Origin of the sequence: Streptomyces sp. NPDC051822, assembly GCF_044452745.1 — a bacterium.
GTDB lineage: Bacteria > Actinomycetota > Actinomycetes > Streptomycetales > Streptomycetaceae > Streptomyces.
The window spans coordinates 111,350-169,020 of sequence record NZ_JBITBZ010000004.1; the positions used below are offsets into that span (position 1 = coordinate 111,350).

The 57,671-nt window shown below is 69.8% G+C and carries 40 protein-coding genes and 3 pseudogenes (2 of these 43 running past the window's edge); 20 read left to right on the plus strand and 23 right to left on the minus strand.

The window, feature by feature from the left end; genetic code table 11:
• The 3 genes in view from ACIA8N_RS15545 to ACIA8N_RS15555 are tightly spaced (each overlapping or abutting the next) and all read right to left on the minus strand, a layout consistent with a single transcriptional unit that may run on beyond the window.
• A protein-coding gene (locus ACIA8N_RS15545) for an ABC transporter (RefSeq protein ID WP_365780625.1) crosses the window boundary here: on the minus strand, positions 1-17 show its 5' end (the start). Its footprint begins 634 nt before the window's first position; the window shows 17 of its 651 coding nt (coding positions 1-17); the start codon lies at positions 15-17; the stop codon falls past the left edge of the window.
• Positions 14-889 (minus strand): ATP-binding cassette domain-containing protein, encoded by an 876-nt coding sequence (locus tag ACIA8N_RS15550; protein WP_365780624.1) that lies wholly within the window; start codon positions 887-889, stop codon positions 14-16. The genes ACIA8N_RS15545 and ACIA8N_RS15550 overlap by 4 nt, the downstream gene beginning before the upstream one ends.
• The gene (locus ACIA8N_RS15555) at positions 886-1,563 is read right to left on the minus strand and encodes an AIM24 family protein (RefSeq protein ID WP_365780623.1); all 678 of its coding nucleotides are present in this window, start codon (positions 1,561-1,563) and stop codon (positions 886-888) included. Before ACIA8N_RS15555 ends, ACIA8N_RS15550 begins: the two co-directional genes overlap by 4 nt.
• Before the next feature lie 71 nt (positions 1,564-1,634).
• Here ACIA8N_RS15555 and ACIA8N_RS15560 point away from each other — a divergent pair, with 71 nt between their 5' ends.
• From ACIA8N_RS15560 to ACIA8N_RS15575, 4 genes are all read left to right on the plus strand, one after another.
• Positions 1,635-2,333, plus strand: a complete 699-nt coding sequence (locus tag ACIA8N_RS15560; RefSeq protein WP_365780622.1) for a peptidyl-tRNA hydrolase — start codon at positions 1,635-1,637, stop codon at positions 2,331-2,333.
• 82 nt (positions 2,334-2,415) lie between these two features.
• Positions 2,416-3,870 carry a DUF692 domain-containing protein gene (locus tag ACIA8N_RS15565; protein WP_365780621.1) on the plus strand — a complete coding sequence of 485 codons (1,455 nt, stop codon included), beginning with the start codon at positions 2,416-2,418 and terminating at the stop codon, positions 3,868-3,870.
• Entirely contained in the window at positions 3,867-4,958 is a 1,092-nt protein-coding gene (locus ACIA8N_RS15570) for a TIGR04222 domain-containing membrane protein (protein ID WP_399416470.1), read from the plus strand. The genes ACIA8N_RS15565 and ACIA8N_RS15570 overlap by 4 nt, the downstream gene beginning before the upstream one ends.
• A gap of 60 nt (positions 4,959-5,018) precedes the next feature.
• The gene (locus ACIA8N_RS15575) at positions 5,019-5,780 is read left to right on the plus strand and encodes a TIGR04222 domain-containing membrane protein (RefSeq protein WP_365780619.1); all 762 of its coding nucleotides are present in this window, start codon (positions 5,019-5,021) and stop codon (positions 5,778-5,780) included.
• Between the two features lie 153 nt (positions 5,781-5,933).
• On the opposite strand, the gene hemQ is transcribed toward ACIA8N_RS15575, so the two are convergent.
• A complete protein-coding gene (hemQ, locus tag ACIA8N_RS15580; RefSeq protein WP_365780618.1) occupies positions 5,934-6,647 on the minus strand; it encodes a hydrogen peroxide-dependent heme synthase in 714 nt (237 codons plus the stop codon).
• 17 nt (positions 6,648-6,664) lie between these two features.
• Positions 6,665-8,128, minus strand: a complete 1,464-nt coding sequence (gene hemG / locus ACIA8N_RS15585; RefSeq protein ID WP_365780617.1) for a protoporphyrinogen oxidase — start codon at positions 8,126-8,128, stop codon at positions 6,665-6,667.
• A gap of 138 nt (positions 8,129-8,266) precedes the next feature.
• Between hemG and ACIA8N_RS15590 the strand changes: the two genes are divergently transcribed.
• The 3 genes from ACIA8N_RS15590 to ACIA8N_RS15600 all read left to right on the plus strand — a co-directional run bounded on the left by ACIA8N_RS15590 (position 8,267) and on the right by ACIA8N_RS15600 (position 11,227).
• The gene (locus tag ACIA8N_RS15590; RefSeq protein WP_365780616.1) at positions 8,267-9,283 is read left to right on the plus strand and encodes a DUF4349 domain-containing protein; all 1,017 of its coding nucleotides are present in this window, start codon (positions 8,267-8,269) and stop codon (positions 9,281-9,283) included.
• Between the two features lie 9 nt (positions 9,284-9,292).
• On the plus strand, positions 9,293-10,666 hold the full coding sequence (locus ACIA8N_RS15595; RefSeq protein WP_365780615.1) for an FAD-dependent oxidoreductase: 1,374 nt from the start codon (positions 9,293-9,295) through the stop codon (positions 10,664-10,666).
• Positions 10,667-10,732: 66 nt separating this feature from the next.
• A complete protein-coding gene (locus tag ACIA8N_RS15600; protein ID WP_365780614.1) occupies positions 10,733-11,227 on the plus strand; it encodes a hypothetical protein in 495 nt (164 codons plus the stop codon).
• A gap of 31 nt (positions 11,228-11,258) precedes the next feature.
• On the opposite strand, the gene hemE is transcribed toward ACIA8N_RS15600, so the two are convergent.
• Positions 11,259-12,335, minus strand: a complete 1,077-nt coding sequence (hemE, locus tag ACIA8N_RS15605; protein WP_365780613.1) for a uroporphyrinogen decarboxylase — start codon at positions 12,333-12,335, stop codon at positions 11,259-11,261.
• Positions 12,336-12,426: 91 nt separating this feature from the next.
• Between hemE and ACIA8N_RS15610 the strand changes: the two genes are divergently transcribed.
• From ACIA8N_RS15610 to ACIA8N_RS15620, 3 genes are all read left to right on the plus strand, one after another.
• A complete protein-coding gene (locus ACIA8N_RS15610) occupies positions 12,427-13,128 on the plus strand; it encodes a DUF3000 domain-containing protein (protein ID WP_365780612.1) in 702 nt (233 codons plus the stop codon).
• Between the two features lie 261 nt (positions 13,129-13,389).
• Positions 13,390-14,055, plus strand: coding sequence for a response regulator transcription factor (locus ACIA8N_RS15615; RefSeq protein ID WP_030146833.1), 666 nt, complete (start codon positions 13,390-13,392; stop codon positions 14,053-14,055).
• A gap of 82 nt (positions 14,056-14,137) precedes the next feature.
• Positions 14,138-15,421: a ribonuclease D gene (locus ACIA8N_RS15620; protein WP_030549438.1), complete on the plus strand. Its 1,284-nt coding sequence runs from the start codon at positions 14,138-14,140 to the stop codon at positions 15,419-15,421.
• A gap of 51 nt (positions 15,422-15,472) precedes the next feature.
• On the opposite strand, the gene ACIA8N_RS15625 is transcribed toward ACIA8N_RS15620, so the two are convergent.
• Positions 15,473-16,594, minus strand: coding sequence for an alpha/beta fold hydrolase (locus ACIA8N_RS15625; RefSeq protein WP_365780611.1), 1,122 nt, complete (start codon positions 16,592-16,594; stop codon positions 15,473-15,475).
• Between the two features lie 307 nt (positions 16,595-16,901).
• Here ACIA8N_RS15625 and ACIA8N_RS15630 point away from each other — a divergent pair, with 307 nt between their 5' ends.
• Positions 16,902-18,116 carry an acetyl-CoA C-acyltransferase gene (locus tag ACIA8N_RS15630; RefSeq protein ID WP_030146836.1) on the plus strand — a complete coding sequence of 405 codons (1,215 nt, stop codon included), beginning with the start codon at positions 16,902-16,904 and terminating at the stop codon, positions 18,114-18,116.
• On the plus strand, positions 18,113-20,251 hold the full coding sequence (locus ACIA8N_RS15635) for a 3-hydroxyacyl-CoA dehydrogenase NAD-binding domain-containing protein (RefSeq protein WP_365780610.1): 2,139 nt from the start codon (positions 18,113-18,115) through the stop codon (positions 20,249-20,251). The genes ACIA8N_RS15630 and ACIA8N_RS15635 overlap by 4 nt, the downstream gene beginning before the upstream one ends.
• 74 nt (positions 20,252-20,325) lie before the next feature.
• Here the strand turns inward: ACIA8N_RS15635 and ACIA8N_RS15640 are convergent, their stop codons facing one another.
• The 10 genes from ACIA8N_RS15640 to ngcE all read right to left on the minus strand — a co-directional run bounded on the left by ACIA8N_RS15640 (position 20,326) and on the right by ngcE (position 33,679).
• Entirely contained in the window at positions 20,326-21,408 is a 1,083-nt protein-coding gene (locus ACIA8N_RS15640; RefSeq protein ID WP_365780609.1) for a hypothetical protein, read from the minus strand.
• A gap of 99 nt (positions 21,409-21,507) precedes the next feature.
• Positions 21,508-22,986, minus strand: coding sequence for an amino acid permease (locus ACIA8N_RS15645; protein ID WP_365780716.1), 1,479 nt, complete (start codon positions 22,984-22,986; stop codon positions 21,508-21,510).
• A gap of 157 nt (positions 22,987-23,143) precedes the next feature.
• Positions 23,144-25,063, minus strand: coding sequence for a 1-deoxy-D-xylulose-5-phosphate synthase (dxs, locus tag ACIA8N_RS15650; protein WP_365780608.1), 1,920 nt, complete (start codon positions 25,061-25,063; stop codon positions 23,144-23,146).
• A gap of 231 nt (positions 25,064-25,294) precedes the next feature.
• Complete coding sequence (locus ACIA8N_RS15655) at positions 25,295-26,599, minus strand: sugar ABC transporter permease (RefSeq protein WP_365780607.1); 1,305 nt, start codon at positions 26,597-26,599, stop codon at positions 25,295-25,297.
• Positions 26,596-27,375 carry an ATP-binding cassette domain-containing protein gene (locus ACIA8N_RS15660; RefSeq protein ID WP_030146842.1) on the minus strand — a complete coding sequence of 260 codons (780 nt, stop codon included), beginning with the start codon at positions 27,373-27,375 and terminating at the stop codon, positions 26,596-26,598. The genes ACIA8N_RS15655 and ACIA8N_RS15660 overlap by 4 nt, the downstream gene beginning before the upstream one ends.
• Positions 27,376-27,696: 321 nt before the next feature.
• Positions 27,697-28,761 carry a substrate-binding domain-containing protein gene (locus ACIA8N_RS15665; RefSeq protein WP_365780606.1) on the minus strand — a complete coding sequence of 355 codons (1,065 nt, stop codon included), beginning with the start codon at positions 28,759-28,761 and terminating at the stop codon, positions 27,697-27,699.
• Between the two features lie 122 nt (positions 28,762-28,883).
• Entirely contained in the window at positions 28,884-30,104 is a 1,221-nt protein-coding gene (locus tag ACIA8N_RS15670) for an ROK family transcriptional regulator (protein WP_365780605.1), read from the minus strand.
• A 160-nt stretch (positions 30,105-30,264) separates the two neighbouring features.
• Positions 30,265-31,203, minus strand: coding sequence for a carbohydrate ABC transporter permease (locus ACIA8N_RS15675; protein ID WP_365780604.1), 939 nt, complete (start codon positions 31,201-31,203; stop codon positions 30,265-30,267).
• Positions 31,203-32,132, minus strand: coding sequence for a sugar ABC transporter permease (locus tag ACIA8N_RS15680; protein ID WP_365780603.1), 930 nt, complete (start codon positions 32,130-32,132; stop codon positions 31,203-31,205). The genes ACIA8N_RS15675 and ACIA8N_RS15680 overlap by 1 nt, the downstream gene beginning before the upstream one ends.
• A gap of 101 nt (positions 32,133-32,233) precedes the next feature.
• Positions 32,234-33,679, minus strand: coding sequence for an N-acetylglucosamine/diacetylchitobiose ABC transporter substrate-binding protein (gene ngcE / locus ACIA8N_RS15685; protein WP_365780602.1), 1,446 nt, complete (start codon positions 33,677-33,679; stop codon positions 32,234-32,236).
• 529 nt (positions 33,680-34,208) lie between these two features.
• Between ngcE and ACIA8N_RS15690 the strand changes: the two genes are divergently transcribed.
• Entirely contained in the window at positions 34,209-35,138 is a 930-nt protein-coding gene (locus tag ACIA8N_RS15690) for a VCBS repeat-containing protein (RefSeq protein WP_365780601.1), read from the plus strand.
• A 98-nt stretch (positions 35,139-35,236) separates the two neighbouring features.
• Here ACIA8N_RS15690 and acnA read toward each other — a convergent pair whose 3' ends face one another.
• From acnA to ACIA8N_RS15705, 3 genes are all read right to left on the minus strand, one after another.
• The gene (acnA, locus tag ACIA8N_RS15695; RefSeq protein WP_365780600.1) at positions 35,237-37,954 is read right to left on the minus strand and encodes an aconitate hydratase AcnA; all 2,718 of its coding nucleotides are present in this window, start codon (positions 37,952-37,954) and stop codon (positions 35,237-35,239) included.
• A gap of 279 nt (positions 37,955-38,233) precedes the next feature.
• On the minus strand, positions 38,234-39,193 hold the full coding sequence (locus ACIA8N_RS15700; protein WP_365780715.1) for a threonine/serine dehydratase: 960 nt from the start codon (positions 39,191-39,193) through the stop codon (positions 38,234-38,236).
• A 39-nt stretch (positions 39,194-39,232) separates the two neighbouring features.
• A complete protein-coding gene (locus ACIA8N_RS15705) occupies positions 39,233-40,174 on the minus strand; it encodes a helix-turn-helix domain-containing protein (RefSeq protein WP_365780599.1) in 942 nt (313 codons plus the stop codon).
• Positions 40,175-40,287: 113 nt separating this feature from the next.
• On the opposite strand from ACIA8N_RS15705, the gene ACIA8N_RS15710 reads away from it, so the two are divergent.
• From ACIA8N_RS15710 to ACIA8N_RS15720, 3 genes are all read left to right on the plus strand, one after another.
• The gene (locus ACIA8N_RS15710; protein WP_365780598.1) at positions 40,288-41,340 is read left to right on the plus strand and encodes a saccharopine dehydrogenase NADP-binding domain-containing protein; all 1,053 of its coding nucleotides are present in this window, start codon (positions 40,288-40,290) and stop codon (positions 41,338-41,340) included.
• 69 nt (positions 41,341-41,409) lie between these two features.
• On the plus strand, positions 41,410-41,769 hold the full coding sequence (locus ACIA8N_RS15715; protein WP_365780597.1) for a VOC family protein: 360 nt from the start codon (positions 41,410-41,412) through the stop codon (positions 41,767-41,769).
• Positions 41,770-41,819: 50 nt separating this feature from the next.
• Complete coding sequence (locus tag ACIA8N_RS15720) at positions 41,820-43,349, plus strand: UDP-N-acetylglucosamine 1-carboxyvinyltransferase (protein ID WP_359213893.1); 1,530 nt, start codon at positions 41,820-41,822, stop codon at positions 43,347-43,349.
• A gap of 375 nt (positions 43,350-43,724) precedes the next feature.
• Here ACIA8N_RS15720 and ACIA8N_RS15725 read toward each other — a convergent pair whose 3' ends face one another.
• Positions 43,725-44,720, minus strand: coding sequence for an endonuclease/exonuclease/phosphatase family protein (locus ACIA8N_RS15725; RefSeq protein ID WP_365780596.1), 996 nt, complete (start codon positions 44,718-44,720; stop codon positions 43,725-43,727).
• A 192-nt stretch (positions 44,721-44,912) separates the two neighbouring features.
• A complete protein-coding gene (locus ACIA8N_RS15730) occupies positions 44,913-46,538 on the minus strand; it encodes a trypsin-like serine protease (RefSeq protein ID WP_365780595.1) in 1,626 nt (541 codons plus the stop codon).
• Between the two features lie 497 nt (positions 46,539-47,035).
• Here ACIA8N_RS15730 and ACIA8N_RS15735 point away from each other — a divergent pair, with 497 nt between their 5' ends.
• The gene (locus ACIA8N_RS15735; RefSeq protein ID WP_365780594.1) at positions 47,036-53,773 is read left to right on the plus strand and encodes an RHS repeat-associated core domain-containing protein; all 6,738 of its coding nucleotides are present in this window, start codon (positions 47,036-47,038) and stop codon (positions 53,771-53,773) included.
• Positions 53,774-54,449: 676 nt separating this feature from the next.
• Positions 54,450-55,446, plus strand: a pseudogene (locus ACIA8N_RS15740) (IS630 family transposase).
• Positions 55,447-55,519: 73 nt separating this feature from the next.
• Here the strand turns inward: ACIA8N_RS15740 and ACIA8N_RS15745 are convergent.
• Positions 55,520-56,053: pseudogene (locus tag ACIA8N_RS15745) on the minus strand (tyrosine-type recombinase/integrase); the annotation flags it as partial.
• 179 nt (positions 56,054-56,232) lie between these two features.
• On the opposite strand from ACIA8N_RS15745, the pseudogene ACIA8N_RS15750 reads away from it, so the two are divergent.
• Both ACIA8N_RS15750 and ACIA8N_RS15755 read left to right on the plus strand, forming a co-directional pair.
• Positions 56,233-57,003 (plus strand): annotated as a pseudogene (locus ACIA8N_RS15750) (IS5 family transposase).
• Positions 57,004-57,581: 578 nt separating this feature from the next.
• Positions 57,582-57,671, plus strand: partial view of a GDSL-type esterase/lipase family protein gene (locus ACIA8N_RS15755; RefSeq protein WP_365780593.1) — the 5' end (the start) only. The gene runs 1,878 nt beyond the window's last position; 90 of the gene's 1,968 nt are visible here — the first part of the coding sequence; it begins with the start codon at positions 57,582-57,584; its stop codon lies beyond the right edge, outside the window.

The window sequence follows — 57,671 nt, forward strand, 5'->3', positions numbered from 1 at the left end:
CGCAGCAGCGCCGTCATACCCGTACGCCTTCGGTGGTGAGGTGGTCGATGTGCCAGGAGGCGGCGAGCAGCGCCGCCAGGAGGGCGTCGGAGTGGGCGGCGTCCACGGTGAGGAGGGTCGTGGTGTCGCCTGGTTCCGGCGCGGTGACGACGGGGGCGCCGGGCAGCCGGCCGGGCAGGGGCCCGCGGCCCCCGGAGACGGCGATCCGGACACGGGGGCCGGGCGTGGCCTCGTCGTGCGCCCCCGTCGGCGCCCCCGTACGCGCCCTTTCCGGCGGCGTCTTCTCCCGTACCCGCCCCGACGCCACCTCGTACACCGCGTCCGCCTCGCCCGCGAGCCGCCGCGGGTCGTGGTCGACGAAGACGACGGTCGCGCCCGCGGCACGGCGTTCGCGGACCGCCGCGTCCAGCTCCGCGCGCGCCCCCGTGTCGAGGCCGGTCCAGGCCTCGTCGAGGACGAGCAGGTCCGGTTCGGCGAGGAGCGCCTGGGCCACGGCGACCTTCTGGCTGGTGCCCTTGGAGAGTTCCGCCATGTCCGTACGGGCGTGCTCGCCGGCCCCGAAGCGCTCCAGCCACTCCCCCGCCCCGGCCCGCGCGGCGGCCCGGCCGAGGCCCTGGATCCGTCCCAGGTGGACCAGGTAGTCGCCGGCCGTGAACGGCAGGGCGACCGGGAAGCGTTCGGGGACGTACGCGGTGCGGGCCGGGCGGCCCGTGACACGGCCCTCGGTGGGCGCGTCGACGCCCGCGACGAGCCGGAGCAGGGTGGACTTGCCGGTGCCGTTGGTGCCGAGGACCCGCACGAGGGTCCCGGCGGGCAGGTCGAGGCCGACCTCACGCAGGACCCACGGCCCCCGGAGACCGTGCCGCCGCCCGACGTGCTCCAGCCTCAACTGGACGTGTTCTTCTGCGGGGTGAGCTCGCTCGGGCGGACGACGACGAAGCCCTGGCCCTCCAGCTTCAGCTGCACCGCCTCGCCCGAACCGCCGCGGATCATGGAGCCCATCGACTGCGAGCGGTGCAGCGAGGTGTGCAGCTGCTCGCTCCAGCCGACGACGGCGTCCGTGTCGACGAAGACCGGGGCCTGCGGGGTGACGGGGATGACGATCGGGCTGCCCTCGCAGATCAGCGCCACGTTCCCGTAGCCGGAGAAGACGGAGTTGAAGAGGCCTCCGCCGGTCATGCCGGCGCCCTTCACCGTCTTGATCTCGTAGTGGAGGGTGGCGTCGAAGCAGAGCACGTTGCGGCCGTTGACCGAGAACGCGTCGCCCTGCTCGATCTCGACGATGAAGCAGTTCTGCGCCTCGTGCGCGAACCACGCCTCGCCCTGGCCGCGCACGGCCATCAGCGCCAGGCCCTCGCCGGTCACGGCCCGCTTGAGCAGGCCGCCGATGCCCTGGCCCTTGCGCTCGAACTGCAGGTCCCCGCGGAAGGCGATCATCGAGCCCTGCCGGGCGTGCATCTCGCCGTTGACCGTGTACTTGACCGACTTGGAGTTCTGCAGCGTCATGCCCGGGAAGCCGGCGGCCTCCGCGAGGTGCTCGCCGGCGAAAAGATCGCTCTTCATAGGGGGCATCCTGGCCCGGAAGGGACGATTCCCACAAGAACGGCTCGTCAGGGCAGTGGCAGACTTGCCGGGTGAGCAGCAACGTGACCGATCCCCGCGCCCCCGATCTCCGCGACGAGAAGCCCCAGTTCGTCCTCCCCCTGGTCGTCCGCATCGAGCGTGACGCCCCGCCCGCCCGTACCGACGCCCTGGAGACCGCCGCCCGCGCCGTCCTGGAGATCCTGACCGACGACCGCTCCCTCGGCGAGGGCGAGTGGGCGCGGGTCATGACCGACTGGCAGGACGCCAGGATCCGCAAGGTGGTGCGGCGGGCGCGCGGCGGGGAGTGGCGGCGGGCGGAGGCCCTCCCGGGGATCACGGTGACCGGCAAGGAGGCGGAGGTACGGGTCTTCCCACCGGTCCCGCTCGACGGCTGGCCCAAGGAGCTGGCCAAGCTCCAGGTCTCCGGCACCGACCTCGACGACCCGGCCGCGCCGGAACCCGTCCCCGAGGGCGTGGCGGTGCTGTGGCTCAGTCCCGTGCTCGACATGTCGGCGGGCAAGGCGATGGCGCAGGCCGGACACGGGGCGCAGCTGCTGTGGTGGGCGATGGCGGAGGACGAGCGCGAGGCCTGGCGCGAGGCCGGTTTTCCGCTCGCGGTACGGACGGCGCCGCCGGGCGACTGGGCCGCCCTGACGGAGAGCGGGCTTCCGGTGGTGCGGGACGCGGGGTTCACGGAGATCGCACCGGGCTCGTGCACGGTGGTGTCGGCGTTCCCGAACCTCAAATGAAGCTCTGAACGTTCCCCTCTCACGGTTCGAACGTTTCCTTCCGGGTCATCACGTGGGCAACTGAGGACCGAAGGAGGGGGACATGACGGAACTCGGCATCGGCATCGGCTGGCGCCCCGAGATCGCTGAGGCGGTGGAGGGACTCTCCGGCGTCGACTGGGTGGAGGTCGTCGCGGAGAACATCTGCGCGGACCATCTGCCCGACTCACTGACCAGGCTGCGCGAGCGCGGCGTCACGGTCGTCCCGCACGGCGTCTCGCTCGGGCTCGGGGGCGCGGACCGGCCCGACCCGGCGCGGCTCGCGGCGCTCGGCGAGAAGGCGGTGGCGCTCGGGGCGCCACTGGTCACGGAGCACATCGCGTTCGTACGGGCCGGGGGGCCGCTCACGGCGTCCCCGCTGCTGGAAGCGGGCCATCTGCTTCCGGTGCCCCGTACCAGGGACGCCCTCGACGTGCTCTGCGAGAACGTGCGGATCGCCCAGGACGCGCTGCCCGTGCCGCTCGCCCTGGAGAACATCGCGGCGCTCGTCGCCTGGCCGGGCGAGGAGATGTCGGAAGGGCGGTTCCTGGCGGAGCTGGTGGAGCGTACGGGGGTACGGCTCCTCATCGACGTCGCCAACCTGCACACCAACCACGTCAACCGGGGCGAGGACCCGGCACGGGCGCTGTCCGAACTGCCGGTCGAGGCCATCGCGTACGTGCACGTGGCGGGGGGTGTCGAGCGGGACGGGGTCTGGCACGACACGCACGCGCATCCCGTGCCGCGGGCGGTCCTCGACGTTCTCGCGGATCTGGCGTCGCGGGTGTCGCCGCCGGGCGTGCTGCTTGAGCGGGACGACGACTTCCCTCCGGAGGAGGAGCTGGCCGTCGAGCTGGACGTGATCCGTTCGACGGTGGCGGCCACGGCCGCGGGCGGACGTTCCTCCGGTACGGATCAGGTGGCTACGGCTCACCAGCACGGTGCCCGTTCGCTCGGCCCCGCACTGCGCCGGGCCGTCGCCGACCCGGCGCAGCCGTTGCTGATCGGTGCCGGGGCCCGCGTCTCGGGAGGGCCGATGCCCAGCGGCCCCGTTCCCGGCCCCGCCCCCGTCCCCGTCCCGGTCGCCGTACCCGAGCAGGAATCCTGCGACGGCGCCCGTCAGCGCCTCGGCCTCGCGCAGGCCTCGCTCCTCTCCGCGCTCGTCGCCGGGACGCCCGCCCCCGAGGGGTTCGACACCCGGCGGCTCGGGGTGCAGAGCCGGGCCCTCGCGGCCAAGCGGGCCGGAGTGGTCGCGAAGGTCGCGCCCGAGCTGCCGGAGATCCTCGGTACGGGCTTCCGGCCCGCGTTCCTCGCCTACGCGAGGACCCGCCCCATGAGCGGCGGTTACCGCCGGGACGCCCTCGACTTCACCGAGCACCTGCTGCTGGCCGGACGGCCGGAGGATCCGGTGGCACGGCGCGGGCTCACGGAGTGGTGGCAGGACCGTTCCGGCAGCCGCCCGCCGAACCGCGCCACCCGGCTCGCGCGAGCCGCCCGTCACGCCCTGGTGAGGAGATGACCATGACCTTTCTGACCGTCGTCTACTACCTCGCGGGCGCCGCGGCCATCGCCCTGGTCATCACCCGGGTCGTCCGGACCCGCGGCGGTCCCGGCGGGCCCGTCCACGACCGGTACGAGGCCGCCTTCCTCAACGGCGGGCCCGCCAGGGTCGTCGACACCGCCCTCGCCGCCCTCCAGGCGGACGGCAGGCTCGCGATCGGCGGCCCCGGGATCGTGGCCGTCGTCCGCCCCACCGCGAACGACCCGGTGGAGCGCGCCGTGCTCCAGGAGTTCGCGGCCGCCCCGCACGGGGCCCTGCACCACCTGCGGCTCTCCGTGATGCAGCACCCGGCGGTGCAGGAGATCGGTGACGGTCTCGCGGCGCGCGGTCTCGTCGTCGACCCGGCGACGCGGCGGACCACGGTCCGCTGGTGCGCCGCCCTCGGCCTCACGGCCCTGCTGCTCCTCCCCGTCTCGGTGCTCCTCACGGTGATCGACCTCGCCGCGGATCCGGAGTTCTCGCTCCCGTTCGTCATCACGGTGCTGCCGGTGCTGTTCGCCGCCGGGATCACCGGTGCCGTCTGCGGGTCGATCGCCTCCGCGCAGCTCACCGGCGCCGGCCGGAGCGCGGTCGCCGCGTACGGGCGGGCGTACGGCCATCTCGCGGACGCCGGCCATCTCGTGGCCCTGTACGGGCTGCGGGCCCTGCCGGATCCGGTGCTGCGGGAGCAACTCCTCGCCGCCGCCCGGGTCTACCGGCCGGCGCCCGGACGCGGCAGACGTCCTTCGCCGCACGTGTCCACGCACTCCTCCTCGGGGGCGGCCCTCGGAGCGGCGACCGTGTGGTGCGCGTGGGACAGCCCCTCCTACGGCGGAGGCGGGTCGGGCGGCTCCGGCGGATCCGGTGGTCCCGGTGGATCCTGTTCCTCCGGGTCCTGCTCCGGCGGAGGGTCCGCCTGCGGGGGCGGCGGAGGCGGAGGCGGGGGCTGGGGAGGCAGCTCGTGCTCCGGATCCGGCTCCGGCGGCAGCTCGTGCTCCAGCTCCAGCGGCAGCTCGTGTTCCAGCTCCAGTTCCAGCGGCAGTTCGTGTTCCAGCTCCAGCAGCTGACCGGGCTGCGGCTGACGGATTCGAGTGGCGGGCGAGCCCCGCCTCCCGTACAACTCGGGGATGATCTGGGTCCCCCTGCTGCTCGTGGCGTGTGTCGTGGCCGGGGTCGGCTGTGCCCGGCTCTGCCGGGCCACACTGGCCGCCGCGCGGCCCGGCCACGGCGGCCTGCCGGCCGGAATCACGCCGGAACTCACCGTCGGCGAGGCGGCCTACCTCGCCGGCGGTCCGCTGCGGGTCACCGATCTGACCCTCGTGTCGATGCACCGGGAGCGCCGGCTGCTGCTCGCCCACACCGGCTGGGCCACGGTCGTGGACTTCGCGAACCCGGCGGACGGGGACGGGGACGAGGTGGAGCGGGCCGTGATCGGCGCCATCGGGCGGGGCGGCCAGTCGCCGATTCCCGCCGTACGTCCGGTGGTCGCCGCGGCGGACTGCGTACGCCTCCTCGCGGAGCGGCTCGTCGAGCGGGGGCTCGCCGTGCCGGAGTCGCACCGCCGGGAGATCGACGCGGGGCTGCGGGCGGTACGGGCCGGACTGCTGCTGAGCCTCGCGCTCGGCACGGTGGCTGCGCTTCTCGTGCCCGCCGCCGAACGGGCCCCGGTCGTCGCCGCGTTCACGCTGCCGCTGCTCGCGTCGGGGCTCTGCCTGCTGATCGGGCGGATCGAGGTCTACCCGTACACCCGCTGGGCGTCCCCCGCCGGGCAGCGGCTGCTCGCGGGGCTCTCGCCCACCGACCCGCTGACGGCCCTGGCGACGCGAGGGCCGGTGGTCCTGGAACCTGAGCTGCGGGCGGCCCTAGGGGCTCGAACGGCCCGGAAATGACGCCGGTGCGGCGCGCATCACGCGCGCCGCACCCGGAGCCGGACCCGGTGTCGCTGGAGCGGCAGGCGGTGTTCCCGCCTGCCGTCTGATCTTCCGGGTCGAGGGTGGCGTGCCCGGCCCGAGCCGGGCCGCCACCAGGTTTTCGTACGGCCGTCAGGCCAGGCCCGCCACGAGCTCGGCGACGCTCCTGCGGCGACCGGTGTAGAACGGGACCTCCTCGCGGACGTGCATCCGCGCCTCGGAGGCACGCAGGTGACGCATGAGGTCCACGATGCGGTGCAGCTCGTCGGCCTCGAAGGCGAGGAGCCACTCGTAGTCGCCGAGCGAGAAGGACGCGACCGTGTTGGCGCGCACGTCCGGGTAGCCGCGGGCCATCTTGCCGTGGTCGGCGAGCATCCGGCGACGGTCCTCGTCCGGCAGCAGGTACCAGTCGTAGGAGCGCACGAAGGGGTAGACCGAGACGTAGTCGCGGGGGTTCTCGTCGGCCAGGAAGGCCGGGATGTGCGACTTGTTGAACTCGGCGGGGCGGTGCAGCGCCATGTTCGACCAGACCGGCACGAGGGCGCGGCCCAGGCGGGTACGGCGGAAGAGGTTGTACGCCTCCTGGAGCTCGTCGCTCGTCTCGGCGTGCCACCAGATCATGACGTCGGCGTCGGCGCGCAGACCGGACAGGTCGTACGTGCCGCGGACGGTGATGTCCTTGGCCGCGAGCTGGTCGAACAGCTCCTGGACCTCGTCGGCGTAGCCGCTCCGGTCCTCGGGAAGAACATCGCGCAGCTTGAACACGGACCACAGGGTGTAGCGGATGACCTCGTTGAGGTCCTTCGCCTTCTTACCGGCGTTCGGGATCTTTTCGGGCGCACTCATACGCCTATTCTCGCCCGTCACCGGGAGTGCCCCGCACCGGGGTCGGTCCTTTTCGACGTGGCGATGATCTCGTCGGCGATCTCGTCGGCCGCCCGATGGGCGGAGGCGATGCACGCGGGGATGCCGACACCGTCGTACGCGGCGCCCGCGACCCGCAGTCCGGGGAGGCCGGCGACGGCCTCGCGGACCCGGGCGACCCGGGCGGGATGGCCGACGGGGTACTGGGGAAGGCCGCCCGCCCAGCGGGTGACCGTGGTGGCGACGGGGCGGGCGGCGAGCCCGGTGGCGGCGGCGAGGTCCTTCAGGGAGGCGGCGACGAGGTCGGCGTCCTCGCGGTGGACCTGCTCCTCCTCGCCGTGGCGGCCGACGGAGGTGCGCAGCACGAACAGGTCGGGGGCGCCGTCGGCGACCCAGCCCCACTTCCGCGAGGAGAAGGTGGAGGCCTTGATCGTGTGCCCGTCGACGGGCGGCACGAGGAAGCCCGAGCCGGCCAGGGCGGGCATGTCGGAGCGGCGGAAGGCGAGGGTGACCAGGGCCATGGAGGCGTAGGCGACGGCGTCGAGCTCCGCGGAGGCGGCGGGCGCGTGCGGGGCGAGGAGCGCCGCCGCGGGTCCCGCGGGGGTGGCGAGGACGACGGCGTCGGCGGTGAGGACCCGGTCGCCGCTCACCACCTGCCAGCCGGTGGGGCCGGTGCGGCGCAGCTCCGTCACGGGGGCGTCGGTGAGGATCGTGCCGCCGGCGGCGCGGATCGCGTCGGCGACCGCGCCGGGCAGGGTGCCGACACCGCCTTCGATGCCGAGGAAGACGGAGCCGCCGAGGCCGGTGGCGGCGCCCGCCGCGTCGGCGGGGACGGTCGCCCCGGCCTGCTGGACGGCGCGGACGGCGGCGGTGAGCGTGGGGTGGCGGCGGGCGGCCTCGAAGAGGGCGGGGACGGCGGCCCGCATCGAGATGCGGTAGGCGTCACCGGCGTACACCCCGCCGAGGAGCGGCTCCACGAGCCGGTCGACGACCTCGTGGCCCATGCGGTCGGCGACGTACGCGCCGATGGCGATGTCCTCTCCGATGTCGGTCGGGGGCAGTTCGCCGTCGCGGCCGATGCGGCGCACGCCCTCCTCGGAGAGGAGCCCGTCGACCGCGTGGGCGTCGCCGGGGACGCCCATGACGTGCCCCTTGGGCATGGGGACGAGTGCGCCCCTGGACCAGACGGACGCGGTGGTGGTGACGGGCGCCTGGAGCCGGTCGCCGAGGCCGACGGCCCTGGCGAGGGCGACCGCCTCGGGGCGGCGGGCGAGCAGCGACTCGGCGCCGAGGTCGACGGGTGCGCCCGCGATCTCCCCTGCGAGGAGCTTGCCGCCGAGCCGGGGCCCCGCTTCGAGGAGGGTCACCCGGTGGCCGGCGAGCGCGAGCCGGTGGGCGGCCGCGAGCCCGGCGATCCCGCCTCCGGCGACGACGACATGGGGTCCCGTGGTGTCCGCGTTCATGGGACCACTCTCTCAAATCGCCCGCGCCTCCCGTTTCGAGGCCTGACCGTGACCGCATCGCTACCGCCGGAGGGCAACCCGCCCGGGGGCCCCGTACGTCGAAGGGGCGACACTCACCACCACCCCTGGGGGGACGCGATGCGAAACGCACGAACGCCGGCGAGAACGCGGGCCGCGGCGGCCGCGGCACTGCTGACGGCCGCACTGGTCCTGACCGGCTGCGGCGCCGGAGGCGCGGACGCGGGCTCGGGGAAGTCGGGTCCGAGCGCGGCGAGGCCCGCCGAAGCGGACAAGGGCGGCATGGCGGAGGCCCCGGGCCAGGGCGCCGCCGACGGTTCCTCGGGGAGCGAGCAGGCCACGGCGCAGCCGAAGGCCCCCGCACAGCAGCAGCACGTCATCCGTACCGCGTCCCTCACCGTGGAGGTCGGCGACGTCACGAAGGCCCTGGCCACGGCCCGCCGGGTGGCGGCGACAGCGGGCGGTCATGTGGAGAACGAGACGACGGAACGGGTCGACGAGGGCCACGTCACCTCCCACCTCGTGCTGCGGGTGCCGCAGGAGCGGTACGACTCCGTCCTCACCGACCTCGCGGGGGCGGGGAAGCTGCTCGCCCGCAAGGCGGACGCCAAGGACGTCACCGAGCAGGTGGTGGACGTGGAGAGCCGGATCGCCACCCAGCGCGCGAGCGTGGCGCGGGTGCGGGCGCTGATGCAGCGGGCGGAGAAGCTGGCCGACATCGTGACCCTTGAGGGCGAGCTGAGCCGCCGTCAGGCGGATCTGGAGTCGCTGCTCGCCCAGCAGTCCTCGCTGAAGGACAAGACGTCCCTGGCGACGATCACCCTCGAACTGACGCAGAAGGAGAAGCCGCTCGCCGAGGAGAAGCCCGAGGACGGCCGTCCCGGTTTCGGCGACGCCCTGAGCGGCGGGTGGAACGCGCTGGTCGGCGCGGTGGCCTGGATCGGCGTGGTCCTGGCGGCCCTGGCCCCGTGGCTCGCGGTGGCGCTGATCGGCTACGTGCTCTGGGCCCGTCTCATCCGCCCGCGCCGCGCGGCCCGCACCACCCGCACGACGGCCACGTCCGACGTCCCGGCCGTCGCCCGCAACGCCGCGGGGGCACCCGTGACTTCCGAGCCCGCGGAGACCCCCGAGAAGTAGTTTCTTCTCATGAGGGAACGACTGGTAGTGATCGGTGGTGACGCGGCGGGGATGTCCGCCGCGTCGCAGGCGCGCAGGCTCAAGGGCCCCGAGGAGTTGGAGATCGTCGCCTTCGAGCGCGGTCACTTCTCCTCGTACTCGGCCTGTGGCATCCCGTACTGGGTCGGGGGCGACGTCTCCGCCCTCGACGAGCTGATCGCCCGTTCTCCCGGGGAGCACCGGGAGCGTGCGATCGATCTGCGGATGCGGACGGAGGTGACGGCGATCGACGTGCCCGGTCAGCGGGTCCGTACGCGGGATCTGGAGGCGGGTACGGAGGACTGGACGGGTTTCGACAAACTGGTGATCGCGACGGGGGCGCGGCCGAAGCGCCCGGCGCTCCCGGGGATCGACGCGCCGGGGGTGCACGGGGTGCAGACCCTGGACGACGGGCAGGCGCTGCTGGACTCGCTCGACCGGACTCCGGGGCGGCGGGCGGTCGTTGTCGGCGCGGGTTACATCGGCGTGGAGATGGCGGAGGCGCTGCTCGGCCGGGGCTACGAGGTGACGGTCCTGCACCGGGGCGAGCAGCCGATGGCGACGCTGGACCCGGACATGGGCCGTCTGGTGCACCGGGCGATGGACGGCCTGGGGATCACGACGGTCGCCTCCGCGGAGGTCACGAAGGTCCTGACGGGGGAGGACGGCCGGGTCCGGGCGGTGGCGACGGAGGACGCCGAGTATCCGGCGGACGTGGTGGTCCTCGGCATGGGCGTGGTGCCGGAGACCTCGCTCGCGGGGGCGGCGGGGCTGCCGCTCGGGGCGCACGGCGGACTGCTCACGGATCTGGCGATGCGGGTCAGGGGGCAGGGGAACATCTGGGCGGGCGGCGACTGCGTGGAGGTCCTGGACCTGGTCTCGGGCCGGGAGCGGTACGTGCCGCTGGGGACGCACGCGAACAAGCACGGCCAGGTCATCGGCGCGAACGTGGGCGGTGACTACGCGACGTTCCCCGGGGTGGTGGGGACGGCGGTGTCGAAGGTGTGCGACCTGGAGATCGCGCGGACGGGCCTGCGGGAGAAGGACGCCCGTGAGGTGGGGCTGCGGTACGTGACGGTGACGATCGAGTCGACGAGCCGGGCGGGGTACTACCCGGGGGCCGCGCCGATGACGGTGAAGATGCTGGCCGAGCGGCGTACGGGACGGCTGCTGGGTGTGCAGATCGTGGGCCGTGAGGGCGCGGCGAAGCGGGTGGACATCGCGGCGGTGGCGCTGACGGCGGGGATGACGGTGGAGGCGATGACGGCCCTGGACCTGGGGTACGCGCCGCCGTTCTCGCCGGTGTGGGACCCGGTCCTGGTCGCGGCCCGGAAGGCGACGGCGGCTGTTCGGGCGGCGGGATGACCCGAGCGGCGGCGTGACGGGCGGTGACGGATTGCGCGCTCCTCGTCACCGTGAGTGTCTGGTCGCATGATCAGACACACCGCGCGTGCGCTCTGCGCCGCCTCCCTCGTCATCGCCCCGCTCGCCCTGTCCGCGGCCCCCGCGCACGCGGTGACCGCCTGCAGCGTCAACGGGATCCCGCGGTCGGGACCGGTCGTGAACGGCACACCGGGCAGCGACTACATCGTGTGTTCGTCGGTCGACCCCGGCCACCAGGTCAACGGTCTCGGCGGCAACGACTACATCGCCCTGACCGGCCCGACCGCCGGCACCGTCACCGGCGGCCTGGGCCGCGACTACATCACGTCGCGCTCGAACGTCGTGGTCAGCGGCGTCATCGCGGGCAACGAGGAGTCGGACTACCTCGTCGTGGACGGCCTGCTCACCGCGAGCGGCGCCGTCCGCGGCAACGCCGGCAACGACTACCTCAGGGTCAACGTCAACAACGGCACCGCCAACGGCGGCGACGGCTTCGACGCCTGCCAGGTGAACACGGGCAACGCGCCGGTCAACTGCGAGTAATGACCTCGCCCGACCCGCACGCGGACGGCCGTCAGACGGCCGTCCGCGTGTGCACGTACTCGACGAGGCGGCTCAGGGCGTCCGGGTCCATCGCCGGCATGACGCCGTGGCCCAGGTTGAAGACGTGCCCCTCGAGATCGCGCGCGGCGGCCAGGACCTCGTCCGTCTTGGCCTCCACGACCTCACGCGAGGCGAAGAGCACGGCGGGGTCCAGATTGCCCTGGAGCGCCTTGCCGGGGCCGACGCGGCGGGCGGCCTCGTCGAGCGGGACGCGCCAGTCGACGCCGACGACGTCCGCGCCGGCCTCGCCCATGAGGCCGAGCAGCTCGCCCGTACCCACGCCGAAGTGGATGCGCGGGACGCCGTAGCCGGCGACGGCGTCGAAGACCTTCACGGAGGCCGGCATCACCGAGCGGCGGTAGTCGGCGGGCGCGAGGGCGCCGACCCAGGAGTCGAAGAGCTGGACGGCGGAGGCGCCGGCCTCGATCTGGACCTTGAGGAAGGCCGAGGTGATCTCGGCGAGGCGGTCGAGCAGGTCGGCCCAGAGCTGCGGGTCGCCGTACATGAGCGCCTTGGTGTGCTCGTGGCTGCGCGAGGGGCCGCCCTCGACGAGGTAGCTCGCGAGGGTGAAGGGCGCGCCCGCGAAGCCGATGAGCGGGGTCTCGCCGAGTTCCTCGGTGAGCATGCCGATGGCCTCGGTGACGTAGTGGACGTCCTCGGGGGTCAGGTCGCGCAGCCGGGCCAGGTCGGCGCGGGTACGGATCGGGTCGGCGACGACCGGGCCGACGCCGGGCTTGATGTCGAGGTCGATCCCGATGGCCTTGAGGGGGACGACGATGTCGCTGAAGTAGATGGCGGCGTCGACCTTGTGGCGGCGTACCGGCTGGAGCGTGATCTCCTTGACCAGCTCGGGGCGCATGCACGACTCGAGCATGGGGATGCCCTCGCGGACCTTCAGGTACTCGGGGAGGGAGCGCCCGGCCTGCCGCATGAACCAGACGGGCGTGTGCGGCACCGGCTCGCGCCTGCATGCCTTGAGGAACGCGGAGTCGTACGTCCGCGACTGCTGCTTCGTCTGCTGGCCCTGCGGGCTGTCGTTGGCACTCACGCCCAGAATCTTCGCATGTGGCGGGAAGCCGCTCGTCCGGGCCGGGTGTCCCTCCCTGCGCGAAGGGCCCGTTCCGCCTACTCTTCCCCGCATGGCTGCGGCTCAGGGACATTTTTCCGATCATTCCGACGGCGATCGAGGGACGGACGAAACGGCGGACAGTACGGAGTCGAACCCGGTGCCACCGGCGTTCCGGCGGGCGGTGGAGGCGTTGCGCTCGGCGCGGTTGCGGCCCGAGGTCGAGATCGATCCGACGAGGCCGCCGCAGCGCCTCGCGCCGTACGCGTACGCGGTGGAGGCGGCCGTCGTGGACGGCGAGGAGGACCTGGCGGACGGCCGTCTCGTGCTGCTGCACGATCCGGAAGGACACGAGGCCTGGAAGGGCACGTTCCGGCTCGTGACGCTGGTGAGGGCGGAGCTGGAGCCGGAGATGGCGGCGGATCCGCTACTGCCGGAGGTCTGCTGGTCCTGGCTGACCGGTGCGATGGAGGCGCGCGGGCTCGCGTACGGGGAGGCCAGCGGGACCGTCACGATGGCGGGCTCGCACTACTTCGGCGGGCTCGCGGACCGCAGGCCGGCGACACAGATCGAGATCCGGGCGTCCTGGACGCCGCGTGAGGGGCTGGGCGGGGTGCCGGACACGGGGGCGCACCTGGCGGCCTGGTGCGATCTGCTCTGCCAGATCGCGGGGCTGCCGCCCGCGCCGGCCGAGCCGACGGCGGGAGCGACGGGGACGGTGTCCGGTGCGGGGATCGTCTCGTTGCCTCAGCGGCGGGGGCCTCAGCAGCCCTGAGGGGCGAGATCAGGCCACTTCCGCGGGGGTCCGAACGGGGCTCCGGCACTCGCTCGCAGGGGTGAAGGAGCGGGGGCCACTCGTAGGATGATCGATCACGCGTCCGAATTGCCCTAATTGTTACTCACCAAATCGTGATCTTTCCCTAAAGGCGGGCGGCCCAGCTGCCGAAGGAGTCAGTGACCCCTTCTCAGCACGGGTTCGCCCCCGGCTTCTTCCCCGAGCCGGCTCCGTCCCGCACCCTTCCCCCCAGGAGGCCTGGTGTCCGTTCTCCTCGAGCAGCCCGCAAGCCTGGTCGCCTACCGCCCGAACAAGCCGACGGCCATGGTTGTCGTGGCCGACCCGCGCGTCCGCTCCACCGTGACCCGCCACCTGTGGGCCCTCGGAGTACGCGACGTGATCGAGGCTTCGTCCATCGCGGAGGCACGTCCCCGCGTCGGCAACCCGCGCGACATCTGCGTGGCCGACGTCCATCTGCCCGACGGCAGCGGTCTGACCCTGCTGTCCGAGACCCGCGCCGCGGGCTGGCCCAACGGCCTCGCCCTCTCGGCCGCCGATGACATCGGCGCCGTGCGCAACGCCCTGGCGGGCGGCGTGAAGGGCTACGTCGTCACCGGGACCCGGAACAACATCGGTCACCCCACCCGCCCCGGCGCCGCCCCCATCGGCGCCGCGGCCTCCCGTCTCGGCCACCGCCGCCCCCCGGGTGCCCCGAGCCACCCGGGCGGCTACCGCGAGCTCTCAGGCCGGGAGGTCGAGGTGCTCCGGCTCGTCGCGGAGGGCCAGTCGAACAAGGCGATCGGCGTCTCCATGGGCCTGTCCGCCCTCACCGTGAAGAGCCACCTCGCCCGCATCGCCCGCAAGCTGGGCACCGGCGACCGCGCCGGCATGGTCGCGGTGGCCCTGCGGACGGGGATCATCCACTGACAGACGGGTTGACGAACGGCGAGCGCCTGTCGACGGAACGTTCCGTCGACAGGCGCTTGCCGTTGACCGATACCCTTGACAGGTGACCGACGCCCAAGAGACCGCAGCAGACACAGCACTGCGCACCACCGGGGGCGGCCCCCCGGACGACGATGTCCCTGCGAATGGGCTTCCGATCCCGTTGCTGGAGCCCCGCGAGGGGATTCCGCCCGTCGTCGAGACCGAGGACGCCCTCGCCGAGGTGATCGCCGCCTTCGCCGCCGGCAGCGGCCCCGTCGCCGTGGACGCCGAGCGCGCCTCCGGCTACCGCTACGGGCAGCGCGCCTATCTCGTCCAGCTCCGCCGCGAGGGCGCGGGCACCGCGCTCATCGACCCGGTGGGCTGCCCCGACCTCTCGGGGCTCGGCGAGGCGCTCGCCGGGACCGAGTGGATCCTGCACGCCGCGACCCAGGACCTGCCGTGCCTGCGCGACATAGGCATGCTGCCGACCTCGCTGTTCGACACCGAGCTGGCCGGGCGCCTCGCGGGCTTCCCGCGGGTCGGCCTCGGCGCGATGGTCGAGTCCGTCCTCGGCTACGCCCTGGAGAAGGGCCACTCCGCGGTGGACTGGTCCACCCGCCCGCTGCCCGAGCCCTGGCTGCGGTACGCGGCCCTCGACGTCGAACTCCTCGTCGACCTGCGGGACGCCCTGGAGAAGGAGCTCGACCGCCAGGGGAAGCTGGAGTGGGCGCACCAGGAGTTCGACGCCATCGCCTCGGCCCCGCCCGCCCCGCCGCGCAAGGACCCGTGGCGCCGGACCTCCGGCATGCACAAGGTGCGGCGCCGGCGGCAGATGGCGGTCGTACGGGAGCTGTGGACGGCCCGTGACCAGGTCGCCCAGCGGCGGGACGTCTCCCCCGGCAAGGTGCTGAGCGACGCGGCGATCGTGGAGGCGGCGCTCGCGGTGCCGGTGAACCTGGCCGCGCTCACGGCGCTGCCCGGTTTCGGCCACCGGATGGGCCGCCGTCAGCTGGAGCAGTGGCAGGCGGCGGTGGACCGGGCCAGGGCCCTGCCGGAGAACGAGCTGCCGCAGCCCGGCCAGCAGGTGGCGGGGCCTCCCCCGCCGCGCGCCTGGGCGGACAAGGACCCGGTCGCGGCGGCCCGCCTGTCGGCGGCCCGTGCGGCGGTCTCGGCACTCGCCGAGGAGCTGAACCTTCCGCAGGAGAACCTGATCACGCCGGACACGGTACGGCGGGTCTGCTGGGAGCCGCCGGTGCCTGCCGACGCGGCGGGTGTGGCCGAGGCCCTGGCGGGCCACGGTGCCCGCCCGTGGCAGGTCGAACTGGTGACCCCGCTGCTGGTGGAGGCGCTCACCGTGACTGCGTGAGCCCGTCCAGAAGCCCCCGACGCCCGAGAGGGCGCCGGGGGCTTCGTCGTCCTACGGGGCCGGGCTGAGGTTCCCCGCGGTGTCCATGTCGAAGACGCCCTGGGTCTTGCCGTCGACCTTGAGGTGCTTGAGCCAGTGCTTGGAGAGGTTGTGCACGTTCTTGTGCTGCATCTCCCACACCACCGAGTGTCCCGCGCAGGCCAGCTTGACCATCAGCTTGTGGTCACCCGCCACGGCTTCGTAGAGCGCGGGGACCGAGAAGTTGAGTTCCACGTTCGGGTTGGGCGGTACCGTGTTCACCTGCTTGTCGTACTCCCCGTACACCATGAGCACGGGCACGTCGCCGCCGAGCACTCCGCCCTGCGCCGCCGTGGTGTTGTTCCATCCCCAGCGGACGAAGTTCCTGATCCGGTTGAGGCCCTCCGGGGGCCCCCACTGACTGCCGATCGGGTCGCTCTGCATGATCGCGTCCCACACGACGTCCTTCATGGCGGGGTCGCGCTGCCCGTCGCAGGGCGCTTCCTCGCCCCAGCTGTTCCAGGTTCCGTTCTTCGTGCTGAGGAAGGTCGGGAAGCCCGGCCTCGGCAGCGGGTCCGGTGCGTCCGACGTGGCGAGGGGCGGGAAGATCGGCGCCAGCAGGAAGAGGCTCTCGACCTTCTTGGGGTTCTTGACCGCGTACGGTCCCATGGTGAACGCGGCGGCGGACCAGCCGATGAAGGCGACCTTCTCCACCTTGCACTCGGCGCGGATGAACTCCACGACGGTGTTCAGTTCGTCCCGGTCGCTGTACGAGTTGGTCAGCTGGTACGGGTAGCTCGGCGCACAGGGGGTGAAGTCCGGTGGCCTCGGGGTCAGCAGGTGCTGGTGGGCGGGGTTGACGTTGCAGGGGTCGTCCATCTTCGGACGCGGCGAGAGGCCGGAGCCCTGGAGGTCCATCATGAAGACGTCGTAGCCGGCCTTCGCCAGCGCTTCGGCCCAGCTGTACGACTCGTGCCGGAGGTCGAAGCCCGCGAGCACCGGGACGCTCCGGCCGTGGAGCATCAGGACCGGCTTGCGCGGACCGGTGAGGGACGTGTCGCGCCGCTCGCGTACGAAGAGCTCGACCGGCACGTCCACGTTCGCGGGGACGGTCGAGATGTGCGGGACCTTGTGGTCGGTGGTGACGATCGCCATAGGAGTCCGTTCTGTGCGCAGCTCGGGGCCTCGTGCCCCGGCCCGGCCAGACTGCGCCCGCCGGTGCGGGCCGACACCGCGACGCGGCCGCCGCTCTGGGCCATCGGCGGGCGGGACCGTTCCAACGGTCGGGCGTACGCGGGGGGCGCGCGGCCCGGCCGGTGGGATCCTCGGGGTGTGACCTTCGCCGCTTGCCCCTCAGGGGCTGGGCAGCCCGGTTACTCACAAGTAGCATGGGAGAAGCAAGCGCACGCTTAGGCGTGTGCCGCAGCAGCAGTGCCACCCCGCACCCTGGAGGAGAGCCATCGTGCCTCGTAGCGTCAGGGACGTCGTCTTCGTCGACGGCGTCCGCACCCCGTTCGGCAAGGCGGGCCCGAAGGGCATCTACCACGAGACCCGCGCCGACGACCTCGTCGTCAAGGCCATCCGGGAGCTGCTGCGCCGCAACCCCGGCCTCGACCCCGCGAAGATCGACGAGGTCGCCATCGCCGCGACCACGCAGATCGGTGACCAGGGTCTGACCCTCGGCCGCACGGCGGGCATCCTGGCCGGGCTGCCGCAGTCGGTGCCGGGCTACTCGATCGACCGCATGTGCGCCGGTGCCCTCACCGCCGTGACGAGCGTCGCCGGCTCCATCGCGTTCGGCGCGTACGACGCCGTCATCGCCGGTGGCGTCGAGCACATGGGCCGTCACCCCATGGGCGAGGGCGTCGACCCGAACCCGCGCTTCGTGTCGGAGAAGCTCGTCGACGAGTCCGCCCTGTTCATGGGCATGACCGCCGAGAACCTGCACGACCGCTACCCGAGCATCACCAAGCAGCGCGCCGACGAGTACGCCGTGCGCTCGCAGGAGAAGGCCGCCAAGGCGTACGCCGACGGCAAGATCCAGCAGGACCTGGTGCCGATCTCGGTGCGCCGCACCGACGCCTCCACCGGTGAGACCGGCTGGGGCCTGGTCACCGCCGACGAGCCGATGCGTCCGGGCACCACCCTGGAGTCGCTCGCCAACCTGAAGACGCCGTTCCGCGTCCACGGCAACGTGACCGCGGGCAACGCGGCCGGTCTCAACGACGGCGCCACCGCCTCGATCATCGCCTCCGAGGACTTCGCCCGCGAGCACGACCTCCCGGTGAAGATGCGCCTGGTCTCGTACGCCTTCGCCGGCGTCGAGCCCGAGGTCATGGGCTACGGCCCGATCCCCGCGACCGAGAAGGCGCTGGCCAAGGCCGGTCTCTCGATCGAGGACATCGACCTCTTCGAGATCAACGAGGCCTTCGCGGTCCAGGTCCTCGCCTTCCTGGAGCACTACGGCATCGCCGACGACGACGCCCGCGTCAACCAGTACGGCGGCGCCATCGCCTACGGCCACCCGCTCGCCTCCTCCGGCGTCCGTCTGATGACGCAGCTGGCCCGCCAGTTCGAGGAGAACCCGCAGGTCCGCTACGGCCTCAACACGATGTGCGTCGGCTTCGGCATGGGCGCCACGGTCATCTGGGAAAACCCCCACTGGGAGGGCAAGTGAGCACCACCGCCGAGCTTCTGAAGGGCGCCGCGGAGCTCTTCCCGGACGAGGTCGTCACCAGCGCCCACGTCCGCCACTTCGAACTGCCCGCGGGTGCGGGCCGGTTCGCGCTCATCACGCTGGACAACGGCTTCGACCACACCAAGCCGACCACCTTCGGTCCGCAGTCGCTCGCCAACCTGAACACGGCGATCGACCAGGTCGAGGCGGAGGCCGCCAACGGTGAGATCACCGGCGTCGGCATCACCGGCAAGCCGTTCATCTTCGCCGTCGGCGCCGACCTCAAGGGCGTCGAGCTGCTGAAGAAGCACGACGAGGCGCTCGCCATCGGCAAGGGCGGCCACGACGTCTTCAAGCGTCTCTCCGCGCTCGCCGTGCCGACCTTCGCGTACTACAACGGCGCGGCCATGGGCGGCGGCGTCGAGGTCGGTCTGCACTGCACCTACCGCACCGTGTCGAAGGCCCTGCCGGCCTTCTCGCTGCCCGAGGTCTTCCTCGGCCTGGTGCCCGGCTGGGGCGGCTGCGCCATCCTGCCCAACCTGATCGGCGCCGAGAAGGCCGTCTCGGTCATCATCGAGAACTCGCTGAACCAGAACCGCCAGCTCAAGGGCAAGCAGGTCTTCGAGCTCGGCATCGCCGACGCGCTGTTCGAGGGCGCGGACTTCCTGGAGCAGTCGCTGATCTGGACGGCCTCCGTCCTGAACGGCTCGCTGACCGTGGAGCGCCCCGAGATCGACCGCGGCGAGGGCTGGGACCAGGCCGTCGCCAAGGGCCGTGCCGTCGCCGACTCCAAGGTGCACGGCGCCGCCCCGGCCGCCTACCGCGCCCTCGACATCATCGAGGCCGCCAAGGACGGGGACCTGCAGAAGGGCTTCGACGCCGAGGACCAGGCCCTCGCGGACCTGATCATGGGCGGCGAGCTGCGCTCCGGCATCTACGCCTTCAACCTGGTGCAGAAGCGCGCCAAGCGCCCCGCCGGCGCCCCGGACAAGTCGCTGGCCCGCCCGGTCACCAAGGTCGGTGTCGTCGGCGCCGGTCTGATGGCCTCGCAGCTGGCCCTGCTCTTCCTGCGCCGCCTGGAGGTGCCGGTCGTCCTGACCGACATCGACCAGGAGCGCGTCGACAAGGGTGTGGGCTACGTCCACGCCGAGATCGAGAAGCTGCTCGGCAAGGGCCGTATCAACCAGGACAAGGCCAACCGCCTCAAGGGCCTGGTCTCGGGTGTCCTCGACAAGGCCGCGGGCTTCGCCGACGCGGACTTCATCATCGAGGCCGTGTTCGAGGAGATGTCGGTCAAGCAGAAGGTGTTCGCGGAGGTCGAGGCGGTCGCCCCGGCGCACGCGATCCTCGCCACCAACACCTCCTCGCTCTCGGTCTCCGAGATGGCGTCGAAGCTCCAGCACCCGGAGCGCGTGGTCGGCTTCCACTTCTTCAACCCGGTCGCGATCCTCCCGCTCCTGGAGATCGTCCGCGGCGAGCAGACGGACGACGCCTCCCTCGCCACCGCCTTCGGCGTGGCGAAGAAGCTGAAGAAGACCGCGGTCCTGACGAAGGACGCCCCGGCGTTCGTCGTGAACCGCATCCTGACCCGCTTCATGGGCGAGATCCAGAACGTCATCGACGAGGGCACGTCGGTCGAGACGGCCGAGAAGGCCATCGAGCCGCTCGGTCTGCCGATGTCCCCGCTGGTCCTCCTGGAGCTCGTCGGCCCGGCCATCGGTCTGCACGTCTCCGAGACCCTGAACCGCGCCTTCCCGGAGCGCTTCACCGTCTCCCCCAACCTGAAGGCCGTCGTCGAGGCCGGCAAGCGCGGCTTCTACGTCTACAAGCCCGAGAACGGCTTCAAGCCGGAGCTCGACCCGGAGGTCGCCGCCCTCCTCAAGCAGGGCGACTCCGTCCTGACCGAGGAGCAGGTCCGCGACCGCGTCCTGGACGCGGTGGCGCAGGAGATCGGTCTGATGCTGGAGGAGGGTGTCGTCGCCGAGGCGCAGGACATCGACCTCTGCCTGATCACCGGTGCGGGCTGGCCCTTCCACCTGGGCGGCATCACGCCGTACCTGGACCGTGAGGGCGTGTCCGAGCGCGTCAACGGCAAGCGCTTCCTCGCGCAGGGCGTGGCGAGCGTCCCGGCGTAACACCCCCGGTACGTGTGACGGCCCCGGCACCTTCTCCAGGTGCCGGGGCCGTTCGTCGTGTCACGGGGCGAGCGTCACCCTATGGAGCGCCAGCCCTCCAGAAGAAGGCCGTCCGCCGCCGCCTTCTGACGGGTGGTGAGCAGCGAGCCGCCGCCGAGCCGGGACATCACGACGAGACGCCCGTCGAGTCCCCGCGTGAGGACGGTGTCGAGGTCGCCCTGCGCGTCCCCGGTCTCCGACCACTCGATGCCCTCGGCCTCCTGCTCGCTGGGGTAGGCGGCGAGGGCGAGCCGGCCGTCGGCGGACTGCTGGGCCAGGACCGTGCAGTCGAAGCCGTCGATGAGACAGCGGGTGGCGGCGAGGCGTCCGGTGCCGACGGCCTCGCCGAGGGCCGTCGGCTCCAGGTCGCGGCCCTGCGACCAGGCGCGGACCTGGCCCGCCTTGTCGACGTAGAACAGGGTCACGTGCCCGGAGGGGCCGGTGACCGCCGCGAGGGTGCCGAAGGTCACCTCGGCGGGCAGGACGTCCTTGCGGACCGGGCGGCCCCCCGACTCCTCCTGGACGTAGCGCAGCAGGCCCTTGTCGGTCGCCGTGAGGAGTTCGACACGCCCCTCGCCGTTGCAGACGGCGACCGGGGAGGGGTCGGTGCCCCAGCCGTGCAGGTCCCACCAGGGGTGCCAGCCGCCGGCGTCCTTCTGCGCCCGTACGCTCAGCCCGCCGCCGCCGTTGCGCATGAAGACGTACGCGCGGCCCTGGGCGTCCACCGTGACGGCGGGGTTGCCGGTCCAGGGCCCCTTGCCGTTCGAGTGCCCGATCGGCCGCCAGGCCACGGCCGGGCGGCCCGTCTGGAACTGAACGCTGTGGACCAGCTCGACGTGTCCCTCTCCGCCCTTCGACGGCCGCAGGCCGACGAGGTGGACATAGCGGTCGGCGCCCTGGCCGACCGCGAGGAACGGCGTCAGACCGTCGCCGCCGAGCGAGACGGGCCCGCTCCAGCGGCCGTCGGGCTCCTCGGTCCAGCGCACCACCTCTCCGTCCCTGGGGAGATAGGCGCTGAACCGGCCCTCCACCCCTCTGGTCAGCCAGCCGCCCTGGAGCACGGGGGCGGTGGTGGAGCCGGGAGAACGGTCAGTGGGGGCCTGGGATCGATTCGCCATGGGGGGATCCAGCACTCCGGTCGTCGGAAGGAGTTCGGGTACGAAACGACTGTAGTCGCCCTGCCCGAGAGCCCTTTCCGCGGCTGCGGGATCGTCCGCTCAGTAGCGGGCCTCCTGGCCCTCCCGCCCGAGCCGGCTGTGACCGCGCCCGTACAGGAAGTACACGACGACGCCGATCAGCATCCACACGGCGAACCGGAACCAGGTCTCGCCGGGCAGGTTCAGCATCAGCCAGAACGAGGCGGCGATGGAGAGGATCGGCAGCACCGGCACCCATGGGGTGCGGAAGGCGCGCGGCAGGTCGGGGCGGGACTTGCGGAGCACCATGACGCCGACGGCGACCACGACGAAGGCGAAGAGCGTACCGATGTTCACCAGGGTCGCGAGCTCGTTGATGCTGGTGAAGCCGGCGACGACGGCGATGACCACACCGAGCAGGATGGTGGGCCGGTACGGGGTCTTGTAGCGCGGGTGGGTGACGGAGAAGAAGCGCGGCAGCAGGCCGTCGCGGCTCATCGCGAAGAACACCCGGGTCTGGCCGAGGAGCAGGATGAGACAGACCGTGGTGAGGCCGACGGCGGCGCCGAAGCTGATCACGCCCGCGTAGAACGGGTGTCCGGCGGCTTTGAAGGCGTCGGCGAGCGGGGCGCTCACGGACAGCTCGCTGTAGTGCTGCATGCCGGTGACGACCAGCGCGACGGCCACGTAGAGCACGGTGCAGATGAGGAGCGAGCCCAGGATTCCGCGGGGCATGTCCCTCTGCGGCAGCTTGGTCTCCTCGGCCGCGGTGGCGACCACGTCGAAGCCGATGAAGGCGAAGAAGACGACCGAGGCGGCGGTGAAGATGCCCATGACGCCGAAGTTGGTCGGCTCGTAGCCGAAGATCGTCTGGACCAGCGGGGAGTCCCAACTTGAGCCGCCGCCCTCGGGGGTGACGGCCGGCGGGATGAAGGGCTTGTAGTTGTCGCCGACGATGAAGAACAGGCCCGCGACGATCACGATCATGACCACGGTCACCTTGATGGCCACGACGACCGCGGTGATCCTGGCGGAGAGCTTCATGCCGAGGACGAGGACGACGGTCAGCACCAGGACGAGGAGGAAGGCCAGGATGTCGAACGTGCCGCCCGGCGCGTCCGGGCCTTGCAGCGCCGCGGGTAGATGCCAGTCGACGTTGTCCATCAGCGAGCGGACGTAGCCGGACCAGCCGACGGCCACCACCGCCGTACCGAGGGCGAACTCCAGGACGAGGTCCCAGCCGATGATCCAGGCCGGCAGCTCGCCGATCGAGGCGTACGCGAAGGTGTACGCCGATCCCGCCACCGGCACCGTCGAGGCGAACTCGGCGTAGCACAGGGCGGCGAGGGCGCAGACGATGCCCGCCGCGACGAACGCGAGGGCGGTGGCCGGGCCCGCGTTCTCCTTGGCGACCTTGCCCGTCAGGACGAAGATGCCGGTGCCGATGATGACACCGACGCCGAAGACCGTCAGATCCCAGGCGGACAAGGATTTCTTGAGCGCGTGCTCTGGTTCCTCCGTGTCGCGGATCGACTGCTCGACCGTCTTGGTGCGGAACAAACCGGAGTTCGCCCGTGGCTGCTGGTCCGTGCTCACCGTCGTACCTCCCTGGCATAGGGCTGCCCGCCCTGTCGACAGGATGCACGCGAAAGGGCCGGTCGGCACTCCGAAGAGTGAGCCGACCGGCCCAAGGGTGACGCCGGGTGACGGTGAACCGTCAGTCGCGGGCGGGCTCCACGGCCTGCGCGCTGCTCTCGAACCTTCCGTCGAGGCGTGAGACCAGACCGGTGACCTGGCGGGCGATGTCCGGTGCGGTCAGCCCGATCTCGGCCATGACCTCGGCGCGCGAGGCGTGGTCGAGGAAGCGCGGCGGGATGCCGAAGTCACGCAGCGGCACGTCGACGCCGGCGTCGCGCAGCGCCTGGGCGACGGCCGAGCCGACGCCGCCGACGCGGCTGTTGTCCTCGACGGTGACGACGACCCGGTGGCGCTCGGCGAGCGGGGCGAGGGCCTCGTCGACGGGCTTGACCCAGCGGGGGTCGACGACGGTGGTGGAGATGCCGTGGTTGTCGAGGAGGTTCGCGATCTCCAGGCACATGGGCGCGAGGGCGCCCACGGAGACCAGGAGGACGTCCGGCCGGTCGGAGCCGGGCTCGCGGAGCACGTCCATGCCGCCGACCCTGCGCAGGGCGGGGACGGCCGGGCCGACCGCGCCCTTGGAGAAGCGGACCACGGTCGGGGCGTCGGTGACCTCGACGGCCTCGCGCAGCTGGGCGCGGACCTGGTCGGCGTCGCGCGGCGCGGCGAGCCGCAGACCGGGCACGACCTGGAGGATCGACATGTCCCACATGCCGTTGTGGGAGGCGCCGTCGGTGCCGGTGACGCCGGCCCGGTCCAGGACGAAGGTGACCCCGCACTTGTGCAGGGCCACGTCCATGAGGACCTGGTCGAAGGCGCGGTTGAGGAAGGTCGCGTAGACGGCGAAGACGGGGTGCACTCCACCGGTGGCGAGGCCGGCGGCCGAGACGGCGGCGTGCTGCTCGGCGATGCCGACGTCGTACACCCGCTCGGGGAAGGCCTTGGCGAACTTGTCGAGGCCGACGGGCTGGAGCATGGCCGCGGTGATCGCGACGATGTCCTCGCGCTCCTTGCCGAGCTTCACCATCTCCTCGCCGAAGACCGAGGTCCAGTCGGCGCCGGAGGAGGAGATGGGCAGGCCGGTGTCGGGGTGGATCTTGCCGACGGCGTGGAAGCGGTCGGCCTCGTCCTGGAGGGCGGGCTGGTAGCCGCGGCCCTTCTCGGTGAGGCAGTGGACGATCACGGGGCCGCCGAAGCGCTTGGCGCGCGTGAGGGCGGACTCCAGGGCCTCGATGTCGTGGCCGTCGATGGGGCCGACGTACTTGAGGCCGAGGTCCTCGAACATGCCCTGCGGGGCGATGAAGTCCTTGAGGCCCTTCTTGGCGCCGTGCAGGGTCTCGTAGAGCGGCTTCCCGACGACGGGGGTGCGCTCCAGGATGTCCTTGCCGCGGGCGAGGAAGCGCTCGTAGCCGTCGGTGGTGCGCAGGGTCGCCAGGTGGTTGGCGAGGCCGCCGATGGTGGGCGCGTAGGAGCGCTCGTTGTCGTTGACGACGATGACGAGCGGGCGGTCCTTGGCGGCGGCGATGTTGTTCAGCGCCTCCCAGGCCATGCCGCCGGTGAGCGCCCCGTCGCCGATGACGGCGACGACGTGGTCGTCCTTCTTCAGGACCTCGTTGGCCTTGGCGAGGCCGTCGGCCCAGCCGAGGACCGTGGAGGCGTGCGAGTTCTCGATGACGTCGTGCTCGGACTCGGCCTGCGAGGGGTAGCCCGAGAGGCCGCCCTTCATCTTGAGCTTCGAGAAGTCCTGGCGTCCGGTGAGGAGCTTGTGGACGTAGCTCTGGTGGCCGGTGTCCCAGAGGACCTTGTCCTTCGGGGAGTCGAACACCCGGTGCAGGGCGATGGTCAGCTCGACCACACCGAGGTTGGGTCCGAGGTGCCCGCCGGTCTTGGAGACGGCGTCCACGAGGAACGTCCTGATCTCGTCGGCCAGCTGGTCCAGCTGTTCCGGGGAGAGCCGGTCCAGATCTCGCGGTCCCCTGATACGGGTCAGCAGAGCCACCCGTTCCTCCTTGCGTTTGAGCTGGTCGAGCTTGCCGATTTGTCGAGTCTAATGTTCCGTCTTGGATCGTGGGCATCGGGCCGGTGGGTGAGGCGTCACCCGCACGGCCTACACACCGCTGATCTGTACGGCTCTGTACGGCCCGGACACTGCTCCGGACGCAGCAGTGCCCGGCGCCGGTTTCACGGCGCCGGGCGGTGTGGCGGGCGTTACGCGCGCGCGTGGAGCAGGCTAGGCGCGTCCGGCCGTCTTCTGCGTCTTGCGGGAGACCGAGTCGATGATCACCGCGATGAGCAGCACGGCTCCGGTGATCATGTACTGGATGGCGTTCGAGGACAGGTTCATCTGGTTGAGGCCCTGGACGATCGACTGGATGACCAGGATGCCGAGGAGCGCCGACCAGACCTTGCCGCGTCCGCCGAACAGGGACGTACCGCCGATGACCGCCGCCGCGATGCACATCATCAGCTGGTTGCCGCCGCCGAGGGAGCGGTCGGCGCCGCCGGTCGCGGAGGCGAGGAAGAGGCCGCCGATGGCGCCCATGGTGCCGGAGATCATGAACACCGAGATCCGGATCCACGAGACGTTGATGCCCGCGCGGCGGGCGGCCTCGATGCCGCCGCCGACCGCGAAGACCTGACGGCCGTAGGTGGTGCGGCGCAGCACGAAGTCGGTGACGAGCAGGATCACCAGGAAGATCACCAGGGAGAGGGGCAGGCCCTGCTCCTGGTTGAAGCCGTACGCGGCGACGAGGACCAGGACCGCGAGGACGGCGGTGCGCAGGATGATCTCGCTCTGCGGGCGGTGCGGCAGTTCGGCGGCCTTGCGGCGGCGCGCGTCGCGCAGCTGGGCGAGGTAGAAGGCGGCGACGACGGCCACGGCGAGGCCGTAGGCGGCGGCGACGTCGGAGAAGTAGTACTTGGTGAGGTCGCCGACGAAGCTGCCGATCGGGGTGGGGATGGTGGACCGCTCGCCCATCACCCAGGTCTGCAGACCGGCCCAGCCGAGGAAGCCGGCGAGGGTGACGACGAAGGCGGGCACGCCGATCTTGGCGAAGACCAGGCCGTGGAAGGCGCCGAGCAGGGTGCCGGACAGGATGCCGAGGAGGATGGCGAGGGAGTCCGGCATGTCGGTGGCGAGGACGCCCCAGACCGAGCCGGCCAGACCCGCCACGGAGCCGACGGCGAGGTCGATCTCGCCGAGCAGCAGCACGAAGACGATGCCGACGGCCATGATGCCGGGGCCGACCGCGTACAGCGTGATCTGGTCGAGGTTGTACGAGGTGATGAAGTTGCCGGTGAGGGCCTGGAAGACGATGCCGATGACGACGAGGCCGACGACGACGGGCAGCGAGCCGATCTCGCCGGAGCGGATCTTGCGCTTGAACTCGTCGACGTAGCCCTTGAAGCCCTGCTCGCGCACGAGGAGGCGGGGGTCGACGGCGGGGATCGCGGCGGCGGCGGCCGGCGCCTCCTCGCTCGTACGCGGGTCGGGCACGGCGGCCTGGTCGCTCGCGGTGGAAGGGGTGTTGCTCACTTCGCTACCTCCGCGTTGCGGGCCTGGCGGCGGGTCACGGCGTTGTCCGTGGCACCGGTGATCGCGGCGATGATCTCTTCGTGCGTGGTGGTGGCGACCGGGAAGGTGCCGTTGTTGCGGCCGAGGCGCAGCACCGCGACGGTGTCGGCGACGGCCTTCACATCGGCCATGTTGTGGCTGATGAGGATGACGCCGAGGCCCTGCTCGCGCAGCCGCTCGACCAGGTCGAGGACCTGCGCGGTCTGCTCGACGCCGAGGGCGGCGGTGGGCTCGTCCAGGATCACGATCTTGGGGTTGCCGACCAGGGCGCGCGCGATGGCGACGACCTGCCGCTGGCCGCCGGAGAGGGCGGCGACGGGGATGCGGACGCTGGGGATGCGGATGGAGAGCGTGGAGAGGAGGTCCTTGGCCCGCTTCTCCATGGCGACCTCGTCGAGGACGCTGCCCTTCTTGATCTCGCGGCCGAGGAACAGGTTGGCGACGACGTCGAGGTTGTCGCAGAGCGCGAGGTCCTGGTAGACGGTCGCGACACCGAGGCTCTGGGAGTCCTGCGGGCGGTTGATCTCGACCCGCTCGCCCTCCCACTCGATGGCGCCCTCGTCGATGGGGTGCACACCGGCGATCGTCTTGACGAGCGTGGACTTGCCCGCTCCGTTGTCGCCGACGAGTGCGACGACCTCTCCTGCGTGGACTTCGAGATCGACACCGGAGAGGACCTGAACCGCTCCGAACCGCTTGAAGATCCCGCGCAACGCCAGCACGGGCGTCTGGGACACGTGAACCAACTCCTTCGCCGCCCGCGGGCGGCGGCATGTCGCGCCGCCGGTGCAGCGCCAAAGTTCGAGGGGGGGTGAGCTCGTCCGGCCCCCGGACCGACAGCGGGGTCTGGGTCGGCCGGGGGCCGGACGGGCTGGAAGGGGACGGATCCGGTCGTCGTTCGCCGGCCGTTGTTACCGGGGGTCTTCACCCTCTGTACGCGGGCCGTGGCGGCGGCCCCGGGGCGGCCCCGTCCGAGGGGGCTGCCCGTCCGCGTACGCGGTCGGCGGCGGGATCCGTGGGCCGGGCCCCCTGAGGGGGCCCGGCGGGGTGGGGCAGGGTTACTTGATGCCCAGCTCGGTGCACTTGGCGGCGAGGTCCGCGGTGCAGAGGTCGGCGGCCTTGTAGATGCCGTCCTTGATGACCGTGGTCTGGATGTTGGCCTTGTCGACCACGACCGGGGCGAAGAGCGTGGACGGCACGCCGTCGGTGTTGCCCTGGGCGCCGAGCTCCTTGCCCTGGAGCAGGTTCACCGCGAACTTGGCGGCCTCGGGGGCCAGCTGGAGCGGGGACTTGTAGATGGTGAAGGTCTGCGAACCGGCGATGATCCGCTGGATGCCCGCGACCTCGGCGTCCTGGCCGCCCACCGGGATGCCCTTGATGCCGGCGTTCTCGAGGGAGGTGATGATGCCGCCGGCCATGCCGTCGTTGGCGGAGTAGACCGCGCCGATCTTGTCCTTGCCGACCGACGAGATCGCGGCGGACATCTTCTCGCCGGCGATCTTCGGGTCCCACTCGCCCGAGGCCTCGTAGGCGATCTTGCCGACCTTGCCGTCCAGGGCGGTGTGGGCGCCCTTCTTGAAGAGACCGGCGTTCGGGTCCTTCTCGTCGCCGTTGATCATGACGACGTTGGCGGCGGCGGCCTTGTCGCCGAGGGCGGCGAGGAGCGCCTGGCCCTGGAGCTCGCCGACCTTGTTGTTGTCGTGGCTGACGTAGGCGTCGGCGCCCTTGACGGCACGGTCGTACGCGACGACCTTGACGCCCTTGGCCTTGGCCTCCGTGACCCAGCCCTCGGCCTTGGTGGCGTCGACCGAGCCGAGCGCGATGACCTTGACGCCGTCGGCGATCAGCTGGTCGAACTGCTGCTTCTGCTTGACGACGTCGGAGACCGCGTTGTTGTAGACGACCTCGCAGTCGCCGCAGGCCGCCTTGACGGCCTTTTCGAACTGGGGCTTGTCCAGGGTCTCGTAGCGCGCGGTCTTGTTCTCCGGAAGGAGCAGACCGATCTTGGTCGAGCTGCCCTTGTCTGCGCTGTCGTCGCCGCCGGCCTGGCCGCAGGCGGCGAGCGAGAGGGCCATCGAGACCGCGGCCGTGGCTATGACGGCGCGACGCGTCACTGCGTTCATGTGGGGTTGCCTCCCTGACGAGGCCGCGACGTTGCGGCCGAGGTTGCACGAAGTCAACTCGGCCGAAACGTTGACGTCAAGAAGTAAATTCTTAACGAGATGACAACGGTGGTGTTCGTTATCTAAGTGAACGCAAGGCGTGATGCCGGAGCCGCCATGGGCAGCACGCTCTCAGGACTCTGGAAAAGCGTCGAATCACCCATTTCGTTCAGCGCGAGGGCGAGCGCGCCGAGCACTTCGGCCCGCCCGCCGAGGGCCCCCTGGGTCAGCGAGAGCTGCCGGGCGGCGCTGGGGATCGCATACCGCGAGACGGAGTCCCTGATGGGCGCCAGGACCAGCTCGCCGGCCTCCGCGAGGTCGCCGCCGAGCACCACCCGGCTGGGGTTCAGGAGGTTGCAGAGGTTGGCGATGCCGCTGCCGATGTGCCGGCCGACGTCGGCGATGACCCGGCGGCAGCCGGGGTCGCCCTCCCGGGCCAGCTGGACCACCCGCTCCATCGTCAGATCGGGGCCGTGGCTGGGCTGGAGCAGCGGCAGCACGTACCGCGCGGCGGTGAACGTCTCCAGGCAGCCCCGGTTGCCGCAGCGGCAGACCGGGCCCGACTCGTCGAGCGTGATGTGCCCGATCTCGCCGGCCGTGCCGCCGGGCCCCCGGTAGACCCGCCCGTCGATGACGAGACCGGCGCCGACGCCGCTGGCCACCTTGATGTACGCCAGGTCCTTGACGCCCCGCCCGCTGCCCCAGACCAGCTCGCCGAGCGCGCCGAGGTTGGCGTCGTTGTCGACGTGCACGGGGACGCCGAGGCGGCCGGACAGCTCCTCCGCGGGGTTGATCCCGCTCCAGCCCGGCAGGATCGAGGTCGATCCCAGGGTCCCGGAGGAGACGTCGATGGGGCCCGGCACGCCGAGCCCGATGCCGATCACCTTGTCCTGGCCGATCCCGGTGGCCCGGATCAGGCGTTTGACCAGCTGTTCGGCCCTGTCGAAGCCCTCGGCGGCGGAGGCGTCCACGTCCAGCGGCTCGGCCTCCTCCGCGAGCACCTGGTGGGCGAGGTTGCCGACGGCGACCCTGAGGTGGGTGTGGCCGAAGTCGACGCCGATCACGATGCCGGCGTCGCCGGAGAGCGAGACGCTGCGGGCCCTGCGGCCCCCGGCGGAGGTGGGTGTGACGTCGACGGTGCCGCCGTCCTTCAGCTCTCTCACGATGTTGGAGACCGTGGCGGCGGACAGGCCCGTCGCCCGGGCGATCTCCGCCTGGGTGAGCGAGCCGGCCATGCGCACCGCCCGGACGACCCGTTCGAGATTGGCCCTGTGCAGAGACGTCTGCGACCCCGGAGTCTCCATCGACTCACTCACTCCCACCGTTTTCTCCAACATGTGAACCCTAAGGGGACGCTTTCGGCTCGTCTCCCGTCAAGACCTTGAGTGGCGGTGGGTACGGGTCACACGACACGAAGGGCCCCCGACGCGTGGTGCGTCAGGGGCCCTTCGGAGGGGGTCGCGGCTACTTCACGGCGCCGGCGGTCAGACCGGCCACCACCTGCCGCTGGAAGATGATGTACGCGGCGAGGACCGGGAGCATCGCCATGACGAGTCCGGCGAAGAGCCCGGACCAGTCGCCCTTGTAGCCCTGGCTGACGGCGAGCTGGACGAGGCCCTGGGAGAGCACCTTCCCCTCCGGCTCGGTGTTGAGCACGGTCGGCAGCAGGTACTGGTTCCACTGGCCGAGGAAGTTGAAGATGCCGACGCTGATGAGGCCGGGCTTGGCCATCGGCAGCATGACCTGGAAGAAGGTCCTGGTGTGCGAGGCGCCGTCCACGAAGGCCGCTTCCGCCACCGAGGACGGGAGGGTGCGGAAGAAGGCGGTGAGGAAGAAGACGGTGAACGGCAGCGAGTACGCGATGTAGACGAGGATCAGGCCGTGCAGCGTGTTGAGCAGGGCCATGTTCTGCATCACGTAGAACAGCGGCACGAGCGCCAGGATGATCGGGAAGCTCATCCCGCCGATGAAGAGGAAGTAGATGAAGCGGCTGCCCGGGAAGTCGAAGCGGGCCAGGACGTAGGCCGCCATCGAGCCGAGGAGCAGGGTCCCGAAGAGCGATCCGCCGACCACCAGGATGGTGTTCAGGAAGTAGTCGCTCATGTGCGCCTCGGTCCAGGCGCGCGACCAGTTCTCGAAGTGCAGCCTGTCCGGCAGCGCCCACGGGGAGGTGAAGATCGCCCGGTCGGTCTTGAACGAGGTCATGACCGCCCAGAGCAGCGGCGTCACGACCATGATCGCCCAGATGATCAGGACGCCGTGCGAGAAGACGTTGAGGGCCGCGCCCTCGGCCTTGGCGGTCTTCCGGGGCGCGGGCGGCGCCGTCTTGGTGACGGCGGAGCCCGGGCCGCCCGGGGAGCCGGGGGTCTCGACGCCGGTGGGGGCAGTGTCGGTCGTCTTCATCAGAACTCCAGCCGCTCGCGCCGGCCGACCTTCATCACGACGGCCGCGAAGGCCAGCGTGAGGAAGAGGAGCGCGACGCCGATGGTCGTGGCGTAGGCGGCCTGACCGTCCCGGAACGCCTTCTGGTACACGTACAGGGGGAGGACGATGGTCGAGTAGTCGGGCCCCCCGCCACTGGGGCCGACGGTCATGATCTGGACGACGGCGAAGGACTCCGCGCCGAGCGCGAGGATGCCCATGTAGATCCAGCCCGACTGCACGGTGTCCCAGAGCAGCGGCAGGGTGATCTTGAAGAAGGTGGTGAAGCGGTTCGCGCCGTCGAGCAGGGCCGCCTCGTAGAAGTCCCGCGGAATGGACGCCATGCCGGCCGAGAAGAGGACGACGAAGAATCCCACGGTGGACCAGACGAGGACGACCATCACACAGATGAGGGCGAGGTCCGGATCGCCGAGCCAGTCCGGCTGGACGCTGTCGAGACCGACACCCTTCAAAACGGAATTGATCGCTCCGCTGTTCGGGTTGTACGCGAACTGGAAGAGCAGCGCCACGATCGCGATCGACAGCACCTGCGGGAAGAAATAGACGATCTTGTAGAAGGACGAACCGCGCACACCGGCGATGGCCGCGCCCCTGCGGCGCCGACCGCCGACGTTCAGCATGAAAGCGAAGAACAGCGCGAGTCCGACGGTCACCAGCGGCAGCACCACCGCGAAGGTCAGACTGTGCTGGAGCGACTTCCAGAAGATCTCGTCGTCCAGCATCCTGCTGTAGTTGTCGAATCCGACCATTCCGAATTCGGGGCTCAGTCCCGTCCAGTCCGTGAACGAGTAATAGATGGACTGGATGAACGGCCAGATGACGAACAGCGCGTAGAGCGCGAGGGGGGCCGCCAGGAACCCCACGATGAAACGGTACTTGCCGTGTTGCATTTCCTACCGACCCCGATCTTCCCGCGGAGGCGCGCCGCTGCTGTGGCGCGCGAAGGGCCCGGGGCCCGCTCCCGGTCGGCGGGAAGGGGCCCCGGCACTGCTCACTGGTGCTTGTAGTGCTTGATCGAGGAGTCCTTGGCCGCCTCGTCGGCGTACTTCTGGATCTTCTTGATCGTCTCGGCCGGGGTCGCGCGGCCGGCCATCATCTCGCCGATGCCGGCGACACCGATCTTCTCCTTCTGGAGGGCGACGTACCAGTCCTGGAGGCGCGGGTTGACCACGTTCTGGCCGGCCTTCTCCAGAGCCGCGACACCGGACTTGAGGCCGGGGGTCAGGTCGATGCCGTCCGTGCCGCCGTTGAGGGCCGTCAGGGACTTCACCGACTGGGTGAAGTTCTTGGAGGACGCCTCGCTGAGCATGATGCGCAGCTGCTCCATGCCGCCCGCCGGGTTCGTCGCCTTCGCCGGGACGATGAAGGGCTCGCCACCGGAGGCCCAGATGGTGCCGAACGGCATCTTGTCCGAGGAGTCGATGCCGGTCGGGGCCGAGACGGCCAGGTCGAAGTCGGCCGGCATGGTCTTCGCGGCCTCGTTCTCGACCCAGGAGCCGTTCGGGATGAACAGCGCCTTGCCCTCGGTCCAGGCGGTCTGCGACTGGATGTGGTCGAGGCCGGGCGTGCCCTTGAGGATGTAGCCCTTCCTGACCAGCTCGTAGTACGCCTCGAAGCAGGCCTTGACCGCGGGGTGCTCCCACGCCTTGGGCTCGAGGTTGTCGATGGCGTCCAGGACCTCGCGGCCGCCGACCTTGCCGATCATCGGGTAGAGCGAGAAGGGGACGTAGTACGGGTGCTTGCCGGCGTACGTCCAGCCCGCGATGCCCTTCTTCTTGGCCTTCTCGCAGACGGCCAGCATCTCGTCCCACGTCTCGGGGTACTTCGCGTCGAGCGAGTCGAGAAGCTTCTGCGAGTACCAGACGCCGTAGATCGTGTAGGCGTAGTACATGATCCACACCGGGTCGCCGTCGAACTGGCCCATCTCGACGATGCCGGGCCGCAGGGTGTCGCGGACCTTCTTGCTCGGGTCGTCGATGGAGGGCGCGTCGAGGAGCGGGGTGAGGTCCGCCAGCTGCTTCTGGCCGACGAGGACACCCATGTCCATCTGCTCGGCGCCGGAGTTGTCGATGAGGTCCGGCGGGTTGCCGCCGTTGAAGCGCGGCTGGAGCGTGGTGGTGATCTTCTGGGTGGGGGTGAACTTGACCTTCGCCTTGGGGAAATTGGTCTCGTAGATCTTGACCGCGTCCTTGGCGTACTGCTGTCCGAATCCACCGTCGAAGAGGACGAAATCGAGCGGTGCCGACTCGTTCACCGCGAGCGGGTTCTTTTCGGACTTCGTGCCCTTCTCGACCGCTCCGTTGCCGCCGCTGTCACTGCTGGCACAGGCGGAGAGGAAGCCCATCGTCGGTACGGAGATCAGACCGATAGCGGCAGAACGCTTGATCAGATCGCGACGGCCAAGGCCCTCATTGTCGTGTGCGGAGGTGGATCCCATGCTCAAGTCCTCGCCTTCATTCAGGACTCAGGCGGTGTACCGGTCGCCCGTACTCACTCGCCACAGGCGAAGGGCCCCGCCACCGCGGTCATTTGCAGCCGGGTCGTGCAGGCGTCGGGCCGTCGTGTGATGGATACGACTGGCTGGACGCCGACAGGTATAGTCCACTTCCCTTCGTGGGAGCAAGATCGAAAGCAGGTTTTGGCTGCCATCTTTCCCGAGTTGAGACCTCCGGGATAAGCACGCTGGATCTGCGGCGTTTCGTCCAACCATTGGCCGTGTAACACCCTTGACAGCGCCTCAGGCGAACCCGTACCGGGGTGATGGCGCGCGGTCCGGCCGCGCCGCCAGAGGAGAGTGAGGAGCAAAAGGTACATAAGGCCGGGATCGAAACAGTTGTGTCACAAACCCGCCGTCCGGTGAAGATTCCGTAAGGACGATCCGGGATCATGGGTGTCCCGCCGTCTCCGTCCTCACGGACGGACCGACGCGGGGTCTGACTGTTTTCCTCTCGAATCTGGAGTACTACGTGGCCAACTCTTCTGGCCTGAACCGCACGGGCGTCCTGTCCCGTGTCACGGTCGCTGCGATAACGGCCGCCCTCGTGGGCACCACCACCGCCGCCGTGGCGGCCGAGGCGCCGGTCGCCCCGCGCGCCGCGAAGCCCTCCGCCACCGCCTCGGTCACCGCCGACGCCGGCACGACGGCCGCCTCGGTCGACGGCGAGCTCCGCTTCCTCAACGGTGTCTCCGGCTCCTCGCTCTACTGGTACGAGCCGAACGGCTCCGGCGGCTTCGAGGCGCGCAACCACGCCACGGACACCTGGGGCAGCGTCAAGAACGCGCAGCAGGCCGACAACGACGTCGACGGCATCGCCGACGACACCTGGATCTGGTACACCGACGGAACCATGGCGTACAACGCGGAGGAGTCGGGGAGCTCCGCGTTCACCACCGTCGGCAGCGGCTGGAACATGTACAACAAGGTGATCTCGCCCGGTCAGCTCGGCGGCGGCGCGGGTGCGGACCTCATCGCCCGCGACTCGGCCGGCGTGCTGTGGATCTACCTCGGCTACGGCAACGGCAAGGTCACCAGCCGCTACAAGGTGGGCGGTGGCTGGAACGCCTACAATCAGATCGCCGGCGTCGGCGACCTGAGCGGTGACGGCAAGGCCGACATCGTCGCGCGCGACGGCTCGGGCGTCCTGCGGCTGTACAAGGGCACGGGCGACTACAAGGCGCCGTTCACCAGCCCCACCAAGATCGGTGGCGGCTGGGGCATCTTCAACGCCCTCGTCGGCATCGGCGACCTCGACTGGGACGGCCGCAGCGACCTGCTCGCCCGTGACACGTCGGGCAAGCTCTACCGCTACTCGGGCACCGGCAACGCCGCCGCCCCGTTCAAGCCGGCCGCCGTGATCGGCACCAGCGGCTGGAACACCTACCGCCTCATGTTCTGATCCACGTCCCGTCCTCGGACGGTCGTGTGACGTACGAAAGGGCCCCGCTCCTCTTCCGAGGAGCGGGGCCCTTGCCGTTACCGGATCCGGTGCTGGTGTCAGCCGCGGATCAGGTTGCGGAGCACGTACTGCATGATGCCGCCGTTGCGGTAGTAGTCCGCCTCACCGGGGGTGTCGATGCGGACGACCGCGTCGAACTCGACACCGGTGTCGGTGGTGACCTTGACCGTACGCGGGGTCGTGCCGTTGTTGAGCTCCTCGACGCCGGTGAAGGAGAAGGTCTCCTCGCCGGTCAGGCCCAGGGTCGCGGCCGACTGGCCCTCCGGGAACTGGAGCGGCAGGACGCCCATGCCGATGAGGTTCGAACGGTGGATGCGCTCGTACGACTCGGCGATGACGGCCTTGACGCCGAGCAGCGCGGTGCCCTTGGCGGCCCAGTCGCGGGACGAGCCGGAGCCGTACTCCTTGCCCGCCAGGATCGCGAGCGGGATGCCCTGCTCGATGTAGTTGCGGGAGGCGTCGTAGATGAACGACACGGGCGCGCCCTCGACGGTGAAGTCGCGGGTGAAGCCGCCCTCGGTGCCCGGCGCGATCTGGTTGCGCAGGCGGATGTTGGCGAAGGTGCCGCGGATCATGACCTCGTGGTTGCCTCGGCGCGAGCCGTAGGAGTTGAAGTCACGACGCTCCACACCGTGCTCGGTGAGGTACTTGCCGGCCGGGGTGTCGGCCTTGATGGCGCCGGCCGGGGAGATGTGGTCGGTGGTGACCGAGTCGCCCAGCTTGGCCAGGACACGGGCGCCGACGATGTCGGAGACCGGGGTGGTCTCCATCGTCATGCCCTCGAAGTACGGGGGCTTGCGGACGTAGGTGGACTCGGTGTCCCACTCGAAGGTATTGCCGGTCGGGATCGGCAGCGCCTGCCACTGGGCGTCGCCCGCGAAGACGTCCTGGTAGGACTTGTTGAACATGTCCTCGCCGATGGCGTTGGCGACGACGTCGTTGACCTCGGCCTCCGTCGGCCAGATGTCGGCCAGGTAGACCGGCTTGCCCTCGGTGTCGACGCCGAGGGCGTCCTTGGTGATGTCCACCTTCATGGAGCCGGCGAGGGCGTACGCGACGACCAGCGGCGGCGAGGCCAGGTAGTTCATCTTGACGTCGGGGTTGATGCGACCCTCGAAGTTGCGGTTGCCCGAGAGCACCGAGGTCACGGCCAGGTCGTGCTCGTTGACGGCCTTGGAGACCTCCTCCGGCAGCGGGCCGGAGTTGCCGATGCAGGTGGTGCAGCCGTAGCCGACGAGGTTGAAGCCGACCTTGTCGAGGTACGGGGTGAGACCCGCCTTGTCGAAGTAGTCGGTGACGACCTTCGAGCCCGGGGCGAGGGTGGTCTTGACCCACGGCTTGCGGGTCAGGCCCTTCTCCACGGCCTTCTTCGCGACGAGCGCGGCGGCGACCATGACGTACGGGTTCGACGTGTTGGTGCAGGAGGTGATGGCCGCGACCGTCACCGCACCGTGGTCGATCTCGTAGGTGGAGCCGTCGGGGGCGGTCACGGTGACCGGCTTCGACGGGGCGCCGTTCGGCGTGTTGGCCGGGGCGTCGGAGGCCGGGAAGGACTCCTTGCCCGCCTCGTCGACGTCGTCGACGTAGTTGCGGACGTCGAGCGCGAACTGCTGGGCGGCGTTCGCGAGGACGATGCGGTCCTGCGGGCGCTTCGGGCCGGCGATGGAGGGGACGACCGTGGAGAGGTCGAGCTCCAGCTTCTCGGAGAAGTCGGGCTCGGCGGCCGGGTCCAGCCAGAGGCCCTGCTCCTTGGCGTACGCCTCGACGAGCGCGACCTGCTGCTCGGAGCGGCCGGTGAGCTTGAGGTACTTCAGCGTCTCGCCGTCGATCGGGAAGATCGCGGCGGTGGAGCCGAACTCCGGCGACATGTTGCCGATGGTGGCGCGGTTCGCGAGGGAGGTCGCGGCGACGCCCTCACCGTAGAACTCGACGAACTTGCCGACGACGCCGTGCTTGCGCAGCATCTCGGTGATCGTGAGGACCAGGTCGGTGGCGGTGGTGCCGGCCGGGAGCTCGCCGGTCAGCTTGAAGCCGACGACGCGCGGGATGAGCATGGAGACCGGCTGGCCGAGCATCGCGGCCTCGGCCTCGATGCCGCCGACGCCCCAGCCGAGCACACCGAGGCCGTTGACCATGGTGGTGTGGGAGTCGGTGCCGACGAGGGTGTCGGGGTACGCCTGGCCGTTGCGGACCATGACCGTACGGGCCAGGTGCTCGATGTTCACCTGGTGGACGATGCCGGTGCCCGGCGGGACGACCTTGAAGTCGTCGAAGGCGGTCTGGCCCCAGCGCAGGAACTGGTAGCGCTCCTTGTTGCGGCCGTACTCCAGCTCGACGTTCTGGCCGAAGGCGTCCGCGGTGCCGAACTTGTCGGCGATGACCGAGTGGTCGATGACCAGCTCGGCCGGGGAGAGCGGGTTGACCTTCGCCGGGTCGCCGCCGAGCTCCTTGACGGCCTCGCGCATGGTGGCGAGGTCGACGACACAGGGAACGCCGGTGAAGTCCTGCATGATCACGCGGGCCGGCGTGAACTGGATCTCCTGGCTCGGCTGGGCCTGCGAGTCCCAGCCGCCGAGGGCCCGGATGTGGTCGGCGGTGATGTTCGCGCCGTCCTCGGTGCGGAGCAGGTTCTCCAGGAGGACCTTCAGGCTGTAAGGGAGGCGCGCGGAGCCCTCGACCTTGTCCAGCTTGAAGATCTCGTACGACTCGTCGCCCACGCGCAGCGTGCTGCGGGCGTCGAAGCTGTTCGCCGACACGACAGTCTCCTTCATCAGTGTGCGCGTATACCGCGCAGCGACAATATGCGGCTGCCGCCGCGTGGTGCCGCCCGACTCCCCGCCGATCCGCTAAGGTAAGGCTTGGTTAGGTAACCCTTACCGGGTGGGCGGCCACGGTGCGCCGTAAGCAGTTATCTCGATGTCGAGATAACTCTAGTGCATCCCCGCCGCTCGGTCATGCCCGGCATGCCTTCGTACGCCTTCCCATGCGTTCGCGCGCCTTCGAGCCGGAGCCGACGGGGGAAGCACCCCGCGCGGTCAGCGCAGTCCGAAGCCCTTCGCCCACGCCGCCACGTCGGCGGTCGTCGCGTTGCCGCCGCACACCACCAGGCCGAGCCTGGCGTCCGCGCCGACGCGCTCGAGCACCCGGCGCGCCGCGGGCAGCAGGCAGCCCGCGGCCGGTTCGGCCCAGACCTTCGCGTGCTCGGCCAGGTCGAGGGTGCCCCGTACCGCCTCGGCGTCGGTCACCGTGAGGACATCGGTCACGAGCGCGCCGACGTGCTCGTAGGTGAGCGGGGAGGCGCTGGGGGCGCTCAGCGTCGAGACGATCGACGACAGCTCGACCGGCACCGGCCCGCCGGAGGCGAGGGCGGCCGACATGGCGTGCGCCCCCTCCGTCTCCACGCCCCAGATCCGCACACCGGGGCGGCGGGCGAGGAGCGCGGTGGCGACGCCGGCGATCAGACCTCCGCCGCCGATGCTGACGAGGACGTCGGTGAGCTCGCCCGCGTCCTCGGCGAACTCCAGGCCGACCGTGCCCTGGGCGGCGATGACGACGGGGTCGTCGAAGGGGTGGACCAGGGTGAGCCCCTTGCGGCGGAGTTCGTCCACGAGGGCGAAGGCGGCGTCCATGCCGTCGGCGAGGACGACGCTCGCCCCGGCGGCCTCGGCGAGTTCCACCGCGCGGCCGGGGGCGGAGCGCGGCATGACGACGGTCGCCCTGATGTCCAGCGCGCCGGCCATGACCGCGACCGCGATGCCGTGATTGCCGCCGCTGACCGCCACGACCCCGGCGGCGCGTTCGGCCTCGTCGAGCGCGAGCAGTTTCGCCGTCGCGCCGCGGGCCTTGAAGGAGCCGGTGCGCTGCAGCAGCTCCAGTTTCGTGGTGACGGGCGCGCCCAGGAGCGCGGAGAGCCCGGGGCTCGGCACCGTCGGCGTCCGTACGACGTGTCCGGTGATCCGCTCGGCCGCGGCTTCCACGTCCTCGACAGTGATCAGCACATTCGCCTCCGTCACTCGCGCAGCAGTTCGATCATCCTATGCCGGTGAGGGGTGGCGTGCCGCGGAGCGGCGGAAGGTGCGGCGGTAGGTGTCCGGGGGGACGCCGAGGGTGCGGTTGAAGTGGCGGCGCAGGGTCGTGGCCGTCCCCATGCCGGTGGCCGCCGCGATCGTGTCGAGGCTGTCGCCGCTGGACTCCAGGAGTTCCTGGGCGCGCCGGATCCGCTGGATCAGGAGCCACTGCAGCGGGGTCGACCCGGTCACCGTACGGAAGTGGCGGCCGAGGTGGCGCGAGCTCATGTTCGCGCGCCGGGCCAGGTCCTCCACGGTCAGCGGCTGGTCGAGCCGCTCGATCGCCCAGGGGAACAGGTCGGCGAGCGGATGGTCGTCCTGGGCCGGTACGGGGGCGGTGACGAACTGCGCCTGGCCGCCGGACCGGTGCGGGGGCACGACCAGGCGGCGGGCGATGGTGTTGGCGTACGCCGAGCCGTGGTCGAGACGGACGAGGTGCAGGCACAGGTCCATCGCGGCGGCCTTGCCCGCGGAGGTGAGCACGCTGCCGTTGTCGACGTAGAGCACGTCCGGGTCGACCTCCACCAGCGGGTGACGGGCCGCCAGGTCGTCGGTGTGCGCCCAGTGGGTGGTCGCCCGCCGGCCGTCGAGCAGCCCCGCGGCCGCCAGCACGAACGCGCCCGTGCACAGCGAGGCCACCCGGGCGCCCGCCTCGTGGGCCGCGCGCACCGCGTCGACCAGTTCGGCGGGCGGGGTCACGTCGACGTCGGCCCACCCGGGGACGATCACCGTGTCGGCGTGCGCGAGCCGGTCGAGCCCCGCGTCGGGCTCCAGGGCGAACCTGCCGAACCGCACCGGGCCGGGGCCGCAGACGGTGAGGTCGTACGCGGTGTCGCCGAACACCTCGTACGCCACGGAGAGTTCGAAGTGCAGCATGCCGTCGGTGACGGCCAGTGCGACGGATTCCATGTCCGTAATTGTACGGGGCATGTCGTTCCGGACACTGGCTCGGCCCGGTCGCCGCTGACAGGCTCCTCGTATCGGAACAGGGCAGCGAGCAGCAGCGGACGACGGAGGAAATCATGGGATCGGAATCGGTTGCGGGACGCACTGTCACGGTGTTCGGCGCTTACGGGCACACCGGGCGCTTCGTGGTGGCGGAGCTGCTCGAGCGCGGGTTCGTCCCCGTGCTGTCCGGACGCGACGCGGGGAAGCTGGCGGAGTTCGCGGCGTCCCGTCCGGAGCTCTCCGGGCTCGACGTCCGGCCGGCCACGGTCGACGACCCGGCCTCGCTGGATCGCGCGCTCGCCGGCGCCGCCGCCGTCATCAACGCCGCGGGGCCCTTCGCCTCGACGGCCGCCCCGGTGATCGAGGCGGCGCTGCGCGCCCGGATCCCGTACGTGGACGTGGCGGCCGAGATCGAGGCCAACGTCGACACGTTCGCCCGCTTCGCGGAGCCGGCCCGTGCGGCGGGCACCGTGGTGGTCCCCGCGATGGCCTTCTTCGGCGGCCTCGGCGACCTGCTCGTCACCGCGGCGATGGGCGACTGGACGGCGGCGGACGAGGCGCATGTGGCGTACGGGCTGAGCAGTTGGCACCCGACGGCCGGCACCCGCACGGCGGGCGCGGTCTCGCGGGAGCGCAGGGACGGCAGGCACGTCCGCTTCACCGGGGGACGCCTCGAGTACCGCGACGAGGCCCCGTCCGGCACGGAGAAGTGGTCCTTCCCGGAACCGCTGGGAATCAGCCCGGTGATCGGCGACTTCACCATGGCCGACGTCGTCACCGTCCCCAGCCATCTCGCGATCCCGGAGGTCCGCACCTACATGGCGGCCACGGCGGCCCGGGACCTGGCCTCGTCGGACACTCCGGCACCGGCCGCGGTCGACGAGCGCGGCCGGTCCGCGCAGACCTTCCTCGTGGACATCGTCGTGCGCTCCGGAGGTGAGGAGCGGCGTGCCGTGGCGAGCGGCCAGGACATCTACGCCGTCAGTGCGCCGCTCGCGGTGGAGGCCGTCGACCGTGTCCTCACGGGGCGGACCAGGGCGGTGGGGGTCGCCTCCGCCGGCGCGCTCTTCGACGCGCCCGACTTCCTCCGCGCCCTTTCCGCCCATGTTTCGGTGGAATTGCCGTAACGGCTCGGGGGCACCCCGTACGGGCGCGGTCCGATTGCCCGGGCCGTACGGCGGGCCGAGGATCGGACCATGTTCAGCGGCGCGCATGTGATTCTGTACACCCGGGACGCGGAGGCGGACCGGGCCTTCCTGAGGGACGTGTTCGGCTTCGAGCACGTGGACGCCGGCGGCGGCTGGCTCATCTTCAAACTGCCGCCCGCCGAGGTCGCGGTGCATCCCACGGATGACGAGCCGAAGCACGAGGTCTACCTCATGTGCGAGGACCTCACCGAGACCCTGACGACCCTCGAGGACAAGGGCGCCGAGATCTCACGCGCCATCACCGACCAGGGCTGGGGCCTGCTCGCCGCCGTCCGGCTGCCGAGCGGCACCGAACTCCCCCTGTACGAGCCGCGTCACCCGACCGCGCACGGCGGCCTTTCACCCTGATGGCCCACCCCCACGTCAGCCCCATCTCATATCTGAGATAACGTGACGCCATGGCAGACGACTACCTCGTACGCATCGGCAAGCTCATCCGTGACGCCCGGCAGCACCGCGGCTGGACGCAGACGCAGCTCGCCGAAGCACTGGCCACGAGCCAGAGCGCCGTCAACCGGATCGAGCGCGGCAACCAGAACATCAGCCTTGAGATGATCGCCCGGATCGGCGAAGCCCTCGACAGCGAGATCGTGTCCCTGGGGTACGCGGGACCGATGCACCTCAGGGTCGTCGGCCGCCGCCGGCTGTCCGGCGCCATCGACGTCAAGACGAGCAAGAACGCCTGCGTCGCGCTGCTCTGCGCCTCCCTCCTCAACAAGGGCCGCACGGTCCTGCGCCGGGTCGCCCGCATCGAGGAGGTCTTCCGCCTCCTGGAGGTCCTCAACTCCATCGGCGTGCGCACCCGCTGGATCAACGAGGGCGTCGACCTGGAGATCGTGCCGCCGGCCGAGCTGGACATGGACTCCATGGACGCCGAGGCCGCGATCCGCACCCGCTCGATCATCATGTTCCTCGGCCCGCTGCTGCACCGCATGGACCGCTTCAAGCTGCCGTACGCCGGCGGCTGCGACCTCGGTACGCGCACGATCGAGCCGCACATGATCGCACTGCGCCGCTTCGGCCTCGACATCACGGCCACCGAGGGCATCTACCACGCCCAGGTCGAGCGCTCCGTCTCCCCCGGCCGCCCGATCGTGCTGACCGAGCGCGGCGACACCGTGACGGAGAACGCGCTCCTCGCCGCGGCCCGCCACGACGGCGTCACCGTCATCCGCAACGCCTCCTCCAACTACATGGTCCAGGACCTGTGCTTCTTCCTGGAGGCCCTCGGGGTACGGGTCGACGGCATCGGCACCACCACCCTGACCGTGCACGGCGTGCCGCAGATCGACGTGGACGTCGACTACTCCCCCTCCGAGGACCCGGTCGAGGCGATGAGCCTCCTCGCCGCCGCGGTCGTCACCGAGTCGGAGCTGACGATCCGCCGGGTCCCGATCGAGTTCATGGAGATCGAACTCGCCGTCCTGGAGGAGATGGGTCTCGACCACGACCGCTCGGCCGAGTACCCGGCGGACAACGGCCGCACCCGCCTGGTCGACCTGACGGTCCGCCCCTCCAAGCTGGAGGCGCCGATCGACAAGATCCACCCGATGCCGTTCCCCGGCCTGAACATCGACAACGTCCCCTTCTTCGCGGCCATCGCGGCCACGGCCCAGGGCAAGACCCTCATCCACGACTGGGTCTACGACAACCGCGCCATCTACCTCACGGACCTCAACCGCCTCGGCGGCCGCCTCCAGCTCCTGGACCCCCACCGCGTCCTGGTGGAGGGCCCCACCCGCTGGCGCGCCGCCGAGATGATGTGCCCCCCGGCCCTGCGCCCGGCGGTGGTCGTCCTCCTCGCGATGATGGCGGCCGAGGGCACGTCGGTCCTCCGGAACGTGTACGTCATCAACCGCGGTTACGAGGACCTCGCGGAGCGCCTGAACTCGATCGGCGCGCAGATCGAGATCTTCCGGGACATCTGAAGGATCGCCAGAAAGTCGCCGACGCAACCATCCTGACCTGCAACAATGCACAATGGCGGGAGGCATGGCGTGCCTCGTGGGACTTCTCTGGGACTTTTGCGCCCGAGTCGGCACACTACGAGGCCGCCACCCTGAGGGAGAGCCGTCCGGCCCAACGTTACGCCGAGACCGCACGACGGCGACCCTGCGGGCAGGTGACTGGATCCCCGTACCGCTTCGGCTCCCGTACGACCGCGAGGGACCTGCCGATACCCGGCATGATCCTGCCGCACCATCGCATCGGCGTGCCGACGGACAGGGTGTGCCCCCTGTGCGGTGGGCTGCTCCACCGCACAGGGGGCACTGCGCCGCATCATTCACGGCTTACGCAAAACCTCAGGAGGCCCAGTTGGCCGCTCCGCGCAGGAGGCGGTGGTCGGAGACCTCGGTGTCGACAGGGAGTGAGTCGCCGACGACGTCCTTGAAGTGGCGCGTACTGAAGAACAAGTAGTCGATTTTGCACCAGTACTCGTCGCCCTGCACGTCGACTTTACCCAGGCTGTAGAAGGTGGGCTCGCCGCTACGGCACTCAAGGGATCCCGCGGGGCACTGAAGGACGCTGTTCGGGATGTCGTTGGGGTTGGTGCCGGTGTCGCTCTGGTCTGCCTCGGTGAAGACCCCATGTGAGTTCCCTCCCGCGGCGGGACTGTAGAACCCGTCCATGAACGTGTCGCTCGGGAAGCCGTTGAAGTCCCCGCCCAGGATGACCGGGATACCGGCCCGCTCCCAGGCCTCCACCTGCCAGCGGAGGTCGGCGGCTTCGGCGTCCCGTTCGGGGTTGGTGCCATCAGGGTGGCCCCAGAACAGGTGCACCGAGCAGGCCCAGGTCAACCGGCCTCGGAGGTCGCTCTTCACACAGGGAACACGGATCGGCTCGGTCTCTGTGCTGCCCTGCGTCAGGTCCAGCGTCTTGGTCTGGATGATGGCGCCCTTGACGAAGAGGGCATTGCCGTAGGGGTCACCGGCACAGGCGTCGCCCCGTCCCGTAAGGGCCGCTGTGAACCGGCCGTTGAATCCCAGCGGTGCAAGCTTGGTACTGAGCTCGGTGTACTGGTCCTGGCACACCTCTTGGAGGAATATCTGGTCGGCCTTCCAGCCGGTGGAGTTGGCCTCCGCCACGATGCTGTCGATCCGGGCCGCGTTACTGTAGCCGGTCGGTCCCTGGCCTTCCTTGCACATGTTGCCGCACATGTTGTAGCTGACGAACCGCAGCGCCTGTGTGGTGGTGACGGGGACGCTGTCTGCGGCGGCGGGGGTCGGGGAGGAGAGGGTGGTGAGCAGCAGCGCTGCCGCGGTTCCCAGGGTTGCGGCGAGTGCCTTGAGACTTCTCAACGGTGTTTCCTTGCTAGGGGTGGTGTGGGTCTCTCACAGCGCTGCCGGGTGACCGCGGGCCGGGGCGTGGTGGGTCGGTGCCCAAACGCCGGCCGTAGGTGTCGCAGCACCGGAGCGCAGGCGAGGAAGGCAGAGAGAGACGCGCCGGGTCACGGGGCCCTGGCGGGCTCTGTGGGAACGGGCTGAGATCGCTCAGGCGAGCTGGCGGTTGGTCTTCCAGGTGAGGTCGCCCAAAAGGATCCGCTGGTAGGTGTTGAGCTGGCCGTTGCCCTGACCGGTGTAGCGGTTCAGGCTGCCCTCGTCCCAGATCGCGATGAGGTCCGCGAAGCCGTCGCCGTTGTAGTCGCCGGTGGCCAGATGCCGGACGGTGCCCCACGTGGCATCGCCCCTCGCGACCGGGACCTCCGTGCTGAGCGTGCCGTCGTTACGGCCCTTGTAGTAATGCAGGGTGCCGTTCGGCCATACCGCCATCAGGTCGGCCACGCCGTCGCCGTTGTAGTCACCGGCCGTGAGGTGCTTGGTGTCGCCCCAGGTGGTGCCACCGAGAGCGATCGTGGCCTCTGGGTCGACGGTGCCGTCGCCCTTGCCGCGGTAGTAGTGCAGGGTGCCGTTGGGCCATACCGCGATGAGGTCAGCGATGCCGTCGCCAGTGAGGTCCCCGGCCGTGAGGTGCTGAAGGCTGCCCCAGGTGCTCCCGTTCAGGGCAACCGGCTGCTGGTTTTCGATGGTGCCGTCGCCCTTGCCGCGGTAGTAGTGCAGGGTGCCGTCGTCCCATACCGACATCACGTCCGCGATGCCGTCGTTGGTGAAGTCCCCCTTGGCCAGGTGCCTGGTGTAGAGCCAGCTCTTGTCCCCCGTCAGTTGGGTCCGGGCGTCGAGAAGCCCGCCCGCGCCGTCGCCGGGGTAGGAGTGCAGGCTGCCGTCGTTCCACACGGCCGTCAGGTCGGCGATGCCGTCGCGCGTGAGGTCGTCCTGGGAGCGGACGGTGGTCTCGTACTTGACCTCGGTCCGGAACTCGGTCATCCGGGTGTAGACGCCGTAGCCGATCGAGTTCTTGCAGCCGGCGTTGAAGGAAGCGATGCCGGCAAGGACGCCGCCCACGACCAGGGGACCGCCCTCGTCGTGGTCGCAGAAGGTGTTCGGCTCGTCCGGACTGCCCGCGCACACAGCGGTCGTCGTGTCGAGCGAGATCCCTCTTGCCTGGTACTGAGCGGCGCAAGTGGCATCGGCGACCATGGGCACCGGGGTGCTCTGCAGGAACTTGCTGCCGTCGGGGTCACCGGTGTAGGTGCCGCCCCAGCCGTAGACGGTGCCCATCGTGCCAGGCGTGTAGACGGCGGGGCTGCTGGCGATGGGCAGCGGGTCGATGGCCAGCGGCGTGTGCAGGCTCAGAAGGGCCAAGTCGTTGACGTAGGAGCCGTCACCGACCTTCTTGTACGCGGGCTGCTCCCACTTCTTCGTGACGAATCGTTCCTGGCCGCCGGAATCCGCGACATTGGCACGACCCGCAACGATCTTCAGATCGGCAGCCGTTCGCAGCTCGACGCAGTTCGCCGCCGTCGCGACGTGGCTCTTGCTGACGAGGACGCCTCCGCACGCGAACGCGTACCCGCTGCCGACCTTCTCGTAGACCATCACCATCCATGGCACCGTGGCGGTTTCGACGGGCGTCCCGCCGATGATGTACGGCGTGACGTCGGGGCCGTCGTCGGCGGTCGCCTGGCTTGCTGTCGCGGTCGCACCGATGGCCGCAAGAAGGGCACCGGTGAGACCTGAGATAAGTCGGCGCCCTATTCGTTGGCGCGAAATCGTACCCATGTAATGCTCCAGCTTGAAAGCCAGGCGCAGGGCGGTGCCACGCAGGGAAGAATGAGCTAGCCGAATTACGCCACACCATGCGAAATCTGGTTGCGGCGATAGACGTGAAGGCGATCCCCCCCGACTCCTGTGGGCCCCCCAGCTTGGCAGAGTCGATTGATCAAGCTCACCGTAAGGTGCAGGTCAACGGCTCGTCAACTTGTGATTTGGCAGTCAGGCCAGCCCTGCCGTGACGCCCGTCACACCAATTCGTACCCGATTCTCCTGATCCATGAGTAAAGATCACAGAGGAGGTGGGCGAATTGCAAGCGAAGTGAACCTTCCCTATGTGACTCATTCTCCGGTGAGACGCTTCTCAACTGATCGACTTGGTGATATACCTCCAATCTTCCTGCGCCTGAAACCGGCGCGTGGGGGGATTGAGAGAAAAAGTGAGAAACATAAACCGCCGCCTCAGGGTACGAACCCGGGGGCGCGCACTTCAGCATCGTTTCAAAGTGATCGCCGGGACCACCGTGCTCGCGATCGCTGTGTCGTTGACACCGGCGGACGCACTCCAGTCCGAGCCTCGGGGCGACGCGCGCGCCGTCGGTAGTTCGACCGAAGTGATCGCCGCCGGTCGAGCCCCTGAGCCGCTTGCCGCGCCCAAGGCGCTGCCCAACGCGCCGCTGAGACCCGCTCCTGTCTGGCCGACGGCGCGCACCACGACGGTCGCTCCACGCACGGGGCAGAAGACGAGCACGGCCGAACCGGTGACGGTCGTCCCGGCCGACGGTGTCACGCCCGAACAGGTGCAGATCAGCACCCTCGACCACGCCGCAGCACGCCGGCTCGGCGCGGGCGGCATCGCGTTCACCCTCACGCCCAATCCCCCAGGAGCTGACGTCACCCCGGCGTCTGGCGATGCTTCCGCAGCCACCGGTAGGCCGGAGGGTGAGTCGGCCAGTGCCGACGGCGTGAAGAAGGCGGGCCCCGGCGAGCACCGGCGGGCGCGGATCCACGTGAACTACAACGGCATCAAGGGTGCCGCCGGAGCGAACTTCTCCGACCGCGTGCGGCTCGTGCGCTACCCCGGGTGCGTGCTGACCCGTCCGGACGACGCGGCGTGTGCCAAGGCTGAGCCGGTGGTCGCCCGCAACGACCGGCGTACGGGGGAACTCGTGGCCGACGTCGGCTTCGATCCCACGACTTCCTCTGCCTCGCCCGCCGCGGCCACGTCCGCCGCGTCATCGGAGTCGAAGGCTGCTGTCGAGCCGGTGGTCTACGCGCTGTCCGCCGGAACATCCGGTGACACGGGCTCGTTCAAGGCCTCCGTCCTGCCCGCGTCGGGGTCCTGGCAGGCTGGCGGGAACACCGGCAACTTCTCGTACTCCTATCCGTTCACGCTCCCGGACGTCCCCGGTGGGTCCGACCCGGCCCTTGGCCTGTCGTACTCGTCCCAGGCCGTCGACGGCCGCACGTCCGCCAGCAACAACCAGGCGTCCGTGATCGGTACAGGCTGGGAGATCGGCCAGAGTTACATCGAGCGCCGGTACCAGTCCTGCAGCGAGCAGGGTGAACCCACCTGGGGCGACCTGTGCTGGGCCAGTGACAACGCCACGATCTCGCTCAACGGCGTATCGGGCGAGCTCATCAGGGTCGACGCCGTCAACTGGCGGCTCAAGAACGACCAGGGCTGGAAGATCGAGCGCTGGAACGGCGAAGCCAACGGCGACGAGAACGGCGAGTACTGGATCGTCTCCACCCCTGAGGGGAGCCGCTACCACTTCGGCCTCGCCGCACAGCCCACCACGGGCACCGCCACCAACTCCACCTGGACGGTCCCCGTCTTCGGCAAGAAGGCCGGCAGTCCCTGCGAGGGCAAGTTCTGCAACCAGGCATGGCGCTGGAACCTCGCCCTGGTGAAGGACCGCCACGACACCGAGGCGACCTATTTCTACGGCAAGGACACCAACCGCTACCACCAGCAGAGCGGAACCGCCGCCACGGTCCCCTACGACCGGGGCGGATACCTCAAGGCGATCGAGTACGGGCACCGCCCGGACGGCGAGGCCGCCAAGGCTCCCGGACGTGTCGCTTTCACCTACGCGTACCGCTGCACGACGCTGAACAGCACCTGTGCCGCTCCCACCGCGAGCAGTACCGCGGCCTCGTACCCGGACGTGCCCGTCGACCTGATCTGCACGGCCACGTCCTGCCCGGACAAGTTCCAGCCGGCCTTCTTCGACACCCGGTTCCTGACGCGCGTCGACGCCCAGGTCGCCGACCGCGACCCGACCAAGGCGCACCGCACGGTCGACGCGTACACGTTCGTCCACCAGTTCCCGACCACCGAAGAGGCGAACTTCGACCCCAGCCTGTGGCTGTCGAAGGTCACCCGCACGGGCTATGCCGCCGACGGCACCACTCTGGCGCTGCGCCCGACGGACTTCAATGGCACTCTCCTGCCCAACAGGGTGGACCCACCGGCCGGCACGCCGAAGATGAACTCCTGGCGGGTCGGAACCGTCACCAACGAACTCGGCGGACGCACAAGCGTGACGTACGGCGTCGACGCCAACGGCGACGGCCAGGCCACCGAGGGGTGCACCCCCACGACGCTGCCGACCGACGAGTCGACCAACAACCGACTGTGCTACAAGATCCACTACGTACCCGACGGCGGCACCGCGACCACTGGCTGGTTCCACAAGTACCTGACCCTCAAGGTCACCACCCAGGACGGCGCCAACGTCACCCTTGAGAGGCCCGTCACCTACCGATACATCGGCGGCGGCGCTTGGCACTGGAGCGATGACCAGCTCACCCCGGTAGACAAGCAGTCCTGGTCGGACTGGCGCGGCTACTCCGAGGTCCTCGTCCAGGCCGGCACGGGCGGTTCCGCGGCACTCTCCCGCTCCCGCTACCACCGCGGCATGAACGGCGACCGCACGGCGACGGGCAGCACCAAGTCGGTCAAGGTCGCGGCGGACTTCTTCGCCGACCTCTACCCGGCCGAGGACCTCACCGACTACGACTACCTCGCAGGCCAGGTCCGCAGCTCCGAGGACCTCACCAGCGACGGCGCCACCGTCCTGAAGGCCACGAAGACGCAGCACTGGTACAAGCTGCTCGTCGACGGCACCGGAAGCCACGACGCACACTTCGTGCGTCCGCAGACCAGCATCAGCAAGGCCCGCACCGCCGCAGGCTGGTACCGCACCACACGTCACACCACCACGTACAACGGCACCTGGGGCATGCCGGAGAAGGTCGTCGACGAAGGCGATCTGAACGTAAGCACCGACTCCAAGTGCACAGTGACCAGTTTCGCCGTCAACAACGCGAACCCCAAGTTCCTCATGGTCACCCCGTACCGCGTCGAACTCCGGAACGCCACCGGCGCCACCTGTGGCACCACGCCCCACTCGCGCAGCGACAGCTACTACGACAACAAGCACGGGGCCACCGACCTCGGTGCGCCCGCCACCCAGGGAGACGTGACCCGCGTCGACGTCTGGTTCAACGGCGAGACCTCGTCCCGGGCCTACACCACCTATGACGTCTACGGTCGCGGCCTTGACGCCACCGACCCCCAGGGCAGCAAGACCTCCACCCGCTACAGCCCGACCACTGGGAACCCCGCCCAGGTCGACGTCGTCAACGCCGCGGGCTACACGACCAACACGGAGCTGGATCCGCTGCGCGGAACCCCCGTCAAGGTCGTCGACAACAACGGCGGCACCACGACCACCGCGTACGACGCCCTCGGCCGAGTCACTGAGGCCCGTCTCCCCGGCGATCCCACCGCCGCCGAGTACCCGCCCAGCTACGCCTTCGAATACCAGATGGCGGCCAACACGGTCTCCCGCATCACCACACGGCAGCTCCTCGGCCTCAAGTCGAAGGACGGCTCCATCCAGCCGTACTTCGCCACCTCCTACGCCTATCTGGACACCCTCGGGACCACTGTCGAGACCCAGTCCCCCTCGCCGCGCGGCGGACGTATCGTCACCACGGGCAAGACCGATGACCAGGGCCGCGGCATCAGCTCCTCCGGCTCGCTCCACGTGACGGGCGACGCCGGCAGCGGACTGGCCTCGCCGCCCGCCGCACAGTGGCCCTCGGAGACCCGTACCACCTACGACTCCCTCGGCCAGGCCACCGAGAGCGCCCTGTACTCCAAGGGCGTCTTCCAGTGGAAGACCACCTCCGCCTACGCCGCCGACCAGACCACCGTCACCCCGCCGACCGGCGGCGCCGCCACCACCTACGTCAACGCCCTGGGACAGACCACCAAGACGGTCGGCCAGGTGGACACCGGGAAGACCGCCACCACCACGTTCGCGTACAACATCCGCGGCGAGATGGTCTCGAAGAAGGACGAGAACCTCAACGTCACATCGACGTACGCCCGCGACTGGCAGGGCCGTCTGATCGAGACCAACGACCCCGACCGCGGACGGCAGTGGTTCTCCTACGACCTCGCGGGCCGGCTGAAGTCCAGCACGGACGCCGAACTACGCGAGACCATCTACGCGTACGACGAACTCGGCCGCCCGCTTGACATCCACCGCATCATCGGCGGCACCCAGACACCTCTCGCCACCTTCACCTACGACTCGCTGCCGAACGGCCTGGGCAAGCCGGCCGCGTCCACCCGTTACCAGAACGGGCGCGCGTACACGACACGGATCCTCGGCTACGACGATCACGGGCGGCCCACCGGCAAGCAGACCGTCGTCCCCGCGGAGGAAGGCCCCCTCGCCGGCACCTACTCCTACTCGTACGAGTACACGAGCGGCGGCGCACCCACCTCGATCGTCTACCCGGCCGCCGGAGGGCTCCCCGAGGAGCGCGTCAACACCAGCTATGACGACCTCGGCTTCGTCACCGGAGTCCGCAGCACCCTGGCCGACTACACCTCGGCCCTCTCCTACGACGGTCTCGGCCGCCTCGTCACCCGCACCGCCGGCACCGGCAGTCACCGCGTCGACCGGGGCTACAGGTACGACGAAGTCACCGGCCGCCTGACCAACATGAACGCCGCCTCCTTCGGCGACCTCGTCCAGGACGTCAGCTACCGCTACGACCAGCTCGGCAACGTCCTCGCCGTCAACGACGGCCTCACGGCCCAGCAGCAGTGCTACGGGTACGACCTCGGCCACCGGATGACCAAAGCGTGGACGCAGATGTGGTCCACCGGCGGCACCGGCTGCACACAGCCCGGCGCGTGGGGCCCCGCGCCCTACAACGAGCAGTACACCTACGACGAGGCCGGCCGGATCCTGAGCACCGTCAAGGACGGCGTCACCACCGCGCACTCCTACGGGCCCACGGGCGACACCGCGGCCCACTCGCACGCTCCCGTCAAGGTCGGCGGCGCGACGTACCAGTACAACAAGACCGGTCAGCTCACCAGCCGCACCACCGACAACAAGACGGACACCTTCACCTGGGAGTTCGAGCAGCTCACCAAGGTCGCCACAGCCGACGGCAAGGAGACCTCCTTCGTCTACGGCCCCGACGGTCAGCGGCTCATACGCAACGAACCCACGGGTTCGACCCTGTACCTCGACGGCATGGAGGTCACCGCCTCCCCCACCGGCACGAAGGCCACGCGCTACTACGCCGGCGGCGTCGTCCGTACCAGCACGGGCGCCGGAACCAGCACCACCAGCATCCTCGTCAGCGACGCCCAGGGCACCGCGTCCGTCGCCGTCGACCAGTCCACCGGGGCCCTGACGCGCCAGCGCTACACCCCGTTCGGCGCACCGCGCGGCGGCGAGAACCAGCTGGAAGAGACCACCGACCGGGACTTCCTGGGCCAACCCAAGGACGACTCCACCGGCCTCATCGCCACCGGCGCCCGCTTCTACGACCCCGCCATCGCGTCCTTCATCTCCGTGGACCCGCTGCTCGACGAGACCGGCGACGCCTACGGCTACGGCAACAACAACCCGGCGACCTTCTCGGACCCGACGGGCCTGAAGCCCGACGACTGCGGCTACGTCGGAGCCAGCTGCAAGATCAGCAACGGCAAGTGGGACGTCTCGGTCACCGACACGTACTACAGCTACTACGACATCGAAAAGCCGAATGCCACGGAAGCCGAGAAGCAGGCGAGAAAGGCCCGAAATCAGAAGGAAGCGGCCGAGCGGCAGGCCGAAGAGATCAAGCAGGAAATCGTCAACATCATCGGCGATCTCATCGGCTACAACGACGCCCGAGACTGTTTCACCAAGGGCGACGTATGGGCCTGCATCAGCACCGGCCTGAACTTGGTCCCCTGGGGCAAAGCCGTCAAGGCCCTCCAGGCAGGCTACAAAGGATGGAAGGCCTGGGGCCGCCTCTCCGAAGCCTGGGGCAACGTCCGCGCGGCCAAGAAGGCGTCCGAAGCGGCGGACGAAGCGGTTGCGGCAGAACGCCAGGCGGCAAAGCTCGCCGACGACGCGGCCGAGGCCAAGGCCTCAGACGACGCCTTGGACGGCATCAGCTGCGCCACGGACAACAGCTTCACCCCAGGAACTCCTGTCCTGATGGCCGACGGCACAACCAAGCCCATCGAGGACGTCGCCAACGGCGACGAGGTCCTGGCCACCGACCCGGAAACCAACACCACCAAGTCGGAAGAGGTCGCCCACACCATCGCCCGCACGGGCGAGAAGCACCTGGTCGAGCTCACGATCGACCTCGACGGCGCCAAGGGCACGAAGACCGGCAAAATCAAGGCGACGGACAAGCACCCCTTCTGGGTGGTCAAAACAAACAGCTGGACCGACGCCACCGACCTCCGTCCCCGTGACACCCTCCGCACCTCCGCCGGCACCTACGTCCATGTCATTTCGGTGGCGCGCTGGACCGAGACCACCAAGGTCCACAACCTGACGGTCAACAGCCTGCACACGTACTATGTGCTGGCAGGTACGACACCGGTTCTGGTCCACAACAGCACATGCCTCACATCCGCAATTCACGATGATCCGCTTCTCGTTAAGGCCGCCAAGAAAGCCGGCAAAAACGAAGACGTTCAAGCAGACCTCGATGCGATGCAGGAGCGACTGGGCGAAGGGAATATGAATCCGGGCATGGGAAACGGCTCTCTACCCGGTACTGGTATCTCCTATGCTCGCTCCAGGAACGGAGCAAGACTCTTCTTCCGGAACACGGAAAGCGGGGTTCAGATTGTTGGAAAGTCGAGTAAAGCAAATGAGGATGCAGTGATTGCAAGATTGAAGCGCATTTATGGCCAATGACCCCTTGGTTCAGAGGGCGATCGGTGGGGCATCTGCCCTTTTCAGGATTGCGCTCAATCAAGAATCGGACCAGGCATCAAACCTAGACCTAATTCTGACGCTGGAGGATGGATCACGCTGGAGCGCAACCATCCTTACGTTGGAAGAAATAGCCTCCATCTGGAGGCGGTGGGAAGTCACTGGGGAATGCTTCAATGGCAGATACTTCAACTGCCCTGACCTCCTACTTGTGAAGGACGCCGGAATCGACAGTATCTGTGAGGTCCTGGAAGACATTCTTGCGACCGGGGGACCGCGAGGAGTCCTCATGCGCCTCGAAGGCGATGGGTCAATCGACTGACCCCCAAGGCATTCGCGACTAGCGAATCTGGGGCTCCATCGGTTGCGACTGATGGGGCCGCCTGGGGTTTCTGACGGCAGTAGTTGACGGCAACGTCAGTGGAAGTGCGCCTCACCGGTTACGGGGCGGTGTGGGCGCGGCCGAGGAGCCGATGCGGGCACGGAAGCGAGGCTCTACGTGGACGGGAACATCACTGCGCCAATCAATCTTCGTCGAACCGCGCGAGCGGGCTGTTATTGATCCGAAACGCTTTGGGTTCAGGCTCGTTGACGGCGTGTGAGTGATCTGGTGGGGGATTCGCGGGCCTGGCCGCCGGACGCGCAGGAGGCCGTGCGGTTGCTGGCGGTGTCCGCGCTGGTGGATGGCCGGGACCGGGTGGAGGTTGCCGCCCTGTTCAAGGTGTCGGCCAGGGCCGTGGACAACTGGTGGGCGAAGTGGCAGGCCGGTGGGCGGGACGCACTGCTCTCCCGCGCTCGGGGTCGTCGCGAGGGCGAGCATCAGGTCCTGTCGGAGGCCGAGCAGGCCGCCGTTCGGCAGGCTGTCCTCGATCACATCCCTTCCGACCTGGGGCTTTCGGGTCAGCTGTGGGGGGCGGATAGGCGAGCTGATCTTCAAGCTGTACGGGGTCCGCTTCACCGAGCCCGGGGTGGGCAAGTACCTCAAGCGTTGGGGGCTGACCTTTCAACGTCCGGACAAGAGGGCGGTCGAGCAGGACCCGGAAGCGGTCCGCCTCTGGCATGAGGAGACCTGGCCGGCGATCCGGGCCAGGGCGAAGGCGGAGAACGGCGAGGTTCTCTTCGGCGACCAGGTCGGGATCCGCTCGGACCAGGTCACCGGCCGAACCTAGGGCGCCAAGGGCACGACTCCCATCGTCCGCCGGACCGGGAACCGGTTCTCCGTGAACGCGATGTCCGCGATCAGCACCCGCGGCCGGATGCACTTCATGGTCTTCACCGAGTCGTTCGACGCGAAGGTCATGTGCCGCTTCCTCGCCCGGCTCGTCGGGCACTTCGACCGGATGATCCACCTGATCGTCGACCGGCACTTGGCCCACCGCTCGAAGACTGTCCGGGCCTGGCTCGCCGGCCACAAGGACGAGATCGAGCTGCACTTCCTGCCCTCGTACTCACCCGAGCCGAACCCCGACGAGCTCGTCAACGCCGACCTCAAACGCAGCCTGCCCCACACCCACCGGGCCAGGAACCAGACCGAACTCGCCGCCGAAACCCGCAGATTCGTCCACAGACGCCAGCGTCAACCACACATCGTCCGCGGCTACTTCGGCGGCCCGCACGTCCGCTACGTCCTGGACCAGAACTCTTTGAGTTTCTGATCAATAATTGGATTCGCGAGAAGCCCCGCCAGATTTCGTTCCGGCGGGGCTACTGCGGTGTTTGACGGCAACGTCAGCGGACGACGGTTGTGGCGGGTAGGTCGTCAGGATCGTCGTCCTGGGCGCCGAGGGCGTTGCCGAGGGCGTCGATGGCTTGGCGTTGGAGGTGGAGTCGGACGTGGGCGTAGACGCCGGCGGTGACGCCGATGTAGGCGTGACCCAACAGCTCCTTGATCACGACGAGTTCGACGCCCTGTTCCAGGAGCAGGGTGGCGGTGGAGTGGCGGAGGTCGTGGAAGCGAATGCGGCGGAGCCCGGCCCGGTCGAAGAAGCTGCGGAAGCGGCGGGTGAGGTTGGCCGGGTCGAGAGGCCGTCCGGTCGGCGTGGTGAAGAAGAGGCCGCTGTCGCTCCAGGCCGACCCTGCCTGTCTCCGCTCCCTGTCCTGCCGCTCCTTGTGCTCCTTGTGGGAGTAGGGGCATTCGGTGGGGACGGCAATGCGGCGTTCGGATGCCCGGGGTTTTGTGGGCAGGTGGGTGAGGCCGCCAGCGCGGATGCGCTGGAGCGAGCGGCGGATGGCGGCCGTCCAATGCCGTACCAGCCCGAGCAGGTTCCGGTAGGAGGACCGACTGCGGCCGAGCGTCCGCTCGGGCCAGGAACTGCCGAATCGCCAGATAGTGAGGCTTTGCCAACTTGCCAGGCAAGGAGCGGTGTTGGGCTGACAGATGAGTGAAGCCCCTGGTAGACGGGTTCACGACCAAGATTCCCTCGCCCGACCAGAGGCTTCGTGTGCTTGTCTACCCGTGCGGGCTGGACGTGTCCAGCCGTTCCGTGTCTTTCCTCGCCGCTCGCCTGCGTGAACACCGTCGCCGGATCGGTAGCAGGTGGCGTCGGCTCCCTGCTGGCCGTCAGGCACTGCTCGCCTTGGCGCATCTACGGAACGGGAACACGTATGCCCAGCTCGCAACCGGTTTTCGCATCGGGACGAGCACGGTCTACCGCTACATCAGCGAGGTCGTCGATCTGCTGGCCGCGCTCGCGCCGACCCTTGAGGAAGCCGTCCGGTCTGCATCGATGAAGGCGTACGTCCTGCTCGACGGGACGCTCCTGCCGATCGACCGTATCGCCGCCGACCGGCCCTTCTACTCCGGCAAACAGAAGAAGCACGGGATGAACGTGCAGGTCCTCACCGATCCCTTCGGCCGGCTGCTGTAAGCCTCACCGGCCCTGCCCGGAGCCGTCCACGACGTCCGCGCAGCCCGCGAACACGGCATCATCGACGCACTTGCCGACGCGGGCCTGCCCTGCTGGGCGGACAAGGGCTACCGGGGCGCCGGCGGCACGGTCCGCATCCCGTACTGGGGACGGTGGGAAACGCTTTCCGCAGGCCAGCAAGCCGTGAATCGGTCCCACGCGAAGATCCGCGCACTCGTCGAGCAAGCCATGGCCACCCTCAAGTCCTGGCGGCTCCTCCGCAAACTGCGCTGCTCCACCACCCGCATAACCGCACTCATCCAAGCAGTGCTCACCCTGCATCACGCCAGCTCAACGGCAGGATGAAAAAGCCTCAGTCACGCCTGACCAGGCCACTTCGGCAAGATCGTGTTACGGGCTCGTAGCGGGTGGCGGCACCACCTCCACCGGACGTCCATGTTCTACGGGGCTGACACCTTGCGGAAGGCTCTGTGAAGACAGGTAGAGGCCGCCAATGGCATGATCTTGGTCACCTGCGATCGTGCTAAATGTCGCATAAGTTCAGACATCCTTCACCTTTCACTCAAGTCGGCGACTTGGATTCCGGCAAGATCCTGAGTTCCCTGTGAGATTCCTTTGACCGTTCGGCGTCGGTGTGGCATGTTTTTTCAGGCGCGCCCGCGCTACTAGGGAATTCCCTTTTGGCATTGGGGCCTGGAACTGTTGGCGGTTCATGATGGAACTGCAGAGATGAGCCTCCGGAGCTGCTCCGGGAGCTACGTCGAAGCCTGACGGTCTCGGGTCGTGGCGGGGTGACCTGCGCCGCAGCGTGCACGAACTGGCTCAGCCTTGGCACGGCCGGTGTGTTCTCGCGTCCTGCAAGTCAACGGCCGAGCCAAGCTCGTTCTCAACAAGTCCTCTGTTCGCATCGGAGCGTTCTCGTCATGGCCCCCGCACCCGCGCAGGATTCCGGAATATCGGCTTCTCGTAAGGCGAGTCCCGAAGTGAAGGCTGCTGAGCCAACTGCTGCGACA

Excerpts from the sequence above, each read along its gene's own strand:
- ACIA8N_RS15555 (WP_365780623.1), bottom strand. The coding sequence starts at position 1,563 with ATGAAGAGCGATCTTTTCGCCGGCGAGCACCTCGCGGAGGCCGCCGGC.
- ACIA8N_RS15565 (WP_365780621.1), top strand. The coding sequence starts at position 2,416 with ATGACGGAACTCGGCATCGGCATCGGCTGGCGCCCCGAGATCGCTGAG.
- ACIA8N_RS15570 (WP_399416470.1), top strand. The coding sequence starts at position 3,867 with ATGACCATGACCTTTCTGACCGTCGTCTACTACCTCGCGGGCGCCGCG.
- ACIA8N_RS15575 (WP_365780619.1), top strand. The coding sequence starts at position 5,019 with ATGATCTGGGTCCCCCTGCTGCTCGTGGCGTGTGTCGTGGCCGGGGTC.
- hemQ (WP_365780618.1), bottom strand. The coding sequence starts at position 6,647 with ATGAGTGCGCCCGAAAAGATCCCGAACGCCGGTAAGAAGGCGAAGGAC.
- hemG (WP_365780617.1), bottom strand. The coding sequence starts at position 8,128 with ATGAACGCGGACACCACGGGACCCCATGTCGTCGTCGCCGGAGGCGGG.
- ACIA8N_RS15590 (WP_365780616.1), top strand. The coding sequence starts at position 8,267 with ATGCGAAACGCACGAACGCCGGCGAGAACGCGGGCCGCGGCGGCCGCG.
- ACIA8N_RS15595 (WP_365780615.1), top strand. The coding sequence starts at position 9,293 with ATGAGGGAACGACTGGTAGTGATCGGTGGTGACGCGGCGGGGATGTCC.
- ACIA8N_RS15600 (WP_365780614.1), top strand. The coding sequence starts at position 10,733 with ATGATCAGACACACCGCGCGTGCGCTCTGCGCCGCCTCCCTCGTCATC.
- ACIA8N_RS15610 (WP_365780612.1), top strand. The coding sequence starts at position 12,427 with ATGGCTGCGGCTCAGGGACATTTTTCCGATCATTCCGACGGCGATCGA.
- ACIA8N_RS15625 (WP_365780611.1), bottom strand. The coding sequence starts at position 16,594 with ATGGCGATCGTCACCACCGACCACAAGGTCCCGCACATCTCGACCGTC.
- ACIA8N_RS15640 (WP_365780609.1), bottom strand. The coding sequence starts at position 21,408 with ATGGCGAATCGATCCCAGGCCCCCACTGACCGTTCTCCCGGCTCCACC.
- ACIA8N_RS15665 (WP_365780606.1), bottom strand. The coding sequence starts at position 28,761 with ATGAACGCAGTGACGCGTCGCGCCGTCATAGCCACGGCCGCGGTCTCG.
- ACIA8N_RS15670 (WP_365780605.1), bottom strand. The coding sequence starts at position 30,104 with ATGGAGACTCCGGGGTCGCAGACGTCTCTGCACAGGGCCAATCTCGAA.
- ACIA8N_RS15675 (WP_365780604.1), bottom strand. The coding sequence starts at position 31,203 with ATGAAGACGACCGACACTGCCCCCACCGGCGTCGAGACCCCCGGCTCC.
- ACIA8N_RS15680 (WP_365780603.1), bottom strand. The coding sequence starts at position 32,132 with ATGCAACACGGCAAGTACCGTTTCATCGTGGGGTTCCTGGCGGCCCCC.
- ngcE (WP_365780602.1), bottom strand. The coding sequence starts at position 33,679 with ATGGGATCCACCTCCGCACACGACAATGAGGGCCTTGGCCGTCGCGAT.
- ACIA8N_RS15705 (WP_365780599.1), bottom strand. The coding sequence starts at position 40,174 with ATGGAATCCGTCGCACTGGCCGTCACCGACGGCATGCTGCACTTCGAA.
- ACIA8N_RS15710 (WP_365780598.1), top strand. The coding sequence starts at position 40,288 with ATGGGATCGGAATCGGTTGCGGGACGCACTGTCACGGTGTTCGGCGCT.
- ACIA8N_RS15715 (WP_365780597.1), top strand. The coding sequence starts at position 41,410 with ATGTTCAGCGGCGCGCATGTGATTCTGTACACCCGGGACGCGGAGGCG.
- ACIA8N_RS15720 (WP_359213893.1), top strand. The coding sequence starts at position 41,820 with ATGGCAGACGACTACCTCGTACGCATCGGCAAGCTCATCCGTGACGCC.
- ACIA8N_RS15730 (WP_365780595.1), bottom strand. The coding sequence starts at position 46,538 with ATGGGTACGATTTCGCGCCAACGAATAGGGCGCCGACTTATCTCAGGT.